We start from the raw sequence: 57,671 nt of genomic DNA on the forward strand, positions 1-57,671 counted from the left end.
GAAATATGAGATGTCGCGCATGATCTCGCGTGCACGTTCGACGGTCATGCCCTTGTGGGCACGCAGCCGCGCGTACTCCTCCGCGAACCGGTCGGCGTGCTCGGAAGTGCGCGGGTCGAGGATCTGCGCCTGCGACAGGTCCACCCCGAGTTCCGACGCCCGCTGGCGGACGGCTGCCTCGTCGCCGAGGATCGTCAGCTTCGCGATGCCACGCTGGAGCACGCGTCCGGCGGCTCGAAGGATGCGGTCGTCCTCGCCCTCGGGTAACACGATGTGCCGCTGCTGGGCCCGCGCGCGGTCGATGAGCTGGTATTCGAACATCTGCGGGGTGGTCACGGACGGTCTCGGCAGTCGCAACCGGTCGAGCAGAGAACGGGAATCGACGTGTCGTTCCATGAGCGCGAGTGCCGTGTCGATCTTGCGCTGTGCGCCGAGGGCCATGCGGCCTCGGGTGCGGTCGGCAGCCGAGGCGGTGTCGAAGGTGCCGAGTTCGGTGGTGAGTATCGGCAGCGACGGCTTCAAGGCCGTGACGAGCTGCGCGATCATCGGGTGCGGCAGCAGGCCCCCGTTCATGATGATGCCGGCGAGCGTCGGGAATCCTTCGGCGGCATTGGCATTGACCAGCGCGAGGATGACGTCGGAGCGGTCGGCGGGAGCGATGACGACGACGCCGTCGGTGAGCCGCTCGAGAATCCGTTCGGCGGTCATGCCACCGACCATGATCCGCAGCGCTTCCCGCTGCAGCAGGTCGGGGTCACCGCTGTAGAGCTCGCCTCCGATCGCGGTCTGCAGCTCGGCCATCGTCGGCGCGACCAGTGCGGGCACCTCCGGGAGCGTCCACACCGGTTCGGTGCGGTCGCCGAGAGCCCGGGCGATCTCGTCGAGTGCATGGGGGTCGCAGCGGTTCACCACCACCGCGCCGAGATGCGCGTGCTGTCCCGCGAGCTCGTTCGCACACACACCGGCGAGCTGGGCGATCTCCGAGGGCGTGCGGCGGGAACCGCGCAGGACGAGCAGTACCGGGGCGTCGAGGTTCGCCGCGATGCGGGCGTTGTACGACAGTTCGCTCGGGTTGGCGATCTCGGTGTAGTCGCTGCCGACGATGACGACGGCGTCGCAGCGGTCCGCCACCGCGTGGTACTTGCCGACGATGTCGCTGAGCGCGGCGTCCGGGTCGTCGTGGACGTCGTCGTAGGTGACGCCGATGCAGTCCTCGTAGGCGAGGTCGACGGTGGTGTGTTCGAGCAACAGTTCGAGGATGTAGTCGATGTCGCTGTCGGAGCGCGCGATGGGACGGAAGACACCGACGCGGGCGGTGGACGCGCACAGCGTCTGCAGCACGCCCAGGGCGACCGTCGACTTCCCGGTGTCCCCTTCCGGAGCTGCGATGTAGATGCTCGAGACGGACCCTGCAGCAGCACTCATGGATTCCACCCTAACTGCAAACTTTGCTCCGTCCCGCGTACCCGCGCACATGCCCGGCCGGAGGTGTCCGGCCGGGCATGGGAGTCGCGGGATGTCAGGACTGGGTCTGCAGCACGCGCGGGGTGTCGGGCTGCTCGGTGCCGCTCCTACTCAGCGGAGAAGCGGCACCTTGCGGGTCGGACGTCAGGTGAGTGCGCGCAGGCGCGGGGCGAGGTCGCGCTCGAACAACTCCAGGAACCGCTTCTGATCATGACCCGGCGCATGGAACACCAGATGATTCAACCCCGCATCGACATACGCCCTGACCTGCTCGACCGCCTCGTCCGGATCCGACGCCACGATCCACCGCTTGGCGACCTGCTCGATCGGCAACGCATCCGCCGCCGCCTCCATCTCCATCGGATCATCGATCGAATGCTTCTGCTCCGGCGTGAGCGACAGCGGCGCCCAGAAGCGGGTGTTCTCCAACGCCTTGTCCGGATCGGTGTCGTACGAGATCTTGATCTCGATCATTCTGTCGATCTGCGCCACATCCCGCTCCGCCTTCTCCGCCCCCTCGGCGACGGCCGGCAACAGCTTGTCGGTGTAGAGCTCCATGCCCTTACCCGAGGTGCAGATGAACCCGTCCCCCGCGCGTCCGGCATAGCGAGCCACGACCGGACCGCCGGCGGCGACGTAGACCGGGATGCCGCCTTCGGGCACGTCGTNCGCATAACCGGTGGCGATCTCGTTGAGTGCTTCACCGGTGCCGACCCCGAGGAAGATCCGTCCCGGATACAGACACCCCATCGTCGCGAAGGCCTGCGCGATCACCGCCGGGTTGTACCGGAACGTCGGCGTGAGCACACTCGTGCCCAGCTGCAACCTTTCGGTGCGCTCGCCCACGGCGGTCATCCACGCCAACGAGAACGGCGCATGCCCACCGTTGTGCCGCCACGGCTGGAAATGATCCGACACCGTCGCCGAATCCATCCCGTGCGCCTCGGCCAACACACCCAACTCCACCAGCTCGCGCGGCCCGAACTGCTCTGCCGACGCCTTGTATCCCAACTTCAAACCCTGAGCCACAGATTCCTCCGACCGTTCGCGTTCCGATGTCCCCGAGTATGCCCACCGGACGCTCGTCGTCGGTCGAGACCGACGTTGTGTTCGAAATTCACCGAAAAATCGCACACAACACCGGTCTCGACAGGTCACCCGAGGGCACCGGCGCGGTACAACGCGCGTCGCACCCTTTCGACGAGGACTCGAGGTCGCCGATACAGCAGGTCGGCGCCGACACGCACCACGGTCCAACCGAGCTCCGACAGCAACGCATAGCGGTCGATGTCGATGGTCCGCTGTACTCGATCGGTCCAGTGCTGCGCACCGTCGTACTCGACGAGGACCCTCCACTGCTTCCAGCCCATGTCCGCACGTGCCACGAACCGCCCACCGTCGTAGATCTCGATCTGCGTCTCCGGCACGGGCAGACCGGATCGGACGATCAGCAGCCGCGTGTGCGTCTCCGGTGGTGACGCGGCACCTCCGTCGACGAGTTCGAGAACCTTCCGTACGGACGCGAGGTGCCGAGCGCCCTTGTTCCGAGCGGCCACCGCTTCGATCTCGTGGACCTTCGTTCCGGTCGCATTGCAGAGCGCGTCCACCATTTCGACGCACCGATCGAGGTCCGCACCGCGCGCGAGGTCGAAGGCCGTTCGGGCCGGTATCGTCACCGTCATTCCGTCGACGACGCAGGATTCGATGTCGTCGACGCTGCGAACGATGATGCCCGGCGTCGAGTGCAGTTTTCCGGGTCGCACCATCTCCGCCGGCAACGACGCGTCGAGCCAACGGGTCCCGTGCACGGCGGCTGCGGATGGTCCGGCCAGTACCCCGGCGCCTCCGGTCCACAACCAGGCGGCCTTCGCGCGTAGCAGCGCGGTCGCTTCGACTCCCGGAGCGACGTACACATTGCGATGAAGCTTCACGAAGTGGTGCCGAAGTTGATACCGCGTCACCGATCCGGCCGCCAGTGCATCGGTGCCGGCGAACGGTTCGTGGAAGTCGACCATGAGCGCGAGCGTGCCCGGTCTCCTGCGTTCCCGGTACCCCGAATCCGCCGTCTGTGGAGAACTTTCGACGTTATCCCCAGACGCGCCGAATCGAGACCGGTGTTGTTGTCGATTTCTCGCGAGTTATCGACAACAACACCGGTCTCGACGAACGATCACGCGGCGCGGACCCGCGCCAATCCCCATTCGCGGGCCAGCAGTTCGTAGGAACGCAGACGGTCCTCGTGGCCGTGGGTGACCGAGGTGACGACGAGTTCGTCGGCGTCCGTCACTCGGCGGAGGGTGTCGAGTCGCTCCGCCACCGTGCTCGGCGCCCCCACGAACTGGGTGACGATACGGTCGTCGACGAGGGCTCGCTCCTCGTCGGTCAGCGGCGGGGTGGTGTCCGGGTTCGGATACGGGATCGCGCCGTGACCCGAGCGGATGCTGTGCGTCCAGTGCCCGTAGGTCGACGCCAGTTCGCGTGCGGTGGCGTCGTCGTCGGCGACCACCGCGTCGGCCGAGACCACCACGTAGGGCTTCCTCAGGATCGGCGACGGACGGAACGCTGCCCGGTACGCCTCGACCGCTTCGACTGTCGTGCCCGGGTGGACGTGCTCACGGCGACGTCCTGTGGGCGGGAGCCATCGGAATGGGCCTTTCGGGAATGCGGGGTGTGGGAAAGCGAGGGTGCAGACGTGGGTCCCGGCGGTAGCACCCGCACCCGCGTACGGGGGGTTGCTGCGACGTCGTAGAGCCAGGTCTCTCGGTCGCTCTGGATGGTCGCGGCTCAAGCTACGGAGTGCGGCGCGGCGCGGACAGGCTTTCTCTCACCGTGGCGGAAATACCGTCCCTCGTCGAGACCGATGTCGATGTCGACGTGGTGCCCCGACATCGACGACAAGGCCGGTTTCGGTACGCCGTAGACTCGCCTCGGTGACCCCGCTCGAACTCTTCCTCGTCGCATTGGCCGGACTGGGCGCCGGAGCGATCAACTCCCTCGTCGGATCCGGCACTCTCATCACCTTCCCGACGCTCGTCGCGTTCGGTGTGCCCCCGGTGACCGCGACGATGTCCAACGCGATCGGCCTGGTCGCTGGAGGTGTGTCAGGCACCTGGGGGTATCGGCGCGAGCTGCGCGGGCAATGGGAGCGGCTGCGATGGCAGATCCCGGCGTCGTTCTGCGGGGCACTGGTAGGAGCGTGGCTCCTGCTCCACCTGCCTGAGACCGTCTTCGAGACGGTCGTACCCATCCTGCTCCTCCTGGCCCTTACCCTCGTCGTGTTCCAGCCGAAGATCCAGGCGTGGGTGGCCCGCAGAACCGGCGGCGACGCCGACGGCCACCTCGGACCGGTGCGGATGACACTGCTCGTCGTCGGCACTTTCGCCGTCGGCATCTACGGCGGCTATTTCACGGCGGCGCAGGGCATTCTGCTCATGGGTTTGTTCGGAGCGTTGCTGCACGACCACATCCAGCGACAGAACGCGGTGAAGAATCTGCTGTCGCTGGTGGTGAACGTCGTGGCCGCGTGCGCGTACATCCTGGTGGCGTTCGACCGGATCGACTGGACCGTGGCCGCACTGATCGCGGTGGGTTCTTTGATCGGTGGCTATCTCGGCTCGCACTACGGCCGACGCCTGTCGCCGGTCGCGCTGCGGGCGGTGATCGTCGTGGTGGGGCTGATCGGTCTTTACCGACTGCTCGCCTGACGCACCACTTTCCGGAATTCACCTCTGCCGGGGTTGTCCGCAGCGTTACGAGAAGAACAGGTATCAATCCGATTTCAGAGAAATGGGAATCCCCGCCACCACGAGAGTTGCCGACTCACTGGCCTCCGCGACCCGCGCATTGAGCCGGCCGAGCATGTCGCGGAACAATCGGCCCGAAGAGGTCGCGGGCACCACTCCGCTACCGACCTCGTTGCTCACGGCGACCACCGGCACCGCACACTTCCGCCACGCCGCGATCAACTCGTCCACATCGGAGTGGACAGGGTCGAGGTCGCCACCATCCCAGACACCGTGGATATCGAGCCGTGCCGTCAACCACGTTCCGAGACAATCGATCAGCAGCGGTTCCGTAGCGGTGCACAGCACCTCGGCGACATCGACCGTCTCCACCGTCGACCATGAACCGGGACGTCTTTCCCGGTGCAGTGCAACACGTTCCGCCCACTCCGCGTCACCCTCTCGTGTCCCGCCGGTGGCGACGTAGGTGACGGACGGGCAGGACGCGAGTAGTTCCTCGGCGTGCCGCGACTTGCCCGACCGCACTCCCCCGAGAACCAGCGTCCGATGCGGCACGACCGGAGTGCCTTCACCCACGTGGACCACCTCACCGTCACGACCGGGACGAGCATCCACCTGCTGCAGACGATTCCGCAGTTCGTCGATGGGCGGATTGTGGTGGCCCAGATGCACTGCGACCACCTCGGTGTTCTCGGTGACGGCACCGACACCGCGCAGACCATCCACCATCGCGCCGAACTCGGGCAGGCCGAGGTGACCCTCGGACAGTTCGGAACGGTCGCCGAAGGTTTCCTCGAGGAATACCGCGTCGAACCGGGCGTCGCGCACGGCCTCGAACCACTCGGCGAGCCACATCCCGGTGTCGCACGCCCACAGCAACCGCGACCCGCCGGGGCCCGACAGGTCGTACAGCACCGCGTCGCCGTCGCGGAAGACCTTGTGCCGTGCGGGAAGAACGCGCACCGAGTAGTCGCCGACGGTGAGCGAATCCCCCGGCTCGACCGGCACGAAACGCACCGGCGCGTCGGGAGCCACCCAGGGTCTACAGGTGTCGAGCGCGTCGGCGGGACCTATCACATCGAGTTCGACGCCGGCGGCCACCCACGACCGGAACAACAATGCCTGCGGGCCCAGATGATCTGCATGGGCGTGGGTCAGGAGGATATGCCGCACCTGCGCCAGCGACCTGCCGTGCCGCACGGCTGCGCGGGGCGCCTCCGGACCGCAGTCGAGCATCAGCACGTCGTCGACGAGTGCCGCGGTCTGCCCGCGGATCTCGCCGCGACGCGCGGCATCCGCGCAGGATGCACACGTGCAGAACGGGTTCGGCCACCCGTCCGCCGCGCCGGTTCCCAGGAGCACGACCTCCATCAGCGGTCCTTCGTGCTGTCGCGGAGCGGGAGGACGGCGCGACCCGCCGGGCGGTCGAGGATCTCGACGCGGGCGCCGTAGACCTGCGCGATGCGTTCGGCGGTGAGGACGTCGTCGGGCGCTCCGTCGGCGACGACGTGCCCGCGGTCGAGCAGTACGAGCCGTTCCCCGTATTGGGCGGCGGAGGTCAGGTCGTGCATCGCGGCGATGACGGTGAGGTCGCCTTCGGTGCGCATCGAATCGACGAGTTCGAGTACCTGCTGCTGGTGTCCGATGTCGAGTGCGCTGGTGGGTTCGTCGAGGAGCAGCACCCGCGGTTGCTGGGCGAGAGCGCGTGCGAGCACGACGCGCTGCAGCTCACCGCCGGACAGTTCGGTCGCGAGTCGCGGTGCGAACGCTTCGAGCTCGAGCCGTTCTACGATCCGGTCCACCACCTCGCGGTCGTGCGCGGTCTCGGATCCGAAGCGCGGGATGTGCGGGGTGCGGCCGAGATGGATCAGTTCCCTGACGGTGACACCTTCCGGCACCACGGGGCGTTGCGGCATCAGCGCGACCGCGCGTGCCATGTCCCGACGTCCGGCGCGCCCCGGCACGATGTCGGCGACCTGCAGGTGACCGGTGGCCGGCACGAGACCGGCGAGGACGTGCAGCAGGGTGGTCTTGCCCGACCCGTTGGGTCCGACCAGCGATAGCCAGGAGCCGGCGGTGACGTTCAGGTCGATCCCGTGCAGCACCTCGACGCCACCGCGTTCGGCGCTGAGCTGCCGGCACGACACCGTCATGGTCGGGGTGGTGAGAACATCGCTCTTCATCGGACACCTCGGCTCCGTCTGAGCACGACGAGGAAGAAGGGCGCCCCGATCGCCGCGGTGACGACACCGATCGGCAGTTCGGCGGGCGACATGACGGTGCGGGCCAGGACGTCCGCGAGGACGAGGAAGGACGCACCCACCAGCAGCGACAGCGGCAGCAGGAGACGGTGGCCGGGTCCGGCGAGCAGCCGGACCGCGTGGGGGACGACGATGCCGACGAACCCGATGAGACCGCTCGCCGAGACGACGGCCGCGGTTCCGAGGGTCGCGACGCAGACGAGCAGCAGCCGCACGCGCGCCGGGTTGATCCCGAGGCTCGCGGCTTCGACGTCGCCGACCGCCATGACATCGAGTGTGCGCCGATGCAGCGCGATGATCGCGACGGTGACCACGACGTACGGCAGGACCACGACGACGTCGGACCAACCGTCGGTGGACAGGCGGCCGAGCATCCACGAGTACACCTGCCGCAGGGTGTCGTCGTGCAGCTGCATGAAGAACGTCTGGATCGCGTTGGCGAAGGCCGCGACGGCGACACCGGCGAGGATGATGACGACTTCCGAGCGGCTGCCGCCGACGGTGCGGCCGAGCGAATACGTCGCGCCGACGGCGAGCAGGCCCCCGGCGAAGGCCGCGATCGGGACACCGGCGAACCCGGCCGCGCCGCCCACGACGATGGCGAGGGTGGCACCGAGACCGGCGCCGCTGGAGACCCCGAGCAGATAGGGATCGGCGAGCGGATTGCGGAAGACCCCTTGGTAGGCCGCACCGGCGATGGCCAGCATCGCACCGACCAGCATCCCGAGCACGACGCGCGGCATCCGGATGTTCCACAGGATCGCCTGCTGACGCGTGCTCAACCCGGAGTCGACGTCGACGAGCGGCAGGCGGTCGGCGATGTCGAGCAGCACCCCGCCCGGGGTGAGACCGGCGGGCCCGACGAGGATCCCGACCAGCATCGCGGCGAACAGGGCGAGCACGGCGCCGGTCAGCACGAGCACGTTGCGCGGCAGTACCCGCGCACCACCGGGTGGCAGTGCGCGGGTGTTGCCTCGCGACACGGAGATCAAGGCGTGGGCTGGGCCGCGGGGGTGGTGCCGACGATCCGGGCGACCTCACGCATCAGGTCCACGACGCGCGGCCCCCAGCGACTGGCGATGTCCTCGTCGAGGACGTAGACCTGGCCGTCCCGGACAGCGGTGAGCTCGCCCCATCCGGCACGTTCCGCGACGACCTCGGGCGTGACGCCGCAGCACTGGCCGTCGGCCAGGAAGATCACGTCGGGGTTCTGTTCGAGGACGTACTCGGCGGACAGCTGCGGGTAGCCGTCGCCGCCGGTCGCGATCGAGGTCAGCCCCAGCATCGAGTAGATCTCGCCGATGTAGGTGTCGTCGGTGACGGTGTAGAAGGTGTTGTCGAGCTCGTGGTAGTAGGTCAGCGGGGTCTCCCGTTCGGGGAGGCCGGCGAGAATCTCGTCGATGTCCGTCTTCATCTGCGCCACGAGTTCGGCGGCGTCGCCGACGTGTCCGGTGACGGCTCCCAGCTGCTCGATCTGGGCGTAGGTGTCGTCCAGGTTCTCGGCCGCGGGAAGGATCAGCGTCTCGACACCGGCCTGTTCGAGTCCCGCAACGAGATCGGCGGTATCGGCGTTGGCGACGACCAGGTCGGGTTCGTAACCGAGGATCGCCTCGACGTTGGGGGTGTACCCCGACAGATCGGTGACGGGCGCGTCGGCCGGATAATCGGATCGGTCGTCGACCGCGACCACCTGGTCGCCGGCACCGACGGCGTAGAGCATCTCCGTGCTGGTGGGGCTCAGCGACACGATGGCCTGCGGGACGTCCGCGGAGGTGGTGTCGGTGTCACCGGACGGTGACGAATCGTCGCTGCTCGAGCACCCTGCGGCGAGGAGCGCGAAAGCGGTCAGTCCGGCGGCGAGCAGCCGTCGGTGGTTGTCGAGTGGCACAGCCATCCTCCGTTGTTCGGAGGACGAAAACAGCACGGCTGCAACAGGCGGTTGCGGCACGCCACCGTCCTTCGTCCGAGGACCAGTACGTACGGACCCTCCGCGCCGGCCGACCTGGCTCACCCCGTATCGGGACTTACAGTTGCGGGACAGCGCCGGAATCTCACCGGCTTCACCGAAAACGCAGCGGGTGCCCTACCGGATCGGCAGGACACCCGCAGCGTAGCTCACGGCGTCCCAGGTCAGGACAGCGCCTGCTGGAGATCCTCGAGCAGATCCTCGGGATCCTCGAGGCCCACGGACAGTCGCACCACGCCGTCGGACAAACCGATCGCGGCCCGGCCCTCCGGTCCCATCGCCCGGTGGGTGGTGGTCGCCGGGTGGGTGATGAGCGACTTGGAGTCGCCGAGATTGTTCGAGATGTCGACGATGCGCAGCTTGTTCAGCAGCTCGAAGGCACGCTTCTTGCCCTCGCCCTCGGGGGCGTCGAGCTCCAACGTGATGATCGTGCCACCGCCACTCATCTGCGACTTCGCGAGTTCGTACTGCGGGTGCGACTCGAGATACGGGTACTTGACCCAGCGCACCGCATCCTGCGACTCGAGGAACTGCGCGATGCGCAGCGCCGAATCGACCGAGGCGCGCAACCGCACCGGCATGGTCTCGAGGCCCTTGAGCAGCGTCCACGCGTTGAACGGGCTCAGCGACGGCCCGGTGTGGCGGATGAGCTTCTGCACCGGCCCGTCGATGTAGTCGGCGGGTCCGAGGATCGCTCCGCCGAGCACGCGGCCCTGACCGTCGATGTGTTTGGTGCCGGAGTAGACGACGATGTCGGCACCGAGATCGAGGCTGCGCTGCAGCAGCGGGGTGGCGAAGACGTTGTCCAGCACCACCTTCGCGCCCGCCGCATGTGCCATCTCGGAGACGCGACGCACGTCGACGAGGGTCTGCATGGGGTTCGAGGGGGTCTCGAAGAAGACCGCGGTGGTGGGCACCGACAGTGCCTTCTCCCACTGGTCGAGATCCTCGCCGTCGACGAACACCGTCTCCACGCCCCAGCGGGGCAGAATCTCGTTGCACACGACGAAGCACGAACCGAAGAGGCTGCGTGCCGCGACGAGACGGTCGCCCTTGCCGAGCAACGCGGCGAGCGCGGTGAACACCGCGGACATGCCTGACGCGGTGGCGTACGCCCCCTCGGCACCGTCGAGCAGGCGCAGGCGCTCCTCGAACATCTTCACCGTGGGGTTGCCGTAGCGGGAGTAGACGAAATGGTCGACGTCGCCGGTGAAAGCGGCCTCGGCGGCCTCGGCCGACTCGTAGACGAACCCGGAGTTGAGGTAAAGGGCCTCGGAGGTCTCCTCGAAACCGGATCGGAGGGTGCCGCCGCGCACGCCGAGCGTGGCGGGGCGAACGGTGGCGGGCAGCGCCTTGTCGAACGCGCCGCCCTGGGGGATGGAACTCACGACTGCCTCCACGGCAGGCCCGCGGCCCGCCAGCCCTCGGCACCGCGATGGCTTTCGCCGTCGAGAGCGCCTTCGAATCCTTCGAGAACGTTGTAGGCGGGGGTCAGGCCCGCAGCGGTGGCGGCCGTGGCCGCTCCGATGGAGCGCTGCCCCGAGCGACACAGGAAGATCACCGGTCCGCTGCCGATACCCGCTGCCCTCAGATCCTCGACGAAGTTCGGGTTGGGGGCGCCGTCGGGGTAACGAACCCACTCGATGAACACGGTCCGGCGACCGAGCGACGAGGTCTCGGGGACCCCGACGTATTTCCACTCGGCTTCGGTACGCACATCGACGAGCACGGCATCCGGATCACCTTGCAGCAGGTCCCATGCCTGCTGCGGCGTTATATCACCTGCGTAGCTCACCGGGACATATTTTCACAGGTCGGACTGTGACGTACACGCGGGCACCGCTTCGTATACGCACGGCGACACGTCAGAACCGGCAGATCCGCCACACGTCGTCGATGCGGACGACCTGCCACGTCTCGGTCTGCGTCTCCCCGTCGAGGCCGGTCCGGACGTCGACGGTGGCCCGATCGCCGTCCACGGCGATGTTCTGCGTGGCCTGCAGCTCCACGCGTCCCTCGACGTCCGCGAGCGGTGCTTCCTCGACGGGCAGATCGCTGCACCGCAGCCGGTCGAGGATCGGTCCGTCGTTCTCGTTGTGCGCGGAGACGTAGTCGGTGACGGCGCGGCGCACCATCTCGTCCTCGGTGAGGTCGTCGCCCGCCGGGGAGAAGAGCTGGGCGCCGAAGACGACGAGGACGAGCACCACCAGGACCGCGAGGGCTCCGAGGAAAGGCCCTATGCTGCTACTGGTGGGACCGTCGGGATCCGGGCCGGGATCGGGTTCGGGTTCGGGGGCTCCGCGCTTGGCCATGCGCCCGATCCTAGTGGGCGCGAGGTCGCAGCCCGTCACGACCGCATTTGCCCTAAAAACCCTCTCGAGGTAGGAATTGTCGCATGGCCACCACGCAGCTCGTTCGACGCCTCGCCGTCGACCTGTGTCGTATGGGTGCCCACATGTGTTGTCGCTGAAGCGATTCGCTCGACGGCTCGATTCATCCTCCTTCGCCGTCATCCCCGCGCGACCTGCGCCGAGCCCACTGAGGGCAGCCTTAATTTAAGCTGGATATGTCCGTCCGCACACCGAAGAGGTAGTTGATCCCCTGATGACCGATCAGACTCGTCCCCTTCGCGTCGCGATCGTGGGTGCCGGCCCTGCCGGTATCTACGCCGCCGACGCACTCATGAAGTCCGACACTGCGCAGGATCCCGGGGTCAGCATCGACCTGTTCGAGCGCATGCCGGCGCCGTTCGGTCTGATCCGCTACGGTGTCGCGCCCGACCACCCGCGCATCAAGGGCATCATCACCGCCCTGCACAAGGTGCTCGACAAGCCGCAGATCCGCCTCCTCGGCAATCTCGACTACGGCAGCGACTTCAACCTCGACGACCTGCAGCGTTTCTACGATGCGGTGATCTTCTCGACCGGCGCGAACGCGGACCGCGCGCTGAACATCCCCGGCATCGACCTCGACGGCAGCTACGGCGCCGCCGACTTCGTGTCCTGGTACGACGGTCACCCCGACGTGCCGCGCACCTGGCCGCTCGAGGCGGAGAAGGTCGCCGTCCTCGGTGTCGGCAACGTCGCGCTCGACGTCGCCCGCGTGCTCGCCAAGACCGGCGACGAGCTGCTGCCGACGGAGATTCCGCCGAACGTCTACGAGGGTCTGAAGAACAACAAGGCCGTCGAGGTGCACGTCTTCGGTCGCCGTGGTCCGGCGCAGGCCAAGTTCACGCCGCTCGAGCTGCGCGAACTCGACCACTCCCCGACCATCGAGGTCATCGTCGACCCCGAGGACATCGACTACGACGAGGGCTCCGAGCAGGCACGGCGTAACTCCAAGCAGGTCGACATGGTCGCCAACACCCTGCAGGACTGGGCGATCCGCGATGTGGGCAACCGCCCGCACAAGCTGTTCCTGCACTTCTTCGAGTCCCCGCACGAGATCCTCGGCGAGGACGGCAAGGTCGTCGGTCTGCGCACCGAGCGCACCGAGCTCGACGGCACCGGCAACGTGCGCGGCACCGGCAAGTTCAACGACTGGGAAGTCCAGGCCGTCTACCGTGCGGTCGGCTACCTGTCGCAGAACATCGCCAAGCTGCCCTTCGACGAGCAGGCCGGCACCGTGCCGAACGAGGCCGGACGGGTGCTCGCCGACGAAAGCGCCGAGGGTCCCGACCGGTTCATGCCGTACACCTACGTCACCGGCTGGATCAAGCGCGGCCCGGTGGGCCTGATCGGCCACACCAAGGGCGACGCGAACGAGACCGTCGCGAACCTGCTCGAGGACCGGGCCGCCGGCCGGCTGAACACCCCCGAGGATCCGTCCGAGGACGCGATCGTGAAGTTCCTCGAGGACAAGCAGCTGCCGTACACCACCTGGCAGGGCTGGTACCGCCTCGATGCGCACGAGCGCAGCCTCGGTGAGGCCGAGGGCCGCGAGCGCGTGAAGGTCGTCGAGCGCGAGGACATGTTCCGCGCGAGCGAGCCGCACAAGGCGTGACAGCAGCCTGAACTGCACGAACGAGGAGGGACCCATCCGCGCGGATGGGTCCCTCCTCGCTTTCGGGTCTGCTCGGCTTTCCGGGTGCGCTCAGGTGAACAGGACGGCGCCCAGCCACACCGACGCCGCGACGAGTCCGCCGAACAGTTCGACGAGGATCGACAACGCGACCGCCTTGGTCGCCGCGACCGTCGAGACCCACGCGTCGCGGTGGGTGCGATGCCGCTGCACCTCCGACAGGTACATGCCGAGCAGGAAGCCCAGGAACAGCCCGACGACGGGGACGACGAAGAACCCGACGATGCCGAGCAGACCGGCGAGGATCAACGAGCGGTTCGGCACCCCGGCCTGCTGCAGTCGCTTGCCGGGCCAGGTGTACTTCACGATGCCGGTGACCAGCAGCGCCACCGCCGCGACGCCCAGCACGATCCATGCGGTGGTGCCTCCCGTGAGGAACGCCCATACGGCGATAGCGCCGAAGATCAGCAGGACGCCGGGCAGGACCGGCAGCACGATCCCGAGCAGGCCGACGAGGATCGCCAGCCCGACGAGCAGTTCGCCGCCGGCACTCACGGCGCCACCGGGCGGGTCGAGCGGGCGGAAGACAGCGGAGTACCGGGACGCGGTGGCAGCATGGTGGGACTATATGTGCCACCGGTCCACGCCCCCGGGAGGACGCGATGAGCAGTACCAGGCCTCACAGCAGCCCGAAGAGTGCATCGGACGCCGCAGCCGCCGCGGTGCGCGGCGACGTCCGGTACTTCACGACGCCCGGTGTCGATCCCGCCGAGGCGGTGGAGTGGCAGCGCCGCGACGCGCGGATCGTCCACCACGGCACCGGTCGTGTCGTCTTCGAGCAAACCGATGTGGAGTTTCCTGCCTTCTGGTCGCAGAACGCCACCGACATCGTCACGCAGAAGTACTTCCGCGGGCAGCTCGGACACCCGGATCGTGAGCACTCGTTGCGCGACGTGATCGCGCGCATCGTCGACACGATCACGGCGTGGGGGCACACCGACGGTCATCTCGACGATCCGGAGGCGTTCGCCGCCGAGCTGACCTATCTGCTGATCCACCAGCGGGCCTCGTTCAACAGTCCCGTCTGGTTCAACATCGGGGTGCCGAACACTCCGCAGCAGGCCAGCGCGTGTTTCATTCTGTCGGTCGACGACAGCATCGACTCGATCCTCGAGTGGTACCGGCAGGAAGCGGTGATCTTCAAGGGCGGGTCGGGCGCCGGGGTGAACCTCTCCCGGATCCGCTCGTCGGCCGAACCGCTGACCGGTGGCGGAAGCGCATCGGGGCCGGTCAGCTTCATGCGCGGCGCCGACGCCTCCGCCGGCACCATCAAGTCCGGCGGCAAGACCCGGCGGGCCGCGAAGATGGTGATCCTCGACGTCGACCATCCCGACATCGAGGAGTTCGTCGACTGCAAGGCGATCGAGGAACGCAAGGCGCGGGTGCTCGCCGAGGCCGGTTTCGACATGGGTCTCGACGGCACCGACATCCATTCGGTGCAGTACCAGAACGCGAACAACTCGGTGCGCGTGACCGACGAGTTCATGCACGCGGTGGTGGCCGACGCCGAGTGGCCGCTGCGTACCGTGACGACCGGCGAGACGGTCCGGACTGTCCGCGCGCGAGAGTTGTTGCAGCGCACCGCCGCCGCCACCTGGGAGTGCGCCGACCCGGGCATCCAGTACGACACGACGATCAATGCCTGGCACACCGCCTCCGCGACCGGCCGGATCAACGCGTCGAATCCCTGCTCGGAGTACATGCATCTCGACGATTCGGCCTGCAACCTCGCGAGCCTGAATCTGCTGACCTTCCTGCGCGAGGACGGCACCTTCGACGTCGACGGTTTCCGTCACTCCGTGGCGGTGATGCTCACCGCGCAGGAAATCCTCGTCGGCCGCGCCGACTACCCCACCGAGCGGATCGGTGAGACGTCGCGGCGGTTCCGGCAGCTCGGGCTCGGTTACGCCAACCTCGGTGCGCTGCTCATGGCTTCGGGCCTGCCCTACGACAGCGAGGCCGGACGCGCGACGGCTGCGGCGATCACCGCCCTGATGACCGGTCACGCCTACGCCGTGTCGGCGGACATGGCGAGGCGCCTCGGACCGTTCGACGGTTTCGACGAGAACCGCGCGCCGATGCTCGACGTGCTGGGCAAGCATCGTGGCGCACTCGATGACATCGACGCCGATCTCGCACCGGCCGACGTGCTCGATGCGGCACGACAGGCGTGGGACCGCGCCGTGGCCGACGGCTCTGCCCACGGTGTGCGCAACAGCCAGGTCAGCGTGCTCGCACCGACCGGCACGATCGGGCTCGCGATGGATTGCGACACCACCGGGATCGAACCGGATCTGGCGTTGGTGAAAACCAAGAAGCTCGTCGGCGGCGGCAGCCTCACGATCGTCAATCGCAGTGTGCCGCGCGCACTGTCGCGTCTGGGTTACAGCCCGTCGGAGGTCGCCGATATCGTGGCGCACCTCGATCTGCATCATGATCTCGCCGGTGCGCCGCACGTGCGCGACGAGCACGCACCGGTGTTCGCGACGTCCATGGGCGACAACGTCATCTCGCCGCGCGGCCACGTCGCGATGATGGCCGCGGTGCAGCCCTTCCTCTCGGGTGCGATCTCCAAGACGGTGAACCTGCCCGAGTCCGCGACCGTCGACGACATCGCCGACATGTATGTCGACGCGTGGCGCCTGGGCGTGAAGGCCCTTGCGATCTACCGTGACAACTGCAAACTGGGACAACCGTTGTCGACGGCGTCGCGCCCTGCTGTCGCAGAAGCGGCTCCGTCCACGGCGCCTCGCCGCGAGCGGCTCCCGCGCACCCGCACTTCTCGGACGTTCGAGTTCCGGGTGGCGGACTGCAAGGGCTTCGTCACGATCGGTGAGTACGACGACGGGCGTCCCGGCGAGATGTTCCTGCGCGTGTCCAAACAGGGCTCGACGCTCGCCGGCATCATGGACGCCTTCTCGATGTCGGTCAGTTACGGTCTGCAGTACGGGGTCCCGTTGCGCACCTTCGTCCGGGCCTTCACGAGTACGCGTTTCGAGCCGGCCGGGATCACCGACGATCCGGATCTGCGGATCGCCACGTCGATCCTCGACTACATCTTCCGGCGACTGGCGATCGACTATCTCGAACCCGACGAGCGCGCCGAACTGGGCATCCTCACCGGCGCCGAGCGTTCGGTGCCCGACACCCCCACGCTCACGCCGTACACGAGCACACCACCGGTGCGTGAGCCCGATCCGCCGGCGACCGCGCCGCGGGGCACGCACAGCACGAGCAGCGCGAGCACGTCCTCCCCGGGTGGTCTCGCTGCTCCGTCACCGTCGAATCCGGACGCGCCGTACTGCATGCAGTGCGGAGTGAAGATGCAACGGGCCGGGTCGTGCCACGCCTGCCCGTCCTGTGGGAACACCAGCGGCTGCAGTTGAGGTGATGCGTCCATACTGGCGGGATGGTCCTGGGAGTCGACACCGAACTGACACTGACGGCCGCGGGTGCGGTCTTCCTTCTTGCGCTCGCTCTCGGCGTGTGGAAGTACCGGCAGATGGCGACGTCCGACGACCACCTCGCGCACCCGTACGTCGACATCGCCCACCGATCGGCCCTGATGTATTCCTTCGCGACGCTGCTGGTCGCGGTGTTCGTCGAGCTCAGCGCGTGGCCCACCGCAGTGAACCTCGCCGCGGCCGCGGTGATCGTGGTGTTCTTCGTCGGCGCGATCGCGAGCTATGTCGTGCACGGTGCGCTGCGCGACACCACGAATCAGTTCGCGCATCCGGTGCGCGGGACGGGTCCGGCGATGGCCGCGCTGATCGTCGGTGAGATGGGTGGCTTCGCGGTGCTGTTCGCCGGCTTCCTGTGGGATGCCTTCGCAAGCTGAGGCCGCGTCAGGTGCGGTGTTCGAGCAACGACAGGACGTTGCCGTGCGGGTCGCGGAACCATGCGACCCGCATACCGTCGGGTGCGGTCCACGCGTCGTGGTCGTCCTGATCCATGCCGTTGTACCGGATGAACTCCACGCCGTGCTCGCGCAGTCGTTCGACGGTGCCGTCCAGATCGGATACCCGCCAGCCCAGCACGGTGTAGCCGGTCTCCTCGCGCGACTGCACGAGGGTCACCCGGACCGGTGCGCCGCCGCCTCCGTCGAGGACGAGCGCGAAGGGGTCGCGGGAGAGCTTCCGGAAACGCAGGGTGTCGACGTAGAACATCTCCGAGACGTCGAGGTCGGTGCTCGGGACGAAGCTCACGAGTTGGCCGGTGATCGTCATACGTCCACTGTGCTCCGGAGCGCCCGAGTGCGACAGCGGATTCGGCGGATTCACGCCCCCACCTCGGCGATCCGGCGACTAGGCTCTCGATCATGAGTACTTCGGAGATCGCTACGGTCCTGGCCTGGCACGACGCTGTGAACAGCAACGACATCGACACGCTCGTGCAGTTGTCGAGCGACGACATCGTGCTCCCCACCCCCGACGACGATCCCGACCAAGGACTCGACGAACTGCGCGAGTGGGCGACGACGGCAGGGGTCACGCTGCAACCGGGCCGCCTGTTCGTCCACCACGGAATCGTGGTGGTCGAGGAGACGGTGACCTGGGCGTCCGATCCGGGTCCCCGCGACGAGGCGATCGCCTTCCGGGTGGTCGACGACCAGGTGGTCACCGTCGTCCGCCACGCCGATCTCGGCGAGGCCTTCGAGGCGACCGGACTGAGCGAGGCCGACCTCTACGAGGAGTGATCCACTCCCGACGACCGGAACCCCAGCGACCGGAGCCATATTCTGAACGCTCGCTAAGGTACTCTCCGTTGCGACAGTCCCTACACATCGGAGCGAGGTTCGTCGAGTGTCCGCTGAAGCTGTTGAGAAGAAGGGTCCGCTCGCGGGTGTCCGCGTCGTCGAGTTCAAGGGTCTCGGTCCCGGCCCGCACGCCGCGACCCTGCTCGCCGATCTCGGCGCCGATGTCGTCATCGTGCAGCGCCCCGGCGAGATCCCGCCGGAGGGACAGCGCGATCCGATTCAGCGCAACCGTCGCATCGTCGAGGCCAACCTCAAGGATTCCGCCGACATCGAGAAGGTCCTGACCCTGCTCGAGCGCGCCGACGTCCTCATCGAAGGCTTCCGTCCCGGCGTCACCGAACGACTCGGCCTCGGACCGGACGTGGTCCTCGAGCGCAACCCGCGCATCGTCTACGGCCGCATGACCGGCTGGGGCCAGGAGGGCCCGCTCGCCAACGCCGCCGGCCACGACATCAACTACATCTCCCTCACCGGCGTCCTGCACGCCATCGGCCGCCAGGGCGAGCGTCCGGTGCCGCCGCTGAACATGGTCGGCGACTTCGGTGGCGGTTCGATGTTCCTCGTCTTCGGCATCCTGTCCGCCCTCGTCGAGCGTCAGACCTCCGGCATGGGCCAGGTCGTGGACGCGGCGATGGTCGACGGCGCCCTCGCTCTCTCGCACATGATGTGGGCGTTCCGCGGTCGCGGCGCGTGGTCGGACGAGCGCGGCGTCAACATGCTCGATACCGGCGCCCCGTTCTACGAGGTCTACGAGACCAAGGACGGCAAGTACATGGCCGTCGGTTCCATCGAGCCGCAGTTCTACGCGCTGCTGCTGCAGGGCCTCGAGCTCGATCCGGCCGACCTGCCGCACCAGCTCGACACTTCCCGCTGGGCGGAGATGAAGAAGATCTTCACCGACAAGTTCCTGTCGAAGACCCGCGACGAGTGGACCGAGATCTTCCTCGGTACCGATGCCTGCGTCTCCCCGGTCCTCACCTGGGCCGAGGCGGAGAAGAACGAGCATCTCGTCGCACGCGGGTCGCTGATCGAGATCGACGGCGTCGTGCAGCACGCACCGGCGCCGCGCTTCTCCCGCACCCCCGCCGGTGAGCCGGTCGGTCCGGCGGCCGAGGCCACCGACATCGACACCCTTTGGGTCTGATCCGGCAGCCCGAGCCCGCCGACGCTCCGACGATCGTCCTGGCGCACAGGATCAGACGACGAGCCGCGCCTCGTCGGGTGTGCGCCCGGAGGCGACCTGCTCGTAGGCGGCGGCCATCGCCTCGACGGCGTCGTCGAGGACCTCGACATCCTGCGTGTACGGCAGACGCACGAAATGTTCGAACGCACCCTGCACACCGAAGCGCGGACCGGCGGAGAGCAGCACACCGTGGGACGGCGCGGCGGCAGCCAGCGAGGTCGACACCGGCTCGGGCATCCGCGCCCACAACGACATCCCGCCCTGGCCCGGCGTGTACTCCCAGTCGGGCAACCGCCGGTCCAAGGCTGCGCACAGCGCACGGCGTCGTTCCCTCAACGCGGCGCGGCGACGTTCGAGCAGTTCGTCGACTTCGGAGAGCAGATGCGCGGCCGCGAGCTGTTCCATGACAGGCGTGCCCAGGTCGACCGCGGTCCGTGCCCCGGCCAGCCGGACGATCGTGTCGCGGTCGGCGCGGATCCATCCCACCCGCAGGCCACCCCACAGCGACTTCGCCGTCGAACCCACCGTCACCACCGACGCGCCGGCAGGCATGGCTGCGACGGGAGGCGGCGGCGGGGCGTCGAGCCAGAGATCGACCATCGACTCGTCGACGACGAGCGTGGTTCGCGTGTCGCGCATGATGCGGGCCAGTTCGGCGCGGCCGTCCTCGTCGAGGCACAGGCCAGTGGGGTTGTGGAAGTCGGGGACGAGGAAGGCGGTGCGCGCCGCGGTCTGCCGGACGGCACTGGCGACACCGTCGAGATCCCAGCCGCCGTGCGGGCCGTTCTCCGGGCGCACCGGAACCGGCACCGGGCGCGCGCCGTAGCGGCGGATCGCTTCGAGCGCATTGGGATAGGTGGGGTGGTCGACGACCACCCGGTCGCCGGGGTCGTCGAGCACACCGAGCAGCAGGCGCATCGCGTGCTGCGCCCCGGAGGTGACCATGATCTGGTCGGGCGAGGTGGGCAGTCCACGCTCGCGGTAGCGGCGGGCGATGACCTCGCGCAGCACCGACACCCCTATCGGTTCCATGCCGTGCGAGTCCAGATAGGTCGACATCGACCGCAGCGCCGCGGCATACGCCGCTTCGATCTCCGCTGCCGGCGCGGGCAGCGAGGCGTTGCTCAGATCGATCGCCGGGCCGATCGGCATCCGGGACCCGGTGTTCTCCGCGCCCCGGCGAGCGGGCACGGCGACCGTGCTGCGGGCACCCTGCCGACTGCGCAGATAGCCTTCTTCCCGCAGCGCCGCATAGGCGGACGCGACGGTGGTGCGGCTCACCGACAGCGCCGCGGCGAGTTCCCGCTCGCTGGGCAGGGCGACCCCGAGCGGGACGCGGCCGTCGTGCACGAGCAGGCGGATGCTGTCCGCGAGCGCCCGGTAGGCGGGTCTGGGATCGGGGCGAGCGGAGCGACGGGAATGCGACTGCCCCGAATCCTGCCAGTTCCCGAGGTCGCGGACGAGCGACACGGCTCCGATCGCTCGAGTGATCACCGATCCAGTATGCCCCGCATCGCGCGGGCGGGATCAGGCCGGTGGATCGAGCACCTGACGGAACAGGACCGTCCCTCGCGAGTCGAGCAACTCCACCCGCATCTGCTTCGTCGCGCCGTCGATGAACACCTCCCCGAAGTGCTGATATCCGTCCATCGGCGAGGTGTTCGCCGCCGGGGGCGCGTGCACGAAGACGGCCTCGGGACCGAACGTTCCGTCCAGCTCGTTGGGTCCGAAAGCACCGGCGTTGAGCGGTCCCGAGACGAACTCCCAGAACTCGTCGAAGTCGGTGAACGAGGCGCGGTCCGGCGAATAGTGATGCGCGGCCGTGTAGTGCACGTCGGCGGTCAACCACACGGTGCCGGTGATCCTGCGCGCTTCGACCGCCGACAGGACCCGCGCGATCTCCGATTCCCGGCCCGAGGGAGCGCCGTTGTCCCCGTTCGCGATTCCTTCGAAGGCCGTATCGCCGTCGGGTACGACCAGGCCGATCGGCAGGTCGGCGGCGATGATCTTCCAGGTGGCGGTCGAACGGGTGAGTTCGTCGATGAGCCACTGCGTCTGCGCGCTGCCGAGCACCTGCCCCGCCGCGCCGACGTTGGTGCCGTTGACGTCCTTGTAGGTCCGCATGTCGAGTACGAAGACGTCGAGCAGCGGTCCGTACCGCACGACCCGGTGGATGCGTCCGTCGACGGCCTCCGCCGGATCGAGCGGGAGCCACTCGTGGAAGGCACGGAAAGCCCGTTCCGCCAGGACGTCCACGTTCTTCTCGGTGTACTGCTCGAGATCCAGGATCTCACCCGCGTACCAGTTGTTGACGGTCTCGTGGTCGTCCCACTGCACGATCTGCGCGACGGAGGAGTTGAACCGCCGATAGTTCTCATCCATGAGGTTGTAGGCGTACTGGCCGCGGTACTCGTCGAGGGTCTGCGCCACAGCACTCTTGGCCTCGGTGACGATATTGCGCCAGACCCGGCCGTCCGGCAGCTCGACGGTCTCCTTCAGCGGATTGTCGGCGTACACGACGTCGCCGGAATGCACGAACAGGTGCGGGTCGCGACGGGCCATCGTGTCGAAGATCGTCATCCCACCGATGTCGGGGTTGATACCGAAGCCCTGACCGGCGGTGTCGCCGGACCACTGCAGCCTGATGTCGCCGGGTGCGGTCGGGGCGGTGCGGAACAGACCCGTCACCGGCTCGGACGTGGCGCCGTCCTCGCCTTCGAGGACGACACGGTAGTGCACCTGCTCGCCGGCCGGCAGTCCCGTCAGCCGCAGTCGGCCGGTTCCGTCCGTCTCGGGCGTCAGCAGACCACCCACGTGTCGGACGGGATCGGTGAAGGATTCGGTGGCCGCCGTCTCCACGACGAGCCGCGCCGGTCGATCCGAGCGCGCCCACACGAGCGCCCCGTCGGCCCGCACGTCGCCGGTGGCCACACCGTGGGTGAGGATCGGCCGCTCACGGACGAGGCTCGGCGTTGCAACGGAACTTCCCGACGAGCACGCCACCGCCGGAGCCGCGAGGGCTCCGAGCGCGACGGTGCGCAGCAGGGTTCGACGGGACACGTACATGGTTCTCCCCGGGGTCCGACGGACTGTGCGGGACGAGCGTGCACAGTCCGTGCGAACCGTCGGTGAACATGCAGTGAGGGATCGGCGCCCGTCCGACGACGAATCGGCGCGGGCCGGGAGCTACCCCGTCAGCGGATGACGTCGCGCCGGACGATCGTCTCGTCGCGGCCCGGCCCCACACCGATGCAGGAGATGTAGGCGCCGGAGAGCTCCTCGAGACGCAGCACGTAGTTCTGCGCGTTCTTCGGCAGCTCCTCGAAGGTGCGGGCGTGGGTGATGTCCTCCCACCAGCCCGGCATCTCCTCGTAGATCGGCTTGGCGTGGTGCACGTCGGTCTGCGTCATCGGCATCTCGTCGATACGCACACCGTCGACCTCGTAGCCGACGCAGATCGGCACGGTGTCGAGACCCGACAGCACGTCGAGCTTGGTGAGGAAGTAGTCGGTGATGCCGTTGACGCGGGTCGCGTAGCGGGCGATGACGGCGTCGAACCATCCCGTGCGGCGGGCGCGACCGGTGGTGACACCGACCTCTCCACCCTGCTTGGCGAGGTAGGCGCCGTGGTCGTCGAACAGCTCGGTCGGGAACGGACCCGAGCCGACGCGGGTGGTGTAGGCCTTGAGGATGCCCAGCACCGTCGAGATCTTCGCCGGGCCGATACCCGAACCGACAGCGGCGCCGCCGGCAGTGGGGTTGGACGACGTCACGTACGGATAGGTGCCGTGGTCGACATCGAGCAGCGTGCCCTGCGAACCCTCGAGGAGGATCGTGTCGCCGCGCTCGAGCGCCTTGTTCAGTTCGAGGCGCGTATCGGTGATGCGGTGCTTGAAACCCTCGGCCTGGGTGAGGACCTCGTCGACCACCTGCTGCGGGTCGAGCGCCTTGCGGTTGTAGATCTTGACGAGCACCTGGTTCTTGAATTCCAGTGCGGCCTCGACCTTCTGGGTGAGGATCTTCTCGTCGAGCACGTCGGCGACCCGCACGCCCACGCGGGCGATCTTGTCCTGGTAGCAGGGGCCGATACCGCGTCCGGTGGTGCCGATCTTCTTCTTGCCGAGGAAGCGTTCGGTGACCTTGTCGATGGCCACGTGGTACGGCATGATCAGGTGCGCATCGGCCGAGAGCAGCAGACGGGACGTGTCGACGTCGCGCTTCTCGAGGCCTTCGAGCTCGGTGAGCAGCACACCCGGATCCACCACGACACCGTTGCCGATGACGTTGTTGACGCCGGGCGTCAGGATGCCCGACGGGATCAGGTGCAGGGCGAACTTGTCGCCGTTGGGCAGCACGACCGTGTGACCGGCGTTGTTGCCGCCCTGGTAGCGCACGACCCACTGCAGACGTCCGCCGAGTAGATCGGTAGCTTTGCCCTTGCCCTCGTCGCCCCACTGGGCTCCGATCAGGACGATTGCCGGCATGTCGCGCTCTCCTCAGGCAGGTGTCTACGTGCGGGCGGTCTCGCCTGCAGGGTCCTGCCCAACCGGGCAGCAGCCGGGACCACAGTGTAGTCCACCCTCCGACGAGCGCGAATGACGGGACTGCAGAAGCGCCGGAGCTGCGGCGCGCGGTGGCGGGTCGCCGCCGCCCTCCCATTACAGTGGACGCAGCCGAGAGCCCGACGAACCCGACCCCTCGAGGAGACCCGTTGACCCCGGTAGTGCTCAGATGCGGTGACGTGCCATTGCCGTTGGCGCTGACCCCCGTGACCGCACTGTCTGCGCCTGCCCTCCCCGAGAAGGACGACTTCGAGGACGTCTTCGCGCATCTCGAGTCAGTAGAGGACCCTCGTCTGATCGTCGTAGGCAACGACGCGGCGTTCGCCGCGACCGTCACCCGGCTGATGCGCACCGAACGCCTCGACCTGGAGGTCGCGTACGTCCCGGAGACACGAACCCCGGCCACGGAGGCGTACGGGTTGCGGACGGGGTCGAAGGCCGCCACCGTCGCCCTGCAGGGGGTCGCGAAGCCGTTGCCGCTCATCCGCGACGACGCCGGTATCGCCCTCGTCGGCCGTGCGCTGCTGTGCGGTGAGAACGGCGATGCGCTCGTCGGGGAGGCCTACGTCGATGACACCCGCCTGTTCTCCGGCACGGTGCCCGGCATCCGCGTCGAACCCACACCCGCGATGCCCGGTCTGCGGGCCGCGATCGACCGGCCGCGCTGGTTCGGCGGCTACAAGTGGCTGACGGGCCGGGCCATGCAGTTGGGTTCCCCCGCCGCAGTCGTCACCCGCGACGGGGTCGCGAACCCCCGGGCTCTCAAGCGGTCGACCTTCTACCGGCACGACAAGAAGTGGAAGCTCGTCCGCTGAAACCCATCTTCAGCCGACGTTGACCCCTGTCGGCTCAGCCGACGTTGACCCCTGTCGGCTCAGCCGACGTTGACGCCGTAGTCCCGTGCGATGCCCGCCAGACCGGAGGCGTAGCCCTGGCCGATGGCGCGGAACTTCCACTCGCCACCGTGGCGGTACAGCTCACCGAAGACCATCGCGGTCTCGGTGGACGCATCCTCGGTGAGGTCGTAGCGGGCGAGTTCCCGGCCGTCGGCGCGGTCGACGACGCGGATGAACGCGTTGCGCACCTGACCGAACGACTGGCCCCGCGCGTCGGCGTCGTGGATCGACACCGGGAAGACGATCGACTTGACCTCCGCGGGAACGGCGACGAGGTCGACGTTCACGCTCTCGTCGTCGCCCTCGCCCTCACCGGTGAGGTTGTCGCCGGTGTGCTCGACGGAGCCGTCCGGCGAACGCAGGTTGTTGTAGAAGACGAAATGCTGGTCGGACAGGACCTTGCCGTTCTCGCTCGTCAGCAGTGCACTGGCGTCGAGATCGAAGTCCGCGCCGGTCGTCGCGCGCACGTCCCAGCCGAGACCCACCGTCACCGCCGTCAGGTTCGGAGCTTCCTTCGACAGCGAAACGTTGCCGCCCTTGGCCAAGCTCACACCCATACCGAATCCTCTCGCTCGATGATCGTTGCCTACCGCCACCCTAGTGAAGACCGGACGAGTCGGGCAGGACGTGTGAAGGCCGTCCCGCGGGGGTAGCCGCAGGGCACCGGACGATGGCCGGGGACGGCGTTCCCGGCCTTTCGGTGTGTACGGCGGATGTCGCGCGAGGGAGAAGAGGGTCGGTTGTGGTGATTCGAGTCGCGTCGGTGCCTGCGTCGCACGTCTACGTCCGGCACCTCGCCTGCCCGGAGGGCGACGACGTGATCCGGTTGACGGATCCGGTTCCCGCCGACGGCCGCAAGGTTCCCGGGGGCTGGTGGCCGCCGTTGATGCTCGAACCGGGCTGGGTGAGCGACCACCACGAGGAATTCGACGTCTTCCACATCCATTTCGGATTCGACGCGATCGGCGCGGAGCAGCTGCAGGACGTCGTCGCCGAACTCGCCGAGCACGACAAGCCTCTCGTGTACACGGTGCACGACCTGCGGAACCCGCACCACCCCACCCCCGGTGAGCACCACAAGCAACTCGACGTGCTGATTCCGGCCGCGGACGAACTGATCACCCTCACGCCGGGCGCCGCCGAGCGGATCCGTCTGCGCTGGGGCCGGGAGGCGACGGTCCTGCCGCATCCGCACGTCGTCGAACAGCACTGGCTCGAGCGACCGCGTCGCGACGAAAGTCCGTTCGTCGTGGGAGTCCACGCGAAGAGCCTGCGCGCGAACATGGATCTGTTCCTGGTGCTCGACACGCTGGCCGAGACCGTGCGCTCGCTACCCGATGCGGTGTTGCAGATCAACGTGCACGATGAGATCTTCGATCCCGACAATGCGTACTGGTACAACCCGGAAGCCGGTTCCCGCATCCTGCAGTACGGCGAGCAACCCCAGGTGGACGTGCGGGTGCATCCGTACTTCTCCGACGACGAACTGTGGCAGTACCTCTCGGATCTGTCGGTGTCGGTGCTGCCCTACCGTTTCGGAACCCATTCGGGTTGGCTCGAGGCGTGTTTCGACCTCGGCACCGCTGTGATCGCGCCGAGTTGCGGCTTCTACGGCGAGCAGCGTCGGTGCGGGGTGTACACCTACGACGAGGACACCTTCGAAGCCGACTCGCTCGATCGTTGCGTGCGAGAACTGTACGAGAGCAGGGATCTTCCGCGAGCCGACTGGTCGCAACGTATGGACGAACGTCGCGCGCTGGCCCGCGCCCATCGCGATATCTACCTGCGCGCGATGAGCAGCCGGAGCAGATCATGACGCCGTTGCGCATCGCACTCGTCGCGTCGAACAGATATCCGATCCGCCAGCCCTTCGCCGGCGGACTCGAAGCGCACGTGTGGCATCTCGCTCACGCGCTCGGCAAGGACGGCCACGAGGTGACGCTCTTCGCCGCACCCGGATCCGATCCGGAACTTCCGGCCTCGTTCCTCGAGGGGCCGTCCTTCGAGGTCAGCGAACTCGCACGCAGCGACGTGTCGATGCCCCCGTCGAACGGCTTCCTCGGCGACCACCACGCCTACCTGTCGCTGATGCTCGATCTCGCCGGACCGTCCGCCGATGCCTTCGACGTCGTGCACAACCACAGCCTGCACTACCTGCCGATAGCGATGGCCCGCATGTTGCACACCCCGCTGCTCTGCACGCTGCACACGCCGCCGACGCCGTGGCTCGAGTCGGCGATGGCGACTCCGGGTGGGTGCCCGGGCACGTTCGTCGCGGTCAGCCGGCACACCGCGACGGCCTGGGAACACGTCACGCCCGGTCCGGTGGCGGTCGTGCCCAACGGTGTCGATCTCGGAGCGTGGCCGGTCGGTTCGGGAGGTGAGGATCTGATCTGGTTCGGCCGCCTCGTGCCGGAGAAGGGCGCGCATCTCGCGATCGAGGCCGCGCGCCGGGTCGGTTACCGGCTGCGGATCGCGGGCCCGATCAGCAACCGGGGGTACTTCGCGGAACACGTCGAACCGTTCCTCGGTCCCGACGTGATCTATCTCGGTCATCTTTCCCAGCCGGATCTCGCTGCCGCGGTAGGACGTTCGGCAGCAGCACTCATCACCCCGCAATGGGACGAACCGTACGGGCTCGTCGTCGCCGAGTCCCTGGCATGCGGGACACCCGTGGTGGCCTTCGCGCGCGGCGGCATCCCGGAGGTCGTCGACGAGAGCAGCGGATGCCTGGTCGCGCCGGACGACATCAACGGCCTGGCCGAGGCGGTACCCCGCGCTGTCGGTCTGTCCCGTGCCTCCGCCCGAGCCCGCGCGGAGGAGCGTTGTTCGGAACGCACGATGGTCGATGCCTACGTCTCGCTGTATCGGGAACTCGCGGGAGCGGCATGATCGGCTACTACATCCATCACCACGGGCACGGACACCGCACCCGCGCGAGCAGCATCTGCGCGGATCTGCGGACGCCGGTGACGGCATTGTCGTCGGCGCCGCTCGGCACTGCCGCCGACGCCTTCGACGACGTCGTGCTGCTCCCCCGCGACGACCTCGCCGTCGACACCGCGCAGGACACGACGGCCCACGACGTCCTCCACTGGGTTCCCACCCACGACGACGGTCTCCGCGAACGCATGCACGCGCTGGGGTCGTGGATCGCCGCGACCCGCCCGAGCCTGCTGGTAGTGGATGTGTCGGTGGAGGTGACGCTCCTCGCCCGCTTGTACGGGATCCCCGTCGTGGTGCTCGCGATGCCGGGCGAGCGCACCGATACCGCCCACACGCTGGCCTATCGCGTCGCCGACCATCTCATCGCACCGTGGTCGCAGGACGTCTACGATCCGCACTGGCTGCGCTCGTACGCCACCTCGTACGTCGGCGGGATCAGCCGTTTCGACGGACGCCCGTCTCCCACCCGCACAGCCGGTGAGAAGCCGAGGGTACTCGTCATGAGCGGCAGCGGCGGATCGTCGATCACCGTCGACGATCTGCACCGGTTCTCGTCACGCTACCCCCAGTACGTGTGGGAGGGTCTCGGTGTCGCGGGCGGCCCGTGGGTCGACGATCCGTGGCCCGTCCTCACCGGCGCCGACGTCGTGATCGGGCATGCGGGCCAGAACACCGTCGCCGACATCGCGGCCGCCGCGCGACCTGCGGTCGTGATCGCCGAACCCCGTCCGTTCGACGAACAGCGTTCCACCGCAACGGCTTTGGAGAAGTCCGGACTGGCGGTGGGTCTCGACGGGTGGCCCGACCCGGACCGCTGGCCCGAACTGATCGAGCGAGCACGCGGCCTCGACCCCGTCGAATGGAAACGCTGGCAGGTCGACGGTGCCGCGGCGCGCGCGGCGGCGATCCTGGACGACCTAGCGGAGCGATCGTGACCGTCTCGGTCGTCACGGTCGCCGCAGGTCGCAGCACGCATCTGCGACGCCAACTCGACGGCCTCGCACGCAGCACCCGGACACCTGACGAGCACATCGTTGTCGCGATGGGTGACCCGGAGGTCACGGAGGTCGTCGCCACGGCCGGCTCGTCGGCGCGAGTGGTGGACATGGACGTCGACTCCGCGAAACTGCCGGTCGGAGAGGCACGGAATCTGGGCGCGCGGACGGCGTCGTCGGATCTGTTCGTCTTCCTCGACGTCGACTGCATTCCGGCTCCCGACCTGATCGAACGGTACGCCGAGGCGGCCGGCCGGCACCCGGCTGCGCTGCTCAACGGTCCGGTCACCTATCTGTCCGAACCGGGCGCCGACGGCTACGACCTCGACCGGCTGGGCGACGCGATCGATCCGCATCCGGCCCGTCCGTTCCCCTCCTCGGGTGAGATCGTGCTGGACGATAGACACGAAATGTTCTGGTCGCTGTCGTTCGCGTCCCGGTCGCTCGTGTGGGACCGCATCGGCGGGTTCTGCACCGCATACAGCGGATACGGCGGCGAGGACACCGATTTCGGACAGAAGGCCGCCCGTGCCGGAGTCCCGATGGCCTGGGTCGGCGGCGCCCATGCCTTCCACCAGTACCACCCGGTGTCGAGCCCGCCGGTCGAGCATCTCGACGACATCCTCACCAATGCCGCGCTGTTCCACCGGCGTTGGGGGTGGTGGCCGATGCGGGGGTGGCTCGACGAGTTCGAGCGGACGGGACTCGTCTCCTTCGACCCCGACACGCAGCGGTGGACGAAGGTGCGGACGACCGGCCCGTGAAGACTTTTCGTTCCGTGTGCTAATTTCGGCACCGTCATTGCGACGACGCACGAGGAAGTCGGTGTGATTCCGGCGCGGTCCCGCCACTGTGACCGGTAGAGCGATCTCCGGGAGCCAGATACTCACGTCGCCGTACCTCCTTGCCCGGGGCGGACTTCCCCGAGAGAGGGTGTAATCGCCGTGCGTGTACGCGCAGCCTTCCCGAAGCTCCTTGTCGCGTTGACCTCCTCGAGCCTTCTGCTCGCCGGATGTTCGACGGCGGGTTCCGACACCGAGAACGACGCCTCGGACGAGTGCATCACCGACTTCGATGCCTCGGTCGACTACTTTCCCGACAAGTCCGAGATAGTCGACGCCGATTTCGAAGCCGTGGTCGCGCAGGCGGCCGACGCCCCGACCTGGCTCGTGGGTGGCGGCGTCGGCGGGTTCACCGCGGGGCTGGCCGGACTCGGCCGCGCCGGTGTGGTGATCGTCGCGGCGCTCGGGGCCACCGTGTTCCCCTTCAATGCCGTCACGGCCATCGTGGGGGCGCCCGTGGTCATCGCCGTCCTGATTCGTTCACGGCGTGGAACACTGGGAGCGGCACTGTGACCTCCACCGGCGTGGAACTACGCGATCCGACCATCGGCCACGCCCGTCGTCGTGCCTTCCGTGGCAGGACGGTCACGGAGATCGCTTCGAAGGTGAACGTTGCTCGACGGGGTGAACTCGTCGACGTGCTCGGACGCCTGGCGCGCGAGCAGAATCTGGCGGTCGTCATGTCCACCCACGAACTCGAACTCGCACTACGGGTGTCCGACCGGATGTGGCTGCTCGAAGCAGACCGCACACTGACATGCGACACTCCCGCTGCTCTCGCCGAATCCGGCCGTATCGGAGCGGAGTTCGATCGCGGACGCATGCGGTTCGGTCCTCGTAGGATGGTGTTCGACCTGGAAGCGGAGGACAGCCGTGTCTGATGCGATCGGGGTTCTCGAGCGAATCGCCGTATGGAGCCCGTACTTCCGCGTGAGTACCGGACCTGCCGACGACAGATGGCGTCCCACCGCAGATCTGGCCGCCCCCGCGACCCGCGACGCTCTGGTGGCCGATACTGCCGCGCGGATGGACACCGACGAACCGCGCGTGGCGGCATCGACCCTCTTCTTCGGATACGTCGCACGCGTGTGGTCGGTGGCGATCGGTTCCGTCGTCGACTCCGGACGATGCATCCGGCTCGATCCCGAGCAACTCTTGTGGCGGAACGACGCCGGACTGCACCTGCACATCACCGAACCCGGATTCGGCGACGACATCGTGACGGAAGTCCTCGACCGGCAGATCGAACCTCTCGTCCATGCGTGGCGCGACGTGGTCGCGGCCGGCCTGTTGTGGGGCAACGCGGCATCCGCTCTGATCGGTGCCGGTCGGGTGATCGGTTCCGATGCACAGCCTCTCGTCGATGACCTTCTGTCCGATCCGCGTCTCGCGGACACTGCGGACCCGGCGACCGGCCGTCGCCGTAGTTGCTGTCTTTACTACCGCACACCCACCGGCGGGGTCTGCGGCGACTGCGTCTTCCCCACCCCGCCGGACGACCGCTCGAAGGAGATGCCGTGACAGTCGTGTTCGATCCCGAGAACTATTGGAACGACATGTGGTTCGGTCTGCTCATCGAAGGCTCGGCACTGGAGGTCGCGGCCCCGAACGCACCGAAGAAGATCGGGATGTACGACGGGTACGTCACCGTCGACTTCGGTCGGTGGCACTTCCATCTCTGCATCGGCGAACACACCGCGAGTGGGCCGGAACTCGGCCGGATCCGCCGCTGCAGTCGCGCCGAGTTGTACCGCAGGATCGGCAGGGACGACACCGTCACCTCCTGGGGTCTGCGCATGTTCAACGGCCGGGACGAGCAGATGCTCACGATCATGCTGCCCACCCCGTTTCTCACCAACACCCAGCGACTGACGGAGGAACCGGTCTGGGAGCACCTCGAGGCGTGGGACCGCATCCGCGGAATTTCTGGGGCTGGAACCCGATCCACGCGATCGCACAGGTAGGGGCTTCCGGCACACATGAGTGTGAAGCCGGGCGCCGACCGAGGTCCGGCGCGGAGCGGTCCGTCCGCGAAGGCAGAACGCGCCCGGTCACCGGGCGGCCTCGATGTCGACCGACCGGTGGGGCAGGACCAGCGGTGTGCCTGCGACGGGATCGGTGATCACAGTGGCCTCCACACCGAAGACGTCGCGCACCATCTCGGAAGTGATGACTTCGCTGGGCGGTCCGGCGGTCACCAGCGTCCCCGCTCGCATCGCCACAAGGTGATGGGCATAGCGACTGGCCATGTTGAGATCGTGCAACACCAGCACGATGGTGCGTCCGAGCCGGTGGTTGAGGGAAGCGAGCAGATCGAGCACCTCGATCTGATGGGCCAGGTCGAGGAAGGTCGTGGGCTCGTCGAGCAGCATGATGTCGGGATCCTGGGCCAACGCCAGCGCGATCCACACGCGTTGGCGTTGGCCACCGGACAGTTCTTCGATCGGGCTCTCGGCCAGCTGGTCGACGCCGGTCGCCGCCAGTGCGGCAGCCACCGCCCGCTCGTCTTCGGCACTCCACTGTCGGAACCACCGTTGATGGGGATGCCGGCCCCGGCCGACGAGATCGGCGACGGTGATGCCGTCCGGGGCAAGGGGCTGCTGCGGCAGCAGACCGAGGGCGCGGGCCAGTGTGCGCGCCGGCATCTCGGTGAGCTCGGTACCGTCCAGAAGGACTCGGCCGTGCTGCGGCGACAACAGGCGGGCCAGGCCCCGCAACAGCGTCGACTTGCCGCACCCGTTGGGTCCGACGATCGCCGTGATACGGCCGGCAGGCAGGCTCGTGCTCACCTGGTCGACGATCAGCGAGGATCCGTAGCCCAGGCTGAGCTGCTCGGTCGTCAACGAGACCGACCGGATCGCGTGTGCTGGCTGTGGTGTCATCCGGCGGCTCCGATGCGGTGGGCGCGGGCGAGGAGATAGAGCAGGACCGGCGCTCCGAGGATCGCCGTGAGGACTCCGACGGGCATCTCCGACGGCGCGAAAATCGAACGGCCCGCCAGATCGGCGCCGACCACCAGAAGGGCGCCGACGGCGGCAGAGGGCGCAAGGCCGATCTGCCGCTCGGCGAGGATGCGGCGAGTGATCTGCGGCGCCACCAGCGCGACGAAACCGATGGGTCCGGCAGCTGCGGTCGCCATCGCGGCGAGGACCACTGCAATCAGCAGCAACAACACCTTGCGGCCTTGACCGGCTCCGGTCAGGGTGCGGGTGAGATCGTCGCCGAGCTCGAGCAGCCGCAGGTGCCGCGACTCCACGATCAGGACCGGGACCGTCGCCGCCAGCGCGATGACAATGATGGTCACGTGCAGCCCGCTCCGATTGGCCAGGCTGCCGGTCAGCCAGGCAGCGGCACTCATGGCTCGGTGGATGTCGGAACGGGTGAGCAGATAGGAGATAGCGGAGGAAAGCATCGCCGCGACACCGATCCCGACCAGCACCAGCCGGAAGCCGTGCAGACCGCGCCGGTAAGCGATGAGCACGATCATCAGCGCAGCGAGGACCGCGCCGGCCAGCGCACCGAACACGAGCTGCAGACCGCTGCCCCCCACGACAAGCAGCACGGTCAATGCGCCCATCGCCGCCCCGGAATTGATGCCGATGATGTCGGGGCTGACGAGCGGATTGGCGGCGATGCGCTGCAATATGGCCCCCGAGAGCGCAAAAGCCGCGCCGACACCGAGCCCGGTCAGTGCCCGGGGCAGGCGGTCGCCCAGCACGACCTCGCGCTCGATGAGGGTGCCTCCGCCTCCCACGATGGTGACGGCGTCGGAAACCGAGATCGGGTACACCCCGAGGACCAAGGAAGCCGTGGCGACCGCAACGGCGGCCACGCCGGCGAGGACGGTGAGCAGCACCGAGGAGCGGCTGATCCGAAAGGAGACCGGGGTACCTCGCGGGGCCACCAGGAGCGTGTCGCGGGTTGGACCGCGGCGCACCGGCGAACTCATGTGCCGACCACCTTGCGGTTGCGGACCAGGTAGAGGAAGAACGGGGCGCCGACCAGGCCGGTGATGATCCCGACCTGCAGCTGTTCGGGTTGGACCAGGAGTCGTCCGACGATGTCGGCGATCAGCAGCAGCATGGGCGCGAGCACGATGGTCCAGGCGAGCACCCAGCGGTAGTCCGAGCCCGTGATCATCCGTGCGATATGGGGTACCACGAGCCCGATGAACCCGACCGGACCTGCGATAGCGGTGGCGCCACCCGCAAGCAGAACCACAGCGAGAGCCCCCGCGATGCGGTCGACCCACACACGGGCACCGAGGCTGCGGGCGAGATCCTCACCCAGAGCCAGAGCATTCAACGCGCGGGTCAGGCCAACAGCCAGGACGACACCGACGGCGATGAACGGCGCTACCGCGGCCAAAGCGTCACTGTCCGAACGGGTCAACGATCCCACGACCCAATAGCGGAAGTCCTCCATCGTGGAGGCGTCCTGGAGGGTGATCATCGTGGTGACCGCGCCCAGGAGCGCGGTCAACGCCGACCCGGCCAGAGCGAGCTTCACCGGCGTGGCACCACCCGGACCGAGCGAGCCGAGCATGTAGACGAAGACGGCGGCCACCGCAGCTCCTGCGAAGGCGAACCACACGTAACCGGCAGCGCTCGTGATGCCGAGACCGACCATCGCCGAAACCACCGCCAGCGCCGCGCCGGCGTTGATGCCCAACAGTCCGGGTCCCGCCAAGGGGTTGCGGGTCAGACCTTGCATCACCACGCCGGCGAGGCCGAGCGCCATCCCGGCCAGCAATCCGGTCACGGTCCGCGGGATGCGGATATATCGCACCGCACGCTCGACGTCACTGTCCGCCGAACCTGTAACGGCCCCGACCACGTCGGAGAGGCCGACCGGCAGGGTGCCGAGCAGGACCGAGCCGAGGGTCACGGCCACCAGAACAGCCGTGGCCACCGCGAGCCCGAGTAGGCGAGTACGGTTGCCGCTCAGCAGGCCGGAACGCACGACAGGCGCGCCGGCAGCCGGGGCCGGACCGTCCGCAGACCGCTCCGGGGTCGTTGCCGCCGTCGTCACCGCCTACCTCACTCGCCCCCGTCTTGTCCGGTCTCGTCCTGGATGGCCAGGTCGGGGTGCAGCAGCGAAGCCAGCAGCTCGATTGCATGGGCGATGCGGACTCCGGCGGCGCGGTCAGCGAACAGGAAGGGATGCACGGCACCGTTCTGCACCGCCGACAGGCCCGCGAGCGCCGGGTTCTGCACGATCGTCTGCGCCTCCTCGGCGCCGTCCTGGCGGGTATAGGAGGCGTCGCAGCAGGTGCTGGTCAAGATGACATCGGGGTCGCGACGGATCAGCTCTTCGAGGTCGATCGCGACGTGGCGTCGCTCGACGAGGTCGGCGAAGGCGTTCACGCCCCCGGCCTGCGCGATGATCCGGGTACCGAAGTCGATGCCACCGGCGACGCGGATGCCACCGCCCTCATCGAGTAGGACGATCGCGACGCTCGGGCGGTCCGCCCCGGCCAGCACCTGGTCGACCACCGCGATGCGCTGCTGTTGATCGGCAATGACCTCCTCGGCGCGCTCCTCGACGTCGAACAGGGCCCCGAGGTCGCGCAGGTCGTCATAGATCGTCTCGACGCTCACGGTGGCGGGGTCGATCGCCTCGTCCGACAGTCCGTCCGCGCTGGGGCACAGCGGGCTGAGGATCCAGCTCTGTATGCCGAGCCGGGTCAGACTCGCCCGCGTGCCGAAGCTCTCGTCGCCGGCGCCGTCCTCGGTGAACACGTTGTTGTACCCCGACAGGATGAAGTCGGGCCCGGTGGCCAGAAGCGCCTCACGACTGGGGAGCTTCTCGACGTACGGCACCTGCTCCTGGGCATCTGCGTACTCGGGCAACACCTGAGCATCGAGGAAGGCGGTCTCGATCAGGCGGTCGCTGATGCCCAGCGCATGCGCAATCTCGATGGCCGGCTGGTAGGCGGCATACACGCGTTCCGGTGGCGCTTCCACGGTGACGTCGATCCCGCAGTTCTCGACGGTCATGGAGTCGGCCGACGCGGCGTTCTCCTCGTCTGCGCCACATGCGCTCGCGCTGATCAGCGTCAGACATGCGGCGGCGACGCTCAGCGTCCGACGGTTCAGCGGAGTCATGCGACGGCCGTCCTTTCGATGCGCTGGGGGAATCGGCACTCGGGCCGGATCAAGGCATGGAAGGTGCGGGTCGCAGCGACCTGATCACTGATTCCCGGTGCGTGGGCGATCGCGATGGCGCGCCCTTCGACAGGATCCGGACGCCGAAGAGGTACAGCGGAGACAGAATGGGAGAGAGATGGGTGCACGGCTTCGCGCAGCCTTTCTCGGGGTAGGCCGCCCCGATGCTGAAAGGTACGAATGGGGTGAGTATCTGGCTCGCAGACGCTTGTCGAAGCGCCGCTCACAGTGGCGGTACCGCGCCGGATTCACACCGGCTTCCTCGGATCCCATCGTGATGGACGAACTGAGGCTAGCAGGAGCCGACCATGCCCGAATTCCCGGCTCGGCCGAAGTAGGAGCCGGGGGCGGTGCAGGTCGGTGATGGCGCAACGCCACTCGAACGGCGTAGCGGTTGTGTCCTGTTCGACGCCGGTACCACCGCTGTGCGGGAGACCGACGTCATCGCCCGGCCCTGTCCCGGCACCGGAGAAGAGACCCGAGGGGAATCAACGCTATCCTCGCGGCGTGGACTCACGGATGCCGGTGCTTGCGCAGGTGCGCGGTGCTGCCGTGGGGTCGGTGTCGGGGGCGGTGAGTATCGCCGCCCATGGTGTGGCCGGTGGCGGGATGCCGCCGAGCCAGTCGGCGGTGGTGTTGCTGCTGGCGGCGTGCGCCGGCGTCGGTGCCGCGGTCGCCGCCGTCACCGTGCGCGATCGGAACTGGGTGTTTCTCCTCGCGGCACTGACTGCCGGACAGGTGGTCGGGCACACCACCCTCTCGGTGGTCGACGACCACGCGCACGGGCTGGAACTGTCGCCCGCGATGATCGCCGCCCACCTTGCCGCTGTTGCGGTCTCCGCCGCTGCGGTGCGCGCCGTCGAAGGTGCGTGCCTGCACGTGTTGGGGGCGTTCACCCGCGTGATGCTGGTGCTCGTTTCTGTCCCGCCTGCGCAGACCGTGGTCTGGTCGGCGACCCCGCTCTATCGGGCGACGCTGTCGTTGTGGTTGCTGGCCGGCGCCGCCGCCGGTACCCGCGGACCGCCGACCGCGGCGTAGTCGGCCTCCCTACCCGATCCGCCTGCTGCGCCGTCCCCGGCGCGGGAGAGCACGCGATCGCCGACGGGTGTCCGACATTCTTCTTCCGCCGTCCTGCCTTCGCCCCGTGCTGGGGTGCCGAGTGTATGGCGTGCGTGCCCTCAGCGGCATCGACCGGATTCGATCTGCCAAGTCCCCTCGATGCCCGCCTTTCCTGACGGTCGCCTCACCGACCGCATCTCCAGCGGTGCCCGTGCTCCTGCACGGACACCGCCGAAAAACGCGCACACGGTGAGCACCTCACGACAGCCGAATCGAGACACACTCATGTCCGTTCCCGAACTCGACCGCGGCACCATCGCCGCGGACAATTCCGCCGCCGAGCCCGCCCGGGCTGCGGCGCAGGATTCTTCACCGCCGCGCAGCATGCGGCCGCTGATCATGCGGCTGCACTTCTACGCCGGGATCCTGGTGGCCCCGTTCCTGCTGATCGCGACGATCAGCGGGGGCCTCTACGCGATCGCCCCGACCCTCGAACAGGTGCTCTACCGCGACCTGCTGCACGTCGATTCCACCGGTCCGGCACTGCCGGTCGCCGAGCAGGTCCGCGCCGCCCAGCAGCTACGCCCGGACCTGACCGTCTCAGCGGTACGCCCCGCATCCGAGGTCGGTGAGACCACCCGGGTGCTGTTCACCGATCCGTCCCTCGGTGAATCCGAGCGCACTGCCGTGTTCATCGATCCCGCGACCGCCTCGTCGACCGGTCAGTCGGTGGTCTACGGCAGTAGCAGCGCGCTGCCGGTACGCACCTGGATTTCCCAGCTGCACCGGCACCTGCATCTGGGTGAGCCCGGCCGGATCTACAGCGAACTGGCCGCCTCCTGGTTGTGGGTCATCGCTCTGGGCGGGGTGTACCTGTGGGTGCAGCGCTACCGCACCCAGCGCATCCGCACCCGGCAGTCGGCGCGACTGCTGACCTTCGACCGCGGCGCGCGGGGCCGCAACCGCACCCTCGGCTGGCACGGCACCACCGGCCTGTGGATCGCGGTCGGCTCGATCTTCCTGTCGGCCACCGGGTTGACCTGGTCCACATATGCCGGGGCGAATGTGGGCGAGTTGCGTACCGCGTTGAGCTGGACCACCCCGACGCTCGATACCACCCTCGGCGTCTCGGACACCGCGCCTGCAGCCGGTGGACACGACGGCCACGACGGCCATACTGCCGCTGTTGCCGATACGGGCGCACTCGATCGCAACATCGGCGCTCTGGACCGCGTCCTTGCCGCCGCTGCCGAGCATCGAGTGACCGAACACGTCGAGATGAGCATCCCGGCCGACGGCCACACTGCCGTCACCGTCACCGAAACCCGCCAGCCCTGGCAGTTCGTCACCGACGCGGTCGCGATCGACCCGGCCACCGGGGCGGTGACCGCCACCAACACGTTCGCGGACTGGCCGCTGGCCGCCCAGCTCACCACCTGGGGCATCGCCCTGCACATGGGCATCTTGTTCGGGCTGCTCAACCAGCTGGTATTGCTCGCTCTCGCGGTCGCGTTGGGCACGGTCATCGTGCGCGGCTACCAGCTGTGGTGGCAGCGTCGCCCCACCCGCGGATCGCGCCGGGTGGCGCGCCCACCGCTGCGTGGGACGTGGCGACGCCTGCACCCGGTCACCGTCGTCGCGGTGGTCGCTGCTGCGGTGACCGTCGGGTGGTTCGCTCCGCTGCTGGGACTGAGCCTGCTCGCATTCCTGCTCGTCGACGTCGCGGTCGGTCTGCTGCGGCGCCGGCGTTCGCCCGAGCACTCCCCCGAGGGGACCTCCGCGACCGGCTGAGTCTCGCTGTCTCCGGCCCGGCGGCTCGGATCCTGCCACCGGATCCGAGCCGACCGGNTCCCGAGTTCGTATACAGAGGAACGCATTCCGGACTTGGTAGAGCGTCGTCCAGCCCACGCACGCCGAGGAAGGAGGCGATCCTTGTATAGTCGGCGCTGCGATCGGTTCGCCGCATGTCGTCGTGAGGAGCCCCGAAGACCTCATGTGCGCGCCGAAGCACCCGATGCCGACAGGTATCGGGTGTGAGAGGGAACCCGGTGGGAATCCGGGACTGTCCCGCAGCGGTATGCAGGAACGACCGCCGTCACCAAGCACTGGACCACCAGGTCCGGGAAGCGACGGCCACTAGGTCCATCCCGACGGAATCGGGAATGGGTGCCTGCGAGTCCGAAGACCTGCCGATCGTGTCGGGCACGCCGTGCCCGACGGTATGCCGCCTCGTGGAATGGGCGCGCGCCGATCGGCAACACCTCGACCACAGGTCGAGAACACGGGGCTCGTATCGGGATGCGCGTTCATCGGGCGGTAGACCACCCAGCGACGAACACCGGAGAAAACCTGATGTCTGCTCCGACAGCATCCTCATTCACCGCCACCGTGCTCGGCTCCGCACGCATCGGACCGAACCGCGAACTGAAGAAGGCCACCGAAGCCTACTGGGCCGGGCGCCTCGACCGCAGTGGCCTGGAATCGGTTGCCGCACAACTGCGCGCCGACACGTGGTCACGTCAACACACAGCCGGGCTGGACTCGATCCCGGTCGGAACGTTCTCGTTCTACGACCACGTCCTCGACACAGCAGTCATGCTCGGGGCGTTGCCTGCCCGGGTCGCGGATATCGCCGACGACCTCGACCGCTATTTCGCCGCAGCACGCGGCACCGACGATATCGCCCCACTCGAGATGACCAAGTGGTTCGACACCAACTACCACTACCTCGTCCCCGAGATCGGACCCGACACCGTCTTCGAACTCGATGCCACAAAGATTCTGGGTGAGATCGCACAGGCACGCGAGCTCAGTGTGCCCGCTCGCCCCATCGTCCTGGGTCCACTGACCTTCCTGCTGCTGTCGAAGCCCGTCGACGGGCAAGGACCGCTGCTCGGCCGCGTCGACGAGCTCGTTCCCCTCTATCTGGACCTGTTGGCGCAGCTCGCCGACACCGGGGTCGACTGGGTACAGCTCGACGAACCGGCGTTGGTCCGCGACCTCGACTCACCTGCCCTCGATGCGATCGGACGGGTGTACAACGCCCTGGTGCAGGCACCGAAGCGGCCGTCGATTCTCGTCGCGTCGTACTTCGGCAGCCTCGGGCCGGCGCTCGAGCGGCTCGCACGCACCGGAGTCGAAGGTCTCGCCGTCGACCTGGTAGCCGGTAGCACCACCGGAATCGCAGGCCTGCCCGAGCTCGCCGACAAGCTCATCGTCGCCGGCGTCGTCGACGGCCGCAACGTCTGGCGCACCGACCTCGAACAGGCCTTGTCGACGCTGGCCACCCTGCTCGGTTCCGCCGCCGCCGTTGCGGTGTCGTCGTCGTGCTCACTGTTGCACGTGCCGTACACGATCGATGCCGAACCGGATCTCGACGCATCGCTGCGCACGTGGTTGGCCTTCGGCAGCGAGAAGGTCTCGGAGATCGTCACTCTCGCGACCGCTCTGCGTACGGGATGCGACGCCGTCACCGACGAACTCGCCGCTGCCCGTACCGCCGCACAGATGCGGGCCTCGGATCCGCGCCTACGCAACGATCGGGTGCGCGGTGTCCTCGCCTCGATCTGCACCGATCGCACCCGCACACCCGCCGACCGTCGGCGCGAGATCCAGCGTCGCCATCTCGATCTGCCGCTGTTGCCGACGACCACGATCGGCTCGTACCCGCAGACGACCCGCATCCGGGTGGCCCGCGCAGCGCTGCGCGCAGGCGAGATCGACCACGGCGAGTATGTGCGGCGGATGCGCGACGAGATCGCCGAAGTGGTTGCGCTGCAGGAGGAGCTGGGGCTCGACGTTGTGGTGCACGGCGAACCCGAACGCAACGACATGGTGCAGTACTTCGCCGAGCAGCTCGACGGGTTCTTCGCCACCACCAACGGTTGGGTGCAGTCCTACGGCACGCGGTGTGTGCGGCCGCCGATCCTCTACGGTGACGTCGCACGCCGTGCACCGATGACCGTCGAGTGGATCGTCCACGCCCAGTCTCTCACGGACAAGCCGGTCAAAGGCATGCTCACGGGCCCTGTCACGATCCTGGCGTGGTCGTTCGTCCGCGACGATCAACCGCTCGCCGAGACCGCCGACCAGATCGCGCTCGCGATCCGCGACGAGACGGTGGACCTGCAGGCCGCCGGGGTGCGCATCATCCAGGTCGACGAGCCTGCGCTTCGTGAACTCCTGCCGCTGCGCGCGTCGGAACAACCCGACTACCTGAAGTGGGCGGTCGGTGCGTTCCGGTTGGCGACATCCGGTGTCGCCGACTCCACGCAGATCCACACCCACCTGTGCTATTCGGAGTTCGGAGAGGTGATCGAGGCGATCGTCGAACTCGACGCCGACGTCACGTCCATCGAAGCGGCCCGCTCGCGCATGGAGGTCCTCGACGATCTCGACGCCGCGGGATTCGACCTCGGCGTGGGCCCCGGCGTGTACGACATCCATTCGCCGCGGGTCCCGAGCGAGGACGAGATCACAGCACTGTTGCGCAAGGCTCTGCAGGCGGTGCCAGCCGAGCGACTGTGGGTCAACCCGGACTGCGGGCTCAAGACCCGCGGCACGACGGAGGTCACGGCCTCACTGGCGAATCTCGTCGCCGCTGCCGCCACCGTGCGCGCCGAACTGAACCGATAACTACCGCACTACGAAGAAGGTCGTCGACAATGTCCACCCCTCGCATTCGCACCACCCATGCGGGAAGTCTCCCGCGCACCACTGCTCTCGTCGAAGCCAACCGAGCACGACGAGAAGCGGCAGACGGCTTTCGCCTCGATACCTCCGAGGAGTTCGCACAGTTGCTCGGCAACGAGGTGACCGCGCTGGTTCGGCGCCAGGTCGACCTCGGCATCTGCACTCCCGGCGACGGCGAGTACGGCAAGGCCATGTCCTCGACCGTCGATTACGGTGCCTGGTGGTCGTACTCGTTCCAGCGCCTGTCCGGTCTCCAGTTGACCGACGGAGGACCGTTCGGCAGTACACCGATCCGGTCGACACCCGGCAACGTGCGTCTGACCACCTTCCCCGACCGGCGCGACTGGACGCTGTTCGCTGAGGCCTACGGCGATCCCGACAGCGGGGTGTCGATCGGGAAGGAGGCACCCCTCTTCCCTACTGCGACCGGACCGGTCACCTATATCGGCCACGACGCCATCGCGTCGGACATCGCGAATCTGAAGTCCGCGCTGGCGGCCGCAAGGGTCGAGAACGGTTTCATGACTTCCTTGTCACCGGGTAGCGCCTCGCGGATCGGCAACGAGCACTACGCAACCGAGGAAGAATTCATCTGGGCATGCGCGGATGCCATGCGCGAGGAGTACAAAGCGATCATCGACGCCGGTCTGATCCTGCAGATCGACGACCCGTCCGTCGCCGAGAACTGGGACCAGATCGACCCCGAGCCGACCGTCGAGGACTACCTGGCTTTCACCCGCATCCGGGTGGAAGCGCTGAACTACGCCCTGCGGGGTCTGCCCCAGGACCGGATCCGCTTCCATCTGTGCTGGGGCAGTTGGCACGGCCCGCACACCACCGATCTCGAGTTCGAGTACCTCGTCGAAACCATGCTCGACATCGACGCCGGGTCGTACTCGTTCGAGGCCGCCAACGTCCGTCACGAACACGAGTGGCGGGTGTGGGAGGACGTGAAGCTTCCCGACGGGAAGCAGATCGTGCCCGGCGTCATCAGCCACGCGACGAACGTCGTCGGACATCCCGAACTCGTGGCCGACCGCATCGAACGTTTCGCGAATCTCGCAAGACCCGGTGTCGGTCCCGGAACCGCGCAACCGGGCGTCCTCCACCCATCGACACCGGATGAGGCACCATGTCCGAATGGCATCCCGCCGAAGAACCCTCGTCGTCGTATCCGCCGTGCTCGTGGTGCTGGTCGTCGTCGCCGTCGCGATCTTCCAGCTTTCGAACTCCCGCACCTTCCAGCTGTTCGGGGCACTCGTCCATAGGGTGGAGACACCCGAGAAGGTGGTCTCGCTGACCCTCGACGACGGCCCGAGCGTCCTCACCCCGCAGGTCCTGCAGACCCTCGAGGACGCCGACGTCCCCGCCACCTTCTACGTCACCGGCTCGGAACTCGAACAACGACCGGAGCTGGGCCGGGCCATCGTCGAGGCCGGGCACGAACTCGGTAATCACACCGCGACGCACCGCAGGATGATGCTCGTCGGCAGCGGCACGGTGGCCGAGGAGATCGAGCGCACCGACGCCGCGATCCGCGAGACCGGGTTCGACGGGGAGATCACCTTTCGCCCGCCCTACGGCAAGAAGCTCGTCGCGCTCCCCCGCTATCTCGACCAGCACGACCGGACCACCGTGATGTGGGACGTCGAACCGGATTCCGATGCGTCCGACACCGAGACGATCGTGCAGACCGCACTCGACGAGACCCGTCCCGGCTCGATCATCCTGCTGCACGTCATGTACCCCTCCCGGACAGCGTCGCTGGAGGCGATTCCCGGGATCGTCGACGGCCTGCGCGCCGAGGGCTACCGGTTCGTGACGGTGTCGGAATTGCTCGACATGCAGACCTCGTGAACTCCGGGGCGCGAAATGGTCATCGATGCGCGCTGTTACGCGCTCCGATGACCATTTCGCGNCCCCGGTGATGTAGCTCGACTCCTGGGAGGCGAGGAAGACATAGGCCGGAGCGAGTTCGGCGGGCTGGCCGGGGTAGGCGATCTCCGGTTGCTCCTCGAGCGGCGGAACGGGGTGCTGCTCTCCCGGGTGCTGCATGCGGTACTGGTCCTGGTCCGGCATTCTCGCCCGCCCTCGATCGGGTTCGTAAGGGGCGATACCCGGTGCACCATGGCGCCACACCGGCACCGCTCCGGACGCATGTGTCGGAGCATAATCGCAGGTGGACGACATGAGCGAGGTCACATCGGTGTGCGGCGCATAATGGCCACCCATGTGTCGGAACGGAGAGGTCGAGGCATGAGCGCGGACGGTACGAGCGCGGACCTGTCGGCCTATCGGAACGACTTCGCCCGGATCGAGAAGAAGGTCGCCGGGGAGTTCGACGCCGGTCGCCGCGGACGGGTCCTGGCGATCTGCGTCGTCGTCCTGACGGTGTGCATGGTGCTTCCGCAGACGTCGTCGGCGTGGTCGTGGACGGTCTTCGGTAGTTGGTTCGGCGACACCGCACCCGTGGCGGTGCCGCTGCGGATCTTCGCGGCCCTGGCCCTCGTGTTCGGGGTGGTGATCTCGACGCTGGCGTTGTGGCTGCGACGATGGAAGCTGGCGTCGCTCGCGATGCTCGGCTCGGGGCTGTCGTCGTTCTTCGGGCTGTTGGCGTACTGGTCGCAGGCGGGAATGATCACGAACGCTCCGCATCACCCGACCGTGGCGTTGGTCGCCGAATGGCTGGTGATGATCGTGATGACCTCGCAGTGGTTGCCGATCGTGCTGAGCCGGTCGCCGACGGACGTCCCGCCCCGGCCGCATCCGCTGCGGACCGGTCGCCGGTAGGTCAGCGCTCGACGAGCGAGCCCATCTTCTTCGCCAGGAACTCGATGCTGCGACGCGGCATGAGCCTGGCGAGCAGGTCGAGCATCGTCGCGTCCTTGCCGATGCACACCCGGAAGGTGCCCTTCTCGATCGCGTCGACGATCCTGCGGGCTGCCTCGGCGGACGAGGTGATCTTGACGGAGGCGTCAGTGCTGCGTCCCGGGATGGCGGCACCGGAGTTCTCGGCGATGCCGGTGCGGACGGCGCCTGGGAACACCAGCGTCACCGCGACCTTCGTCATGCGCAGTTCGGCGTACAGACCTTCGGTGAGCAGTTTGACCGCCGCCTTGCTCGCGCCGTAGACGGACTGGCCCGGCACGGGCACGAAGGCTCCCATGCTCGAGACATTGAGCAGGCTCGCTTCGGGCCGGGTGAGCAGTGCGGGCAGGAACGCCTTGCACATGTGCACGACACCCCAGTAGTTGACGTCGAGGACCTTGTTCATCTCGTCGTACGGCAGGTCCGCGAACGGGACGAACTTCTGGATGATGCCGGCGACGTTGGCGACGCCGTCGACCCGCCCGTGTGCTGCGGTCACCTCGGTCACCAGGGCTTCGACGGCGGCGCGGTCGGAGACGTCGACCGTGTGGGTGGTGAGACGGTCGACATAGGCGTCCGCCAGAGCACGGGTGCCGTCGAGAGCCTCGGTGCGGAGGTCGATCGCCGCGACCCGCGCGCCACGCACGAGGAGTTCGAGGACGACATCGCGTCCGATCCCGTTGCCTCCACCGGTGACGACGAAAACCCTGTCACGGATCTGCATGCTGCCTCCTTGTGTCGTTGGGTCCAGTCAATCCGGTCCGGAGCACCGACGCCACCCCGAAGTGTGCGCGTGCACGTCTGCGGGTATCCGTCCGGACACGAGTCGGCCCAGCGTACGGAGGTAGAAGTGACGACGTCGAAGAAGGACGACGAGGTGCGCAAGGACCCACCGGGGCCGGTCGATCACGGTCGCAACGGCGGCATGGCAACGCGGGAGAACGCTCCCGAGGTGGTCGAGCGCTCGGACGACGACGAGAAGTGATCTCGATCAGGACGATGTGAACCGCCACGAGGCCACCGATCGGGCCGATATGTTGGGCATATGCAGTTCGCCGGACCGGCCGAACAGTACAACCGTTTCATGGGCCGTTACGCAGCGACGCTCGCGCCCGCCTTGGCGGACGCGAGCGAGGTGAGGGCCGGGCATCGGGTCTGCGACGTGGGCTGCGGGCCGGGTGGGCTGACCCGTGAACTGGTCGGCCGGGTCGGCGCAGCGAACGTCGCGGCGATCGACCCGGCTCCCCAGTTCGCAGCGGCGTGCCGGCAGATAGCACCGGAGATCGACGTTCGCGTCGGGGTGGCCGAGAATCTGCCGTGGCCGGACGGAACGTTCGACGTCACCCTGGCGTCGCTGGTCCTCGGATTCATGAACGATCCCGAAGTGGGCGTGCGCGAGATGGTGCGGGTGACCCGCCCGGGCGGCACCGTCGCCGCATGCATGTGGGACACCACGGCCGGCGGGATGACGATGCTCCGCATCTTCTGGGCCGCGGTGGGAACGGTCGAGCCCGGGTCTCCGGGTGAGACGAGGTTGGCCGGTACCACCGAGGGCGACATCGCCGAGCGGTTCCGCCGTGCCGGTCTGGACGACGTGATCGGTGGCGCCCTGTCCGCACGCGTGGACTACGCCGATTTCTCCGACTTCTGGGAGCCCTTCACGTTCGGCGTAGGACCGGCCGGGCGGCACCTGGTGTCGATGCCCGAAAGGCACCGCGCTGCAGTACGTGACGCCTGTCGTGATGCTCTTCCGTCGGGACCGTTCTCGCTCGACGCCCGCGCCTGGTACGCGCGGGGAACGGTTCCGGGCGACCCGAACTCATCCTCGTCGGAGTAGATAGGTGTCCATCACCCAGCCTCGGACCCCCTTGGCCCGGGCACGAGCCTCCCGGATCGCCGGGAGCACCTCGGCGAGCGGGCCGGCGACGAGTTCTTCGTCGTCGGTCCCCAGATTCGCACCCCACCAGATGTTCCAGGCCCCGTCGAGGTCCGCGCAGGCGAGGCCGCCGTCGAGCATCACCACGATGTTCGACGCACCCGCTGCGACGTCCTGCACCAGCCTGCGACCGGTCGTGACGGTGATCGGTCCGCCGATGGTGTTGAGCACGAGACGATGTCGGGCCGCGAGCAGTTGCACGCTGCTGACCCCGGGGACGATGTCGTAGTCGAACCGCACCCTCCCGCGTTCGAGGATGCGTTCGACGACACGGATCGTGCTGTCGTACAGGCTCGGATCGCCCCAGACCAGGAAGCCGACGGTCTCGTCGTCTCCGATCCGGTCGAGCAGAACGGTCTCGTAGGCCTCGGCGCGGGCGGCGTGCCAGTCGCGTACCTCGTCGCCGTAGTGCGCCGGGTTACGGTCCCGGGGCGGGTCGGGCACCACGATCACCCGATGCGCACCGGAGGTGTGGCGGCGCAGGACCTCCTCGCGGACCGCCACGAGATCGTCCACGCCCCGCTTCTTGTCGGGTACGAGGAAGACGTCGACGCTCTCGAGGGCGTGCACCGCCGCGACCGTGAGATCGTCCGGTCCGCCGGGGCCGATCCCGATGAGCCGAACTCTCACCCCCGGTCCTCGAGATCGCCCTCGACGTCGAGATAGGCCTGCTGCAGCCTGTTCATCGTCTCCGGATCGGGCTCGGACCACAACCCACGATCGGCCGCCTCTGTGAGTCGTTCGACGATGCCGCGCAACGCCCACGGATTCGCTTCGCGGAGGAACTGCTGGTTCGCGGGGTCGAGCGCGTAGTTCTGGGCAAGCGACTCGTACATCCAGTCCTCGACGACACCTGCGGTGGCGTCGTAGCCGAACAGGTAGTCGACGGTGGCGGCGAGTTCGAAGGCGCCCTTGTAGCCGTGCCGCCGCATCGCACCGATCCACCGCGGGTTGACGACCCGGGCGCGGAACACCCGTGCAGTCTCCTCCGCCAGTGATCGGGTGCGCACCGCATCGGGGGTGGTGGAGTCGCCGATGTACGCCTTCGGGTCGGTGCCCGTCAGCGCTCGCACCGTTGCGACCATGCCGCCGTGATACTGGAAGTAGTCGTCGGAGTCGGCGATGTCGTGTTCGCGAGTGTCGGTGTTCTTCGCCGCCACCGCGATCCGCCGGTAGTTCGCACGCATGTCGTCGGCGGCCGGAACACCGTGCAACCCACGCCCGTAGGCGAAGCCACCCCACGCGGTGTAGACCTCGGCGAGATCGGCGTCGGTCCGCCAGTTCCCGGAGTCGATGAGCTGCAGGATGCCGGCACCGTACGAGCCGGGCTTCGATCCGAAGATGCGCCGCACCGCACGGTCGGCGTCGCCGTGTTCGGCTTCGTCCCGCCGAGCGTGGGCTCGCACGTAGTTCTGCTCGTCGGGTTCGTCGAGGGCGGCGACCATGCGGATCGCGTCGTCGAGCATCCCGATGACGTGCGGGAACGCATCACGGAAGAAACCGGAGATGCGGACCGTGACGTCGATGCGGGGCCGGCCGAGTTCCTCGAGCGGGATCACGGTCAGTTCGCGCACCCGACGCGACTCGGCGTCCCATTCCGGCCGCACACCGATGAGTGCGAGCACTTCGGCGATGTCGTCGCCGGCGGTGCGCATCGCCGAGGTCCCCCACACCGACAGGCCGACCGACTGCGGGTACTCCCCCGTATCGGCGAGATACCGCTCGATCAGATTGTCCGCCAACGCGACACCCGTGTCGTAGGCAAGCCGGCTCGGGACTGCCTTCGGGTCGACGGTGTAGAAGTTGCGCCCGGTCGGCAGAACGTTGACCAGGCCGCGCAGGGGTGAGCCGGACGGACCGGCCGGGACGTATCCACCATCGAGTGCGTGCAGCACCGCGTCGAGTTCGGCCGTCGTGCCCGCGAGGCGGGGAACCACTTCGTCGGCAGCGAAGGTGAGCACCCTCGCGACCTCGGAATCAGGCTGGCCCAGCACGGTTTCGACGATGCGTGCAGATGATCCGGCGTTCCAGCCGTCGTCCTCCATGGCCTGCACGAGCGACCGCGCGACGCTCTCGACGGCATCGACCTCCTTCGACGGAGCATCCGACTTCAGCCCGAGTGCGGTGCGCAGACCCGGGACGGCGTTGCTCCTGCCGCCCCACACCTGCGCGGCTCGCAGTATCGACAGCACGAGATTCACTCGCGCCTCGCCGGTCGGCGCGGCACCGAGAACGTGCAGGCCGTCGCGGATCTGCGCGTCCTTGACCTCGCACAACCATCCATCGACGTGCAGCAGGAAGTCGTCGAACTCGGCGTCGTGCGGGCGGTCGTCGAGCCCGAGATCGTGATCGAGTTTCGCCGCCTGGATCAACGTCCAGATCTGCGCGCGGATCGCGGGCAGTTTCGCCGGGTCCATCGCGGCGATGTTGGAGTACTCGTCGAGCAGCTGCTCCAAACGAGCAATGTCGCCGTAGGATTCGGCGCGCGCCATGGGTGGGATGAGGTGGTCGACGATCGTCGCGTGGGCTCGGCGTTTGGCCTGTGCCCCTTCGCCCGGATCGTTGACCAGGAACGGGTAGATCAGCGGCAGGTTCCCGATCGCGGCGTCGGTCGCACAAGCGGCGGACAGACCCGCGTTCTTGCCCGGCAGCCACTCCATCGACCCGTGTTTGCCCAGGTGAACCACGGCGTCGGCACCGAAACCGTGCTCGACCCATTTGTAGGCGGCGAGATAGTGATGTGAGGGCGCCATGTCGGGATCGTGGTAGATCGCCACCGGATTCTCGCCGAATCCACGGGGCGGCTGGATCATCAGCACCACGTTGCCGGCCTGCAGGGTCGCCAGCACGATGGCGTCGCCGTCGACGAACAGCGATCCCGGTGCCGGTCCCCATGCCGCTACGATCGCATCGGTGAGCTCTGCCGGTAGATCACCGGTCCACCGAAGGTAGTCGGAGGTGCTCACCCGCACCGGATTTCCGGCCAGCTGTTCGGCGGTGAGCCACTCCTCGTCCTGTCCGCCGGCATCGATCAGGGCGTGGATCAGGGTATTTCCGGCCTCGGTATCGTCCTCGACGTCCATGCCGGGGAAGCCGTCGCCGAGGTCGTATCCGGCATCGCGCAGCGCGCGCAGCATCCGGATCGCCGAGACCGGCGTGTCGAGGCCGACGGCGTTGCCGACCCGGGAGTGTTTGGTCGGGTAGGCGGACAACATGATCGCGATCCGGCGCTGTGCCGGAGGTACGTGTCGTAATCGTGCGTGTGCCACTGCGATACCGGCGACGCGGCGACACCGTTCCGGGTCGGTGATGTAGCGGGGCAGGCCGTCGGCGTCGAGTTCCTTGAAGGAGAACGGCACCGTGATGATGCGTCCGTCGAATTCGGGAACGGCGATCTGCGTGGCCGAATCGAGCGGTGACACACCGTCGTCCGATTCCGCCCAGTCCTCGCGACTCCACGTCAGGCACAGGGCCTGCAGAATCGGGATGTCGAGCGCGGCGAGCGCTCCGACGTCCCACGCCTCGTCCTCGCCTCCCGCGCTCACGGTGGCGGGTCTGGTGCCACCGGCCGCCAGCACCGTCACGACGAGCGCATCCAGGGTGCCGAGTTCGGCGAGCAGATCCTCGGACGCTCCCCGCAACGAGGCGCAGTGGATCACGACGCCGCGGGCCCTGCCGGTCGCGTCGATCGCGTCGGCGAGATCGTGCGCGAACTGCACGTTTCCGCTGGTGTGGTGGGCGCGGTAGAACAACACGCCCACGCGGGGCAACTCTTCGCCCGCCGGCCTCGCAGGCCGGTCGAGCACGCCCCATTCGGGCAGTTCGGCAGGCGGTTCGAAGCCTTCACCGCCGAGCAGCACGGTGTCGGTCAGGAAGGCGTGCAACTGGTCGAGATTGGTAGGTCCGCCGTGCGCGAGATAGCGATGTGCCTCGGCCGAAACGCCGATCGGAACCGTCGAATACTCCATGAGTTCGGCGTCGGGTGTTTGTTCACCGCCCAGGACGACGACCGGCACCCCGGTGGCCAGCACGGTGTCGAGTCCGTCCCGCCAGCTGCGTGCGGAACCCAGTATCCGCACGACGACCAGGCCGGAACCGTCGAGCAGCGCGGGAAGTTCGGTGGGCACGTCGAGGCGCGACGGGTTGCCGAGCACCCAGTCGGCACCGCTCGACCGAGCCGACAGCAGGTCGGTGTCGGACGTCGACAACAAAGTCAGGCGCGTCACGACGCAACCCGAAAACACAGGCGTACAGCCATGTTCAGTCTCCAAAACCCTCGTGGACCTCACGTGCCGTGGCCGGTCTCCTGGCTGACGGGTCACCGCTGCTGCGCCGACCTTCCCGGATGAGATCCAGTGGCCTCCACACCGGCGGACCGGTACGGACGAGGGCGAGCAACTATCCGCTCACAGTGGCGAGGGCCGCGCCGGTTTCCCACCGGCTTCCCGAGCACCACGGCAAGCCGAGAGTAGCGCACCCGGCCGGAAAGGTGTGCAACCATGTGCGTCTGTGGATGCTCTGCCACCCCCTTTCCCTCCCGATCGGTGCCCCGGAATCCTTCGCCCACATGTCGCGGCGGACGGCGCACTGGTGCGGCTGCGCGTGCCCGGAGGGCAGGTGCCCGACGGGGCGCTCCGAGCACTGTCGGACACGTCGATCGCCTACGCCGACGGCGACGTCCACCTGACGTCGCGAGGGAACCTGCAGCTCAGAGGTATCGACCTCGACGAGTGCGGTGCCGTCCCCGCGGGACTGGCCGACGCCGTCACGGCGGCCGGGCTGCTGCCCTCGGCGAGCCACGAACGGGTGCGGAACATCGTCGCGTCGCCGCTGTCGGGACTCGTGGGTGGACTCACCGACGTCCGACCTCTCGTCCGCGATCTCGACGCCGGACTGTGCGCCGATCCGGTCCTCGCCGATCTGCCCGGCCGGTTCCTGTTCGGCCTCGACGACGGCCGCGGCGACGTGGTGACGCTGCGGTGCGATCTCACCGCGGTCGCGCTCGGCGGCGGGACGGCACGGATCGTCGTGGGTGGACTCGACGGGCCGACGGTGCGGCTCACCCAGGTTCCCGAGATGCTCCTGCGCCAGGCCCGCCGGTTCGTCGAGATTCGCGAGTCGGTGTGGCACGTGCGTCAACTCCCGCGTGCGGGAGCGGAACTCGGTGGCACCGATCCCGCTCCGCGGCCACCGGCCTTCACGATGCCGTACGGCGTGCTCGGCGATGCGGTGTCGGTGCTGGTCCCCCTGGGAATCCTCACCCCCGCCATGGTTGCTGCGCTGCCCGATCGAGGTGTGGTCGTCACGCCCTGGCGCGGCCTGATACTCCCGTCCGCGTCGGATCTCGTCGCGCTTCGCGAGACCGGCTTCGAGACGGCCCCGGATTCGGCGTGGCAGCGGGTGACAGCGTGCACGGGAGCGCCCGGGTGTAGCCTCGCCGAAGGTGACACCCGAGCGCTGGCTCGCCGGATCGTCGCCGGAAATACCACCGATCCCCGAATTCACGTCGCCGGATGCGAGCGCGTCTGCGGCGCACCACACTCGCCTCACCGCGTCGTTCTTGCCAGGAGCACCCCGTGACCCTTCGACCTCCCCCGCGTCGGTACGACTACGTCACCGACGGCGCCGCGATCTACGTCCGGTCGTTCGCGACGATCCGCAGCGAGTCGGATCTGTCCGCGATTCCTGCGAGTGCGGAGAAGGTCGCGGTCCGGATGATCCATGCAAGCGGACAGACCGATCTGGCACGGGACCTCGTCATCCATCCCGATCTTGTTCCGGCCGCGCGCACTGCACTGAACTCAGGTGCTCCGATCCTCACGGATGCGAACATGGTGGCCTCCGGGGTCACCCGTACGCGCCTGCCTGCCGACAACGACGTGATGTGTCTGCTCGCCGACCCGCGTGTCCCCGAACTCGCCGAACGTTGGGGCACGACCCGCTCCGCGGCGGCGGTGTCACTGTGGGCCGACCGCCTCGAGGGGGCTGTCGTTGCGATCGGCAATGCCCCGACCGCCCTGTTCCACCTGCTCGAGATGCTCGACGACGGCGCCCCGCGACCGGCGGCGATCGTCGGTGTTCCCGTCGGCTTCATCGGCGCCGCGGAGTCGAAGGAGGCGCTGCTCGACCATCGGCTGCAGATCCCCCATCTGGTGGTCCGGGGACGCCGCGGCGGGTCGGCGATGGCGTCGTCCGCGATCAATGCACTTGCGCAGGAGAAGGAATGAGCGAGATGGTGTCAGGCAGGTTCTACGGCGTGGGTCTCGGCCCCGGCGATCCCGAACTCATCACACGCAAGGCTGCGCGGCTGATCGCCGAAGCGGACGTCCTCGCCTACTACTCCGGTACGCACGGCCGCTCCATCGCCCGATCGATCGCCGCCGATCTGATCCCTGACGGCGTGATCGAGGAACTGCTGGTGTACCCGGTGACGACGGGCACCATCGATCACCCGGGCGGCTACGACGGTGCGATCGCCGATTTCTACGACGAGTCCGCCGCCCGGTTGGCCGTCCACCTCGACGCGGGACGCACTGTCGTCGTGCTCTGCGAGGGCGACCCTCTGTTCTACGGCTCGTACATGTACCTGCACGACCGCCTCGCTCCGCGATATCCGACGGAGGTGGTGCCAGGGGTGACCTCGGTGTCCGCCGCCTCTGCTGCAGCCGCCGAACCGATGGTGCGGCGCACCGACGTCCTCACCATCCTGCCCGGCACACTGCCCGCCCCGGAGCTCGCACGGCGACTCGCCGACACCGACGGTGCGGCGATCATGAAGCTGGGCAGGACGTTTCCCTCCGTCCGGGAGGCTCTCGCCCAGTCCGGGCGCCTCGACGGTGCCGTCTATGTCGAACGCGCGTCGATGGATCGGCAACGCATCCTTCCGGTCGCCGAGGTCGACGCCGACGCGGTGCCGTACTTCTCGGTGATCCTCACCGCCGGTGATCGCTCTCCGACGAATCGGTCGGTCGCCGACCGATCGCGGCCGTCCGTCGCGGTCGAGGCGACACATCCGGACGCGAACGAACTGCTCGTCGTCGGGTTGGGCCCGGCGGACGAGAAGTGGCTGACCCCCGAGGCCGCCGACGCACTCGCACAGGTCGATCACGTCGTCGGATACGGACCGTATGTCGATCGCGTCCCGGTACGTCCCGGCCTGCACCGTCATTCCAGCGGCAACACCGTCGAGGTGGACCGCGCGCGATTCGCTCTCGACCTCGCCCTGGCGGGTGAGAAGGTCGCCGTTGTCTCCGGCGGTGATGCCGGGGTGTTCGGCATGGCGTCGGCGGTGTTCGAGGCCGCGCAGGACGAGACATACGCGTCGGTGCCGATCCGCGTCCTGCCGGGGGTCTCCGCGGTGCAGGCCGTCGCGGCGCGTGCCGGCGCCCCGATCGGCGGCGACTTCGCGGTGATGAGCCTGTCGGATCGACTCAAGCCGTGGGACGTGATCGAGAAGCGGCTGGCAGCGGTGTCCGAGGCCGATCTCGTCCTGGGCATCTACAACCCGGCCTCGCGGTCTCGGACGACGCAGGTCGCAGACGCGAAAACGGTACTGCTGAAGCATCGTCCGGCCGACACCGTCGTCGTGATCGGGCGCGATGTGGGACGGTCCGGCGAGTCGCTCGAGGTCACGACACTCGAGAAGCTCGATCCGGCGAGCATCGACATGAAGTGCCTGCTCATCGTCGGCGCTGCGGGCACCTTCGTGATGCCTTCGGGTGCGGTGTGGACGAAACGGTCGGTCGGCGGTCGCCATTCGGGATCCTCGACAACCGTTTGACTGCGGTGTTCACCCGCGGGTTGTCAACAGGTTCGCGCGGTGAACCGGGGTTCGCCACTGTTGCAACCGGGGCGAACCCCGGTTCGGCGCGCGAGGATGGAGCTATCCGAGACCGGCGCGCTCGCGGGAAGGGTCGTAGAGGTGTGAACAGGCCACATCCGGCCGTTCACGCACGCCGAGAGCGTGTCCGACGACGATCACCGCGGTGTGCTTCAGTCCCGCCGCCTCGACACCGTCGGCGATGTCGGCGAGGGTGCCGCGCAGCACGACCTGGTTCGGTCGCGACGCGAACGCGACCACCGCGACGGGGCAATCGGCGCCGTATTCGGCAGTGAGTTCTTCGGCAAGGACGCGGATGCGGGTGATCGCCAGGTGCAGGACGAGACTCGCCCGGATTCCTGCGACCCGCGCCAGAGCCTCGCTGTCGGGCATCGCCGTCGATCGGGCCTGCGTGCGGGTCAGCACGACCGTCTGCACGAGTTCGGGGACCGTCAGCTCGGTACCGAGTGCCGCCGCGGCCGCGGCGTAGGCGGTCACACCGGGTGTGACGTCCCACGGCACGCCCGCGGCGTCGAGCCGTCGCGTCTGCTCGGTGAGCGCCGAGTACAGCGACGGGTCGCCGGAGCACAGCCGCACGGCGTCGAGCCCGCGCCGGTGCGCGTCGACGAGATGCGCGGTGATCTCGTCGAGGTCCAGGTGTTGCGTGTCGACCAGTTCGGCGTCGTCACGACAGTGCGAGAGCGTGTCGGCATCGAGATAGGTACCGGCGTACAGCACGACCGGGACCTCGCGCAGCAAATTCACCGCTCGCAGCGTGAGCAGGTCGGCCGCTCCGGGTCCGGATCCTACGAAATGGACGGTCATCGTTCGCCTTTCACTGCGCTCCATTGCACGACCGGTCGCTGCGCACGCCAGCCGGTGAATGTTCCTATGGGATCTGCGTGTTCGACGGACAGACGGGTGAGTTCACCGCCGTGCGTCTTCCACCACTGCACCAGGACCGCCTCGGTCTCCAGCGTCACCGCGTGCGCGACGAGCCGACCGCCGGGAGGCAATGCGTCCCAACACGTGTCGAGCACACCCTCGCGACTTCCTCCCCCGCCCACGAAGATCGCATCGGGCGTCGGGAGTCCGACGAGCGCGGCAGGTGCAGCACCTCGGACGATGCGCACGATCGACGGCACACCCAACGCGGCGGCATTGCGTTCGATCGCGCCGGCGCGCCGCTCGTCCTTCTCGATCGCGAGAGTACGACAGCGCGGATCGGTTCGCGCCCATTCGATTCCGACGGACCCGGCTCCCGCACCGACGTCCCACAGCAACTCGCCCGGTCGCGGTGCGAGTGCGCACACCGCCGCGAGGCGTACGGTCCGCTTGCTGAGCTGCCCGTCGTGCTCGAACAGGGAGTCGTCGAGACCGGGCAGCACCGACAACCCGGCGGGTCCGTCGACCTCGACGCACATCAGACTCAGAGACCGGACGCCCGTATCGGTCAGATGGGCCGCCTTCGCATCGATCCGGGACTCGTCCGCAGCACCGAGATGCGACAACACCGCGACCCGTGAGCTCCCGAAACCGGCGGCCTCCAGGAGCATCGCAACATCCGCGACACGTGCACCGTCGACGAGGACGACGAGTTTGCGTCCGCGCGTCAGAACTCTGCGCAGAGCATCGATCTCGCGACCCACGACGGTGATCGTCTCGCACTCCTCCGCGGACCAGCCCATGCGTGCACGGGCAAGTGCCACCGACGAGATCGCCGGGATCACCTCCACGGCGTCGCCTCCGAGGCGTCGGATCAGCGTGGTGCCGATCCCGGAGACCAGCGGATCACCGGATGCGAGCGCGACGACGTCCTTGCCGGCGTGCCGGTCGAGGAGGTCGTCGAGCCCGGACGGGAGCGGCGACGGCCACTCCTCGCGCACCGCTGTGCCGGCGGGAACCAGGTCGAGGTGGCGCCGGCCGCCGAGCAGGACCTCGGCCGCGAGAATCCGCTCCCGGACGGTGGACGGCACACCGGACCATCCGTCCGCCCCGATTCCGACAACGGTGATGCCTGTCGTCTGTCGTATCGGTCCCATGGCGGTGAACCATAGCCCACGCGCCATGGCCTAGACTCGGCCGTGGCAAGGCGATCGAAGGTGCCCCTCACGGGGATAATCGGGAAGCCGGTGAGAATCCGGCACAGGCCCGCTGCGGTGACCCGGGAGTCGTCGATCACGCGCATCCGCGCAGCCACTGGACCGTCCGGTCCGGGAAGGCGATCGCACGGCGTCCGACCGGGAAGTCCGAATACCGGCCTTCGAACAGCTTGCCGCGAAGAACATCCCAGCGGGAGCCTGTGGAGGTCGAAGTGCACGTGTATCCGTTCGGTGCGGTGGTCGGTTCCGACGACCTCGCGCTGGCCCTGACCCTGTGTGCGGTGTCGCCGACGATCGGCGGTGTGCTGGTGCGTGGCGAGAAGGGCACCGCGAAATCGACGACGGTGCGTGCCCACGCCGCACTGTTGCCCCCGGTCACCGTCGTGGACGGGTGCCGGTTCTCGTGCGATCCGGACGCCCCCGATCCGTCCTGCCCGGACGGCCCCCATCCGCCCGGTGCGGCCTCGCATGTCCGGCCGGTCCGGCTGGTGGAACTACCCGTCGGCGCGGCGGAGGATCGCGTCACCGGAGCGTTGCATCTCGGCAAGGCACTGGCCGACCGCACGGCCGAATACGAACCCGGTCTTCTGGCACTGGCCCACCGCGGCGTGCTGTACGTCGACGAGGTCAACCTCCTGCACGACCACCTGGTCGACCTGCTGCTCGACGCCGCGGCGATGGGCCGCTCGACCGTCGAACGCGACGGGGTCTCCGTCGAGCACGCCTCCCGATTCGTACTGGTCGGAACGATGAATCCCGAGGAGGGTGAGCTTCGCCCGCAGTTGCTCGACCGCTTCGGACTCGCCGTGGACGTGACCGCGCCCCGCGACCCGCACATGCGCGCCGAGATCGTGCGGCGGCGGATGGCCTTCGACGCCGACCCGGCCGGGTTCACCGCGCGATGGGCGGATCGGGACGCAGAGTGGTCGCGGCGAGTCGCCTCCGCCCGCGAACTCGTCCCGCAGGTCGCACTGAGCGACGACGCGTTGGTCTCGATCGCCGAGGTGTGCGCGGCGTTCGACGTGGACGGCATGCGCGCCGACCTGGTCACCGCCCGCACGGCGATCGCACACGCGGCCTGGCACGACCGGCTCGAGGTGACACGCGAGGACATCGCGGCAGCGGCCCGACTCGCCCTGCCACACCGTCGGCGCCGCAACCCCTTCGACGCCCCCACCAGCAGCGACGATCTGCTCGACGAACTTCTCGGTGGAGACGATCCGGATCCTGGCCCCGACAACGATCCCGGTGGTGGCGAGAGCGCACCCGACGACTCGGCGGCGGAGACGTCCTCCGGTTCGGGTGATCGGTCGTCCACCAGCCTGGCGTCGGCG

52 protein-coding genes, 2 pseudogenes and 6 riboswitches (2 of these 60 running past the window's edge) are annotated in these 57,671 nt (G+C 68.1%); of the genes and pseudogenes, 27 read left to right on the forward strand and 27 right to left on the reverse strand.

The features are described from left to right. From pta to QR64_RS13360, 5 genes and pseudogenes are all read right to left on the reverse strand, one after another. Window positions 1–1,425, reverse strand: partial view of a phosphate acetyltransferase gene (gene pta, locus QR64_RS13345; RefSeq protein ID WP_039585489.1) — the 5' portion only. Its footprint begins 660 nt before the window's first position; only the first 1,425 of its 2,085 coding nucleotides appear in the window; its start codon is at window positions 1,423–1,425; the stop codon falls past the left edge of the window. Window positions 1,426–1,608: 183 nt separating this feature from the next. Further along, window positions 1,609–2,132 (reverse strand): LLM class flavin-dependent oxidoreductase (locus tag QR64_RS27850; RefSeq protein WP_235367123.1); only part of this gene is annotated, 524 nt, incomplete at its 5' end. A 1-nt stretch (window position 2,133) separates the two neighbouring features. Then, window positions 2,134–2,493: pseudogene (locus QR64_RS27855) on the reverse strand (LLM class flavin-dependent oxidoreductase); the annotation flags it as partial. Between the two features lie 125 nt (window positions 2,494–2,618). After that, window positions 2,619–3,479 carry a DUF559 domain-containing protein gene (locus QR64_RS13355; protein WP_039585493.1) on the reverse strand — a complete coding sequence of 287 codons (861 nt, stop codon included), beginning with the start codon at window positions 3,477–3,479 and terminating at the stop codon, window positions 2,619–2,621. A gap of 155 nt (window positions 3,480–3,634) precedes the next feature. Then, window positions 3,635–4,075 (reverse strand): annotated as a pseudogene (locus QR64_RS13360) (LLM class flavin-dependent oxidoreductase); the annotation flags it as partial. A gap of 319 nt (window positions 4,076–4,394) precedes the next feature. On the opposite strand from QR64_RS13360, the gene QR64_RS13365 reads away from it, so the two are divergent. Beyond that, entirely contained in the window at window positions 4,395–5,168 is a 774-nt protein-coding gene (locus QR64_RS13365) for a sulfite exporter TauE/SafE family protein (protein WP_006552923.1), read from the forward strand. Window positions 5,169–5,231: 63 nt separating this feature from the next. Here QR64_RS13365 and QR64_RS13370 read toward each other — a convergent pair whose 3' ends face one another. The 7 genes from QR64_RS13370 to QR64_RS13400 form a co-directional block, all read right to left on the reverse strand. Then, on the reverse strand, window positions 5,232–6,578 hold the full coding sequence (locus QR64_RS13370; RefSeq protein ID WP_006552924.1) for a bifunctional adenosylcobinamide kinase/adenosylcobinamide-phosphate guanylyltransferase: 1,347 nt from the start codon (window positions 6,576–6,578) through the stop codon (window positions 5,232–5,234). Then, entirely contained in the window at window positions 6,578–7,390 is an 813-nt protein-coding gene (locus tag QR64_RS13375) for an ABC transporter ATP-binding protein (RefSeq protein ID WP_006552925.1), read from the reverse strand. Before QR64_RS13375 ends, QR64_RS13370 begins: the two co-directional genes overlap by 1 nt. Further along, a complete protein-coding gene (locus QR64_RS13380; protein ID WP_235367142.1) occupies window positions 7,387–8,349 on the reverse strand; it encodes a FecCD family ABC transporter permease in 963 nt (320 codons plus the stop codon). Before QR64_RS13380 ends, QR64_RS13375 begins: the two co-directional genes overlap by 4 nt. Window positions 8,350–8,456: 107 nt before the next feature. Beyond that, window positions 8,457–9,362: an ABC transporter substrate-binding protein gene (locus QR64_RS13385; RefSeq protein WP_200886502.1), complete on the reverse strand. Its 906-nt coding sequence runs from the start codon at window positions 9,360–9,362 to the stop codon at window positions 8,457–8,459. 87 nt (window positions 9,363–9,449) lie between these two features. Next, a riboswitch (cobalamin riboswitch) is annotated at window positions 9,450–9,579 on the reverse strand. A 19-nt stretch (window positions 9,580–9,598) separates the two neighbouring features. Then, entirely contained in the window at window positions 9,599–10,822 is a 1,224-nt protein-coding gene (locus QR64_RS13390) for an O-succinylhomoserine sulfhydrylase (protein WP_006552928.1), read from the reverse strand. Beyond that, window positions 10,819–11,229: a rhodanese-like domain-containing protein gene (locus QR64_RS13395; protein WP_039585495.1), complete on the reverse strand. Its 411-nt coding sequence runs from the start codon at window positions 11,227–11,229 to the stop codon at window positions 10,819–10,821. Before QR64_RS13395 ends, QR64_RS13390 begins: the two co-directional genes overlap by 4 nt. A 70-nt stretch (window positions 11,230–11,299) precedes the next feature. After that, entirely contained in the window at window positions 11,300–11,746 is a 447-nt protein-coding gene (locus QR64_RS13400; protein WP_039585496.1) for a membrane protein, read from the reverse strand. A 292-nt stretch (window positions 11,747–12,038) separates the two neighbouring features. Here QR64_RS13400 and QR64_RS13405 point away from each other — a divergent pair, with 292 nt between their 5' ends. Continuing rightward, entirely contained in the window at window positions 12,039–13,436 is a 1,398-nt protein-coding gene (locus QR64_RS13405) for an FAD-dependent oxidoreductase (RefSeq protein WP_039585497.1), read from the forward strand. Window positions 13,437–13,526: 90 nt separating this feature from the next. On the opposite strand, the gene QR64_RS13410 is transcribed toward QR64_RS13405, so the two are convergent. Beyond that, window positions 13,527–14,009 (reverse strand): DUF456 domain-containing protein, encoded by a 483-nt coding sequence (locus QR64_RS13410; RefSeq protein ID WP_006552932.1) that lies wholly within the window; start codon window positions 14,007–14,009, stop codon window positions 13,527–13,529. A gap of 107 nt (window positions 14,010–14,116) precedes the next feature. On the opposite strand from QR64_RS13410, the gene QR64_RS13415 reads away from it, so the two are divergent. Beyond that, entirely contained in the window at window positions 14,117–16,900 is a 2,784-nt protein-coding gene (locus tag QR64_RS13415) for a vitamin B12-dependent ribonucleotide reductase (RefSeq protein ID WP_006552933.1), read from the forward strand. 23 nt (window positions 16,901–16,923) lie between these two features. Next, window positions 16,924–17,352, forward strand: coding sequence for a hypothetical protein (locus QR64_RS13420; protein WP_019291086.1), 429 nt, complete (start codon window positions 16,924–16,926; stop codon window positions 17,350–17,352). Window positions 17,353–17,359: 7 nt separating this feature from the next. Here the strand turns inward: QR64_RS13420 and QR64_RS13425 are convergent, their stop codons facing one another. Further along, window positions 17,360–17,740: a VOC family protein gene (locus QR64_RS13425; protein ID WP_006552935.1), complete on the reverse strand. Its 381-nt coding sequence runs from the start codon at window positions 17,738–17,740 to the stop codon at window positions 17,360–17,362. Window positions 17,741–17,832: 92 nt separating this feature from the next. Between QR64_RS13425 and QR64_RS13430 the strand changes: the two genes are divergently transcribed. Continuing rightward, complete coding sequence (locus QR64_RS13430; protein WP_037217988.1) at window positions 17,833–18,210, forward strand: nuclear transport factor 2 family protein; 378 nt, start codon at window positions 17,833–17,835, stop codon at window positions 18,208–18,210. 106 nt (window positions 18,211–18,316) lie between these two features. Beyond that, the gene (locus QR64_RS13435; RefSeq protein WP_039585498.1) at window positions 18,317–19,414 is read left to right on the forward strand and encodes a CaiB/BaiF CoA transferase family protein; all 1,098 of its coding nucleotides are present in this window, start codon (window positions 18,317–18,319) and stop codon (window positions 19,412–19,414) included. Between the two features lie 51 nt (window positions 19,415–19,465). On the opposite strand, the gene QR64_RS13440 is transcribed toward QR64_RS13435, so the two are convergent. The 3 genes from QR64_RS13440 to QR64_RS13450 form a co-directional block, all read right to left on the reverse strand. Beyond that, on the reverse strand, window positions 19,466–20,947 hold the full coding sequence (locus QR64_RS13440) for a PLP-dependent aminotransferase family protein (protein WP_024101847.1): 1,482 nt from the start codon (window positions 20,945–20,947) through the stop codon (window positions 19,466–19,468). 33 nt (window positions 20,948–20,980) lie between these two features. Then, a complete protein-coding gene (locus QR64_RS13445) occupies window positions 20,981–22,519 on the reverse strand; it encodes an alkaline phosphatase D family protein (RefSeq protein ID WP_039585500.1) in 1,539 nt (512 codons plus the stop codon). Window positions 22,520–22,647: 128 nt separating this feature from the next. Beyond that, on the reverse strand, window positions 22,648–23,937 hold the full coding sequence (locus QR64_RS13450; protein WP_006552940.1) for an adenylosuccinate synthase: 1,290 nt from the start codon (window positions 23,935–23,937) through the stop codon (window positions 22,648–22,650). A 239-nt stretch (window positions 23,938–24,176) separates the two neighbouring features. Between QR64_RS13450 and QR64_RS13455 the strand changes: the two genes are divergently transcribed. Next, window positions 24,177–24,830: a hypothetical protein gene (locus tag QR64_RS13455; RefSeq protein WP_033096194.1), complete on the forward strand. Its 654-nt coding sequence runs from the start codon at window positions 24,177–24,179 to the stop codon at window positions 24,828–24,830. Window positions 24,831–24,889: 59 nt separating this feature from the next. Here QR64_RS13455 and QR64_RS13460 read toward each other — a convergent pair whose 3' ends face one another. After that, entirely contained in the window at window positions 24,890–25,468 is a 579-nt protein-coding gene (locus QR64_RS13460; RefSeq protein WP_006552942.1) for a TerD family protein, read from the reverse strand. Between the two features lie 188 nt (window positions 25,469–25,656). Here QR64_RS13460 and QR64_RS13465 point away from each other — a divergent pair, with 188 nt between their 5' ends. From QR64_RS13465 to QR64_RS13500, 8 genes are all read left to right on the forward strand, one after another. Next, on the forward strand, window positions 25,657–26,727 hold the full coding sequence (locus tag QR64_RS13465) for a glycosyltransferase (protein ID WP_039585676.1): 1,071 nt from the start codon (window positions 25,657–25,659) through the stop codon (window positions 26,725–26,727). Continuing rightward, the gene (locus QR64_RS13470) at window positions 26,724–27,803 is read left to right on the forward strand and encodes a glycosyltransferase (protein WP_039585502.1); all 1,080 of its coding nucleotides are present in this window, start codon (window positions 26,724–26,726) and stop codon (window positions 27,801–27,803) included. The genes QR64_RS13465 and QR64_RS13470 overlap by 4 nt, the downstream gene beginning before the upstream one ends. Next, window positions 27,800–28,792 (forward strand): glycosyltransferase, encoded by a 993-nt coding sequence (locus tag QR64_RS13475; RefSeq protein WP_039585504.1) that lies wholly within the window; start codon window positions 27,800–27,802, stop codon window positions 28,790–28,792. The genes QR64_RS13470 and QR64_RS13475 overlap by 4 nt, the downstream gene beginning before the upstream one ends. Beyond that, the gene (locus QR64_RS13480) at window positions 28,789–29,616 is read left to right on the forward strand and encodes a glycosyltransferase family 2 protein (RefSeq protein ID WP_039585506.1); all 828 of its coding nucleotides are present in this window, start codon (window positions 28,789–28,791) and stop codon (window positions 29,614–29,616) included. The genes QR64_RS13475 and QR64_RS13480 overlap by 4 nt, the downstream gene beginning before the upstream one ends. Before the next feature lie 17 nt (window positions 29,617–29,633). Beyond that, a riboswitch (cobalamin riboswitch) is annotated at window positions 29,634–29,761 on the forward strand. A gap of 35 nt (window positions 29,762–29,796) precedes the next feature. Further along, window positions 29,797–30,207, forward strand: coding sequence for a hypothetical protein (locus QR64_RS27040; RefSeq protein ID WP_039585508.1), 411 nt, complete (start codon window positions 29,797–29,799; stop codon window positions 30,205–30,207). Further along, entirely contained in the window at window positions 30,204–30,575 is a 372-nt protein-coding gene (locus QR64_RS13490; protein WP_200886503.1) for a hypothetical protein, read from the forward strand. Before QR64_RS27040 ends, QR64_RS13490 begins: the two co-directional genes overlap by 4 nt. Further along, window positions 30,568–31,215, forward strand: a complete 648-nt coding sequence (locus QR64_RS26555) for a (2Fe-2S)-binding protein (RefSeq protein ID WP_039585510.1) — start codon at window positions 30,568–30,570, stop codon at window positions 31,213–31,215. Before QR64_RS13490 ends, QR64_RS26555 begins: the two co-directional genes overlap by 8 nt. Further along, on the forward strand, window positions 31,212–31,658 hold the full coding sequence (locus tag QR64_RS13500; protein ID WP_006552950.1) for a hypothetical protein: 447 nt from the start codon (window positions 31,212–31,214) through the stop codon (window positions 31,656–31,658). Before QR64_RS26555 ends, QR64_RS13500 begins: the two co-directional genes overlap by 4 nt. 87 nt (window positions 31,659–31,745) lie before the next feature. Here QR64_RS13500 and QR64_RS13505 read toward each other — a convergent pair whose 3' ends face one another. From QR64_RS13505 to QR64_RS13520, 4 genes are read right to left on the reverse strand one after another with little or no spacing between them, the layout of a single operon-like run. Then, a complete protein-coding gene (locus QR64_RS13505) occupies window positions 31,746–32,576 on the reverse strand; it encodes an ABC transporter ATP-binding protein (protein ID WP_019291075.1) in 831 nt (276 codons plus the stop codon). Continuing rightward, window positions 32,573–33,643 (reverse strand): FecCD family ABC transporter permease, encoded by a 1,071-nt coding sequence (locus QR64_RS13510; protein ID WP_006552952.1) that lies wholly within the window; start codon window positions 33,641–33,643, stop codon window positions 32,573–32,575. Before QR64_RS13510 ends, QR64_RS13505 begins: the two co-directional genes overlap by 4 nt. After that, window positions 33,640–34,725, reverse strand: coding sequence for a FecCD family ABC transporter permease (locus QR64_RS13515; protein WP_198162527.1), 1,086 nt, complete (start codon window positions 34,723–34,725; stop codon window positions 33,640–33,642). The genes QR64_RS13510 and QR64_RS13515 overlap by 4 nt, the downstream gene beginning before the upstream one ends. Before the next feature lie 8 nt (window positions 34,726–34,733). Next, window positions 34,734–35,801, reverse strand: a complete 1,068-nt coding sequence (locus QR64_RS13520) for an ABC transporter substrate-binding protein (protein WP_039585512.1) — start codon at window positions 35,799–35,801, stop codon at window positions 34,734–34,736. Between the two features lie 247 nt (window positions 35,802–36,048). After that, window positions 36,049–36,125, reverse strand: a riboswitch (cobalamin riboswitch). Window positions 36,126–36,380: 255 nt separating this feature from the next. Here QR64_RS13520 and QR64_RS13525 point away from each other — a divergent pair. The 6 genes from QR64_RS13525 (at window position 36,381) to QR64_RS13550 (ending at window position 44,402) form a co-directional block, all read left to right on the forward strand. Further along, window positions 36,381–36,899 (forward strand): hypothetical protein, encoded by a 519-nt coding sequence (locus tag QR64_RS13525; protein WP_006552955.1) that lies wholly within the window; start codon window positions 36,381–36,383, stop codon window positions 36,897–36,899. A 306-nt stretch (window positions 36,900–37,205) separates the two neighbouring features. Further along, window positions 37,206–38,711 carry a PepSY-associated TM helix domain-containing protein gene (locus QR64_RS13530; RefSeq protein WP_039585515.1) on the forward strand — a complete coding sequence of 502 codons (1,506 nt, stop codon included), beginning with the start codon at window positions 37,206–37,208 and terminating at the stop codon, window positions 38,709–38,711. A gap of 214 nt (window positions 38,712–38,925) precedes the next feature. Beyond that, window positions 38,926–39,129, forward strand: a riboswitch (cobalamin riboswitch). 143 nt (window positions 39,130–39,272) lie between these two features. Then, window positions 39,273–41,555, forward strand: a complete 2,283-nt coding sequence (metE, locus tag QR64_RS13535; protein ID WP_039585518.1) for a 5-methyltetrahydropteroyltriglutamate--homocysteine S-methyltransferase — start codon at window positions 39,273–39,275, stop codon at window positions 41,553–41,555. Window positions 41,556–41,584: 29 nt separating this feature from the next. After that, window positions 41,585–42,880, forward strand: coding sequence for a cobalamin-independent methionine synthase II family protein (locus QR64_RS13540; protein ID WP_152640953.1), 1,296 nt, complete (start codon window positions 41,585–41,587; stop codon window positions 42,878–42,880). Then, complete coding sequence (locus QR64_RS13545) at window positions 42,792–43,469, forward strand: polysaccharide deacetylase family protein (protein WP_121208829.1); 678 nt, start codon at window positions 42,792–42,794, stop codon at window positions 43,467–43,469. Before QR64_RS13540 ends, QR64_RS13545 begins: the two co-directional genes overlap by 89 nt. A gap of 399 nt (window positions 43,470–43,868) precedes the next feature. Next, window positions 43,869–44,402 (forward strand): hypothetical protein, encoded by a 534-nt coding sequence (locus QR64_RS13550; RefSeq protein ID WP_006552961.1) that lies wholly within the window; start codon window positions 43,869–43,871, stop codon window positions 44,400–44,402. A gap of 1 nt (window position 44,403) precedes the next feature. On the opposite strand, the gene QR64_RS13555 is transcribed toward QR64_RS13550, so the two are convergent. Next, window positions 44,404–45,204, reverse strand: coding sequence for an SDR family NAD(P)-dependent oxidoreductase (locus QR64_RS13555; protein ID WP_039585520.1), 801 nt, complete (start codon window positions 45,202–45,204; stop codon window positions 44,404–44,406). Between the two features lie 126 nt (window positions 45,205–45,330). Between QR64_RS13555 and QR64_RS28565 the strand changes: the two genes are divergently transcribed. Both QR64_RS28565 and QR64_RS13560 read left to right on the forward strand, forming a co-directional pair. Then, window positions 45,331–45,465, forward strand: coding sequence for a hypothetical protein (locus tag QR64_RS28565; protein ID WP_006552963.1), 135 nt, complete (start codon window positions 45,331–45,333; stop codon window positions 45,463–45,465). A 60-nt stretch (window positions 45,466–45,525) separates the two neighbouring features. Next, complete coding sequence (locus tag QR64_RS13560) at window positions 45,526–46,317, forward strand: class I SAM-dependent methyltransferase (RefSeq protein ID WP_039585524.1); 792 nt, start codon at window positions 45,526–45,528, stop codon at window positions 46,315–46,317. On the opposite strand, the gene cobF is transcribed toward QR64_RS13560, so the two are convergent. Together cobF and cobN are read right to left on the reverse strand one after the other, a co-directional pair. After that, entirely contained in the window at window positions 46,300–47,046 is a 747-nt protein-coding gene (gene cobF, locus QR64_RS13565) for a precorrin-6A synthase (deacetylating) (RefSeq protein WP_033096207.1), read from the reverse strand. The two genes, QR64_RS13560 and cobF, sit on opposite strands and share 18 nt — an antisense overlap. Beyond that, the gene (cobN, locus tag QR64_RS13570) at window positions 47,043–50,642 is read right to left on the reverse strand and encodes a cobaltochelatase subunit CobN (protein ID WP_039585684.1); all 3,600 of its coding nucleotides are present in this window, start codon (window positions 50,640–50,642) and stop codon (window positions 47,043–47,045) included. The genes cobF and cobN overlap by 4 nt, the downstream gene beginning before the upstream one ends. 52 nt (window positions 50,643–50,694) lie before the next feature. Further along, window positions 50,695–50,888, reverse strand: a riboswitch (cobalamin riboswitch). A gap of 118 nt (window positions 50,889–51,006) precedes the next feature. On the opposite strand from cobN, the gene QR64_RS13575 reads away from it, so the two are divergent. From QR64_RS13575 to QR64_RS13585, 3 genes are read left to right on the forward strand one after another with little or no spacing between them, the layout of a single operon-like run. Next, window positions 51,007–51,996, forward strand: coding sequence for a cobalamin biosynthesis protein CobG (locus tag QR64_RS13575; protein WP_198387755.1), 990 nt, complete (start codon window positions 51,007–51,009; stop codon window positions 51,994–51,996). Further along, window positions 51,993–52,643, forward strand: coding sequence for a precorrin-8X methylmutase (locus QR64_RS13580; protein WP_006552968.1), 651 nt, complete (start codon window positions 51,993–51,995; stop codon window positions 52,641–52,643). The genes QR64_RS13575 and QR64_RS13580 overlap by 4 nt, the downstream gene beginning before the upstream one ends. Further along, window positions 52,640–54,196 (forward strand): precorrin-2 C(20)-methyltransferase, encoded by a 1,557-nt coding sequence (locus QR64_RS13585; RefSeq protein ID WP_039585528.1) that lies wholly within the window; start codon window positions 52,640–52,642, stop codon window positions 54,194–54,196. Before QR64_RS13580 ends, QR64_RS13585 begins: the two co-directional genes overlap by 4 nt. A gap of 102 nt (window positions 54,197–54,298) precedes the next feature. On the opposite strand, the gene QR64_RS13590 is transcribed toward QR64_RS13585, so the two are convergent. Both QR64_RS13590 and QR64_RS13595 read right to left on the reverse strand, forming a co-directional pair. After that, complete coding sequence (locus QR64_RS13590; protein WP_039585531.1) at window positions 54,299–55,060, reverse strand: cobalt-precorrin-4/precorrin-4 C(11)-methyltransferase; 762 nt, start codon at window positions 55,058–55,060, stop codon at window positions 54,299–54,301. After that, entirely contained in the window at window positions 55,057–56,277 is a 1,221-nt protein-coding gene (locus QR64_RS13595) for a bifunctional cobalt-precorrin-7 (C(5))-methyltransferase/cobalt-precorrin-6B (C(15))-methyltransferase (RefSeq protein ID WP_039585534.1), read from the reverse strand. The genes QR64_RS13590 and QR64_RS13595 overlap by 4 nt, the downstream gene beginning before the upstream one ends. 41 nt (window positions 56,278–56,318) lie before the next feature. Continuing rightward, window positions 56,319–56,515, forward strand: a riboswitch (cobalamin riboswitch). 34 nt (window positions 56,516–56,549) lie between these two features. Here QR64_RS13595 and QR64_RS13600 point away from each other — a divergent pair. Then, window positions 56,550–57,671: the 5' portion of a VWA domain-containing protein gene (locus QR64_RS13600; protein ID WP_235367124.1), read on the forward strand. The gene runs 759 nt beyond the window's last position; only the first 1,122 of its 1,881 coding nucleotides appear in the window; the start codon lies at window positions 56,550–56,552; its stop codon lies beyond the right edge, outside the window.

The organism is Rhodococcus sp. Chr-9 (assembly GCF_000801125.1).
GTDB classification, from domain to species: Bacteria; Actinomycetota; Actinomycetes; order Mycobacteriales; family Mycobacteriaceae; genus Rhodococcus; species Rhodococcus pyridinivorans.

Bases quoted from the DNA above. Each gene is read 5' to 3' on its own strand.
- QR64_RS13470 (WP_039585502.1), top strand. From the start codon at position 26,724: ATGACGCCGTTGCGCATCGCACTCGTCGCGTCGAACAGATATCCGATC.
- QR64_RS13505 (WP_019291075.1), bottom strand. From the start codon at position 32,576: ATGACACCACAGCCAGCACACGCGATCCGGTCGGTCTCGTTGACGACC.
- QR64_RS13585 (WP_039585528.1), top strand. From the start codon at position 52,640: ATGAGCGAGATGGTGTCAGGCAGGTTCTACGGCGTGGGTCTCGGCCCC.
- QR64_RS13590 (WP_039585531.1), bottom strand. From the start codon at position 55,060: ATGACCGTCCATTTCGTAGGATCCGGACCCGGAGCGGCCGACCTGCTC.
- QR64_RS13555 (WP_039585520.1), bottom strand. From the start codon at position 45,204: ATGCAGATCCGTGACAGGGTTTTCGTCGTCACCGGTGGAGGCAACGGG.
- QR64_RS13375 (WP_006552925.1), bottom strand. From the start codon at position 7,390: ATGAAGAGCGATGTTCTCACCACCCCGACCATGACGGTGTCGTGCCGG.
- QR64_RS13405 (WP_039585497.1), top strand. From the start codon at position 12,039: ATGACCGATCAGACTCGTCCCCTTCGCGTCGCGATCGTGGGTGCCGGC.
- QR64_RS13430 (WP_037217988.1), top strand. From the start codon at position 17,833: ATGAGTACTTCGGAGATCGCTACGGTCCTGGCCTGGCACGACGCTGTG.
- QR64_RS13550 (WP_006552961.1), top strand. From the start codon at position 43,869: ATGAGCGCGGACGGTACGAGCGCGGACCTGTCGGCCTATCGGAACGAC.
- QR64_RS13355 (WP_039585493.1), bottom strand. From the start codon at position 3,479: ATGGTCGACTTCCACGAACCGTTCGCCGGCACCGATGCACTGGCGGCC.
- metE (WP_039585518.1), top strand. From the start codon at position 39,273: ATGTCTGCTCCGACAGCATCCTCATTCACCGCCACCGTGCTCGGCTCC.
- QR64_RS13460 (WP_006552942.1), bottom strand. From the start codon at position 25,468: ATGGGTGTGAGCTTGGCCAAGGGCGGCAACGTTTCGCTGTCGAAGGAA.
- QR64_RS13475 (WP_039585504.1), top strand. From the start codon at position 27,800: ATGATCGGCTACTACATCCATCACCACGGGCACGGACACCGCACCCGC.
- QR64_RS13595 (WP_039585534.1), bottom strand. From the start codon at position 56,277: ATGGGACCGATACGACAGACGACAGGCATCACCGTTGTCGGAATCGGG.
- QR64_RS13445 (WP_039585500.1), bottom strand. From the start codon at position 22,519: ATGTACGTGTCCCGTCGAACCCTGCTGCGCACCGTCGCGCTCGGAGCC.
- QR64_RS13400 (WP_039585496.1), bottom strand. From the start codon at position 11,746: ATGGCCAAGCGCGGAGCCCCCGAACCCGAACCCGATCCCGGCCCGGAT.
- QR64_RS13380 (WP_235367142.1), bottom strand. From the start codon at position 8,349: ATGCTGGTCGGGATCCTCGTCGGGCCCGCCGGTCTCACCCCGGGCGGG.
- QR64_RS13540 (WP_152640953.1), top strand. From the start codon at position 41,585: ATGTCCACCCCTCGCATTCGCACCACCCATGCGGGAAGTCTCCCGCGC.
- QR64_RS13370 (WP_006552924.1), bottom strand. From the start codon at position 6,578: ATGGAGGTCGTGCTCCTGGGAACCGGCGCGGCGGACGGGTGGCCGAAC.
- QR64_RS13560 (WP_039585524.1), top strand. From the start codon at position 45,526: ATGCAGTTCGCCGGACCGGCCGAACAGTACAACCGTTTCATGGGCCGT.
- QR64_RS13510 (WP_006552952.1), bottom strand. From the start codon at position 33,643: ATGAGTTCGCCGGTGCGCCGCGGTCCAACCCGCGACACGCTCCTGGTG.
- QR64_RS13520 (WP_039585512.1), bottom strand. From the start codon at position 35,801: ATGACTCCGCTGAACCGTCGGACGCTGAGCGTCGCCGCCGCATGTCTG.
- QR64_RS13415 (WP_006552933.1), top strand. From the start codon at position 14,117: ATGAGCAGTACCAGGCCTCACAGCAGCCCGAAGAGTGCATCGGACGCC.
- QR64_RS13425 (WP_006552935.1), bottom strand. From the start codon at position 17,740: ATGACGATCACCGGCCAACTCGTGAGCTTCGTCCCGAGCACCGACCTC.
- QR64_RS13530 (WP_039585515.1), top strand. From the start codon at position 37,206: ATGTCCGTTCCCGAACTCGACCGCGGCACCATCGCCGCGGACAATTCC.
- QR64_RS13450 (WP_006552940.1), bottom strand. From the start codon at position 23,937: ATGCCGGCAATCGTCCTGATCGGAGCCCAGTGGGGCGACGAGGGCAAG.
- QR64_RS13385 (WP_200886502.1), bottom strand. From the start codon at position 9,362: ATGGCTGTGCCACTCGACAACCACCGACGGCTGCTCGCCGCCGGACTG.
- QR64_RS13525 (WP_006552955.1), top strand. From the start codon at position 36,381: ATGCCGGTGCTTGCGCAGGTGCGCGGTGCTGCCGTGGGGTCGGTGTCG.
- QR64_RS13420 (WP_019291086.1), top strand. From the start codon at position 16,924: ATGGTCCTGGGAGTCGACACCGAACTGACACTGACGGCCGCGGGTGCG.